Genomic DNA, 57,166 nt, shown 5'->3' with positions numbered 1-57,166 from the left:
GTTGCCGACGGCTGGGCCAATCTGGTCGCGGGCAAGTCGGGCATCGCCAATATCACGAAGTTCGACGCGACGAACTTTTCCACGCGTTTCGCCGGTGAGGTGAAGGGCTTCAATATCGAAGACTACATGCCCGCCAAAGAGGCGCGCCATATGGATACGTTCATCCATTATGGTTTCGCCGCGGGCGTGCAGGCCATGCAGGACAGCGGCCTCGAAATCACCGATGAAAACTCGGAGCGCGTGGGCGTCGTGGTCGGCTCGGGCATCGGCGGTCTGCCGATGATCGAAGTCACGCAAACCGAACTGCTCAATCGCGGCCCGCGCCGCATTTCGCCGTTCTTCGTGCCGGCGTCGATCATCAACATGATCTCCGGCCATCTTTCGATCCGCTTCGGTCTGAAAGGCCCGAATCTGTCGATGGTCACGGCCTGCACCACCGGCCTGCACTGCATCGGCGAGGCGTCGCGACTGATCGAATACGGCGACGCGGACGTCATGATCGCGGGCGGCGCGGAAGCCACGGTTTCCCCGCTCGGCATCGGCGGTTTCGCGGCAGCGCGCGCGCTCTCGCAGCGCAATGACGATCCCGCGACGGCGAGCCGTCCGTGGGACACCGACCGCGACGGCTTCGTTCTCGGCGAAGGCGCGGGCGTGATGGTGCTCGAAGAGTACGAGCACGCGAAGAAGCGCGGCGCGAAGATCTACGCGGAAGTGCTCGGCTACGGCATGAGCGGCGACGCGTATCACATGACCGCGCCGCCGGAAGACGGCGACGGCGGCCGCCGCGCGATGGTCAACGCGATGAAGAACGCGCGCATCAATCCCGATGAAGTGAACTACGTCAACGCGCACGGCACGTCGACGCCGCTCGGCGACATCGCGGAGACGATCGGCATCACGCGTGCGCTCGGCGATCAGGCGAAGAAGGTCGTCGTGAACTCCACCAAGTCGATGACCGGCCACCTGCTGGGCGGCGCGGGCGGCCTGGAGTCGGTGTTCACCGTGCTGGCGATCCACAATCAGGTGTCGCCGCCGACCATCAACATCTTCAATCAGGATCCGAAGTGCGACCTGGACTACTGCGCGAACACCGCGCGGGAGATGAAGATCGACGTGGCGGTCAAGAACTCGTTCGGCTTCGGCGGCACGAACGGCTCGCTCGTCTTCAAGCGCCACTGAGCACGGCGCGCTCGTCATTGCGGGGATCCATATGGCGAGCGTGTGTGTGAATCGGCCGCATCGTGACGCAGGCGTCGCGATGCGGCCGTCGCGTTTCTTGCGGGGCGCAATGCTCGGCTTCGTAGCCGTTGCGGGAGCGTCGGTGTTCCAGTGCGTTTTCGCGCATGCGGAGCACGCGGGGCACGCCGCCGTGGCTTGCGCGGCGGCGCTGGCGGTGCTCGGGCTGGCGTCGTACCGGTGGATGAACGCCCAGCCATCGGCGATTGGCCTTCTTTCCGACGGCATCACGATCTGGAACCGAAGCGGCGAGATGCGCCACACGAGCATCGCTGGGTGCGCGCAATGGAGCGGACGCCTCATCGCGTTGACGCTTTGCGATACGCGCGGGCGGCGCGAAACGCTCGTCGTCGCGGCCGATTCCGTCGATGCCGACACCTTCCGCCAGCTCTCGGTCCAGGCTCGCCGCGCCGCAGCGTCCCACCTGTAACGACTGTAACGGCGCATGAGCGTTCCGGTAGCCTTACAGGCGGTAACGCTACAATAGCCGTCCGCGCAACTTCCCCAAGCTAATCGGATTTCCCAGGTGAGTGAAAAAGAAATCGACCAATTGCTGGTCGAACGTGTCCAGAAGGGTGACAAGGCCGCGTTCGAACTGCTGGTCGCCAAATACCACCGCAAGATCATTCGACTGATCTCGCGCCTCGTGCGCGACCCCGCCGAGGTCGAGGACGTCGCCCAGGACGCCTTCATCAAGGCCTACCGCGCGCTGCCGCAGTTTCGCGGCGAATCGGCGTTTTACACCTGGCTTTACCGCATTGCTGTCAATACGGCAAAAAACTATCTTGCAACTCAGGGCCGCCGCGCTCCCACTTCTACCGAAGCCGATGCAGAAGAAGCGGAAACTTTCTCCGACGCGGACCAACTAAGGGATATCAACACGCCCGAGTCGATGTTGATGAGCAAGCAGATCGCTCAGACTGTCAACGCCGCGATGGCGTTGCTGCCCGAGGAATTGCGCACCGCCATCACGCTTCGGGAGATTGAAGGACTGAGCTACGAGGAAATCGCCGAAATGATGGATTGCCCGATCGGCACCGTCAGATCGAGAATTTTTCGTGCTCGCGAAGCCATTGCGGCAAAATTGCGTCCGTTGTTGGACACTCCCGAAGGCAAACGCTGGTAGGCGGCGAAAACCCTCGGGGCAGGGACGCGATATCTGGGTTGGTGGTGTCACAACGGGGTGTGGTCAAAGATGGGGAGCATCATGGGGTCGGTCTCGGTGCAGAATCAAACACAGGCGGGTTCGCGCGGCGAGCGCATGTCGGCTTTCGTCGACGGCGAAGCGCTCGGCGAAATTGGCAGCATCAGCCAGTTTCTCGCGGATCTGAAAGGCGACGAACGCGCGGCGTGGTCGGAATATCACCTGATCGGCGACGCCTTGCGCTCCGACGATCTCGCGGTCAGCCCGGCGCGCAGCAGCGCGTTCATGGCCGCATTCTCCGAACGTTTCGAAGCTGAGGCGCACGTACTCGCGCCGGCTGCATTGCCGGGCGTGACGACGAAAGCGCGGGGCGGCATGTTGCGCCGTCGCGTGATGCCGGCCTTCGCGGTTGCCGCGGCGGCCGCTACGCTGACATGGATCGTCGTGCCGCAGCTGCAAGGCGTCGATCGCAACTCGGGCGCGCAGGTGGCGAGCGTCGCGCCGGCGGATTCGTCGATGCAGCGGGTGGCGCTCGCGTCGGTGCCCGCGGTGACCACGCGTACGCCGATCGTCGAAGCGAACATCATCCGCGACGCGAATCTCGATCAGTATCTCGAAGCGCATCAGCAGTTCTCCCAGCAGCCCGCGATGCCCGGTTCGATGCCCCTGATTCGCGCGGCGGCTATAACGCAAGGCCAATAATTTGATGCTGAGTGTGCGGTTGAATAAAACAAGATATTGGGGGCGGCTGCCGGCATTGATGCTCTGCGCAGCCGCGTTGTTGACGGCGGCAACGAGCTCGTTCGCTCAGGGAGACGATCCCGCCACCGCCCGCAAGACAGCCGCCACTCTGCTCAACCGCATCCACGAAGCGGCCCAGCAGCAGAATTACGAGGGCACGTTCGTCTACCAGCGTGGCGCGACGGTGCAGTCGTCGCGCATTACGCACGTCGCCACGCGCGGTGACGGCGAATACGAATCGCTCGAAAGTCTCGACGGCGCGCCGCGCAAGATGCTGCGTCACGACGACGACATGTTCACCTTCGTGCCGGAGCGTCATCTGCTCGTGGTCGAGCATCGGCAGAACCGGGATTCGTTCCCGGCGCTGTTGTCGACGAGTGGCGATCAGGTGCTTTCCGTCTACGATCCGAAGCTGTTGGGCACGGACCGCGTCGCGGGGATCGAAAGCCAGGTGCTGGAGCTCGATCCGAAAGATTCCTATCGTTTTGCCTACAAGCTGTGGGCCGATGCGAAAACCGGCTTGCTGCTGCGCGCGCAAACGCTCGATCCGGACCGGCAAGTCCTCGAGCAGCTTTCTTTCTCTCAGGTGCGTATTGGCGGGCCGATCGACAAGGCGCCGATCGCGAACGGCATTCGCAACACGTCGGGCTGGACCGTCGTGCGGCCGCCCGTGCAGGCAGTCGACATGGAAGCGCAGGGCTGGCAACTGACGCCGACTATCGCGGGCTTTCGCAAGATTCGCGAGTTGCGCCGTCCGATGGCGTCGAGCCAGCAAGGCCAGCCGCCGATTCCGGTCGATCAGGCCGTGTTCTCCGACGGCCTCGCGACGATCTCGGTTTTCGTCGAGCCGGTGGAGAAAAACACGCGCAAGGAAGGCGCGGGGAATAGTGGAGCGACGCACGTTCTGGTGAAGCGCCGCGGGGATTTCTGGATCACCTTGCTGGGTGAAGTGCCGCAAGCCACATTGCAGCAATTTGCTTCTACCATAGAATACAAGCCTTCCAAGTAATCCAGATCCCGGCCTCCAACCTATGAGCAACTTCTCGCTGCGCAAGTTCATCGCGGCCGCGGCGCTCGCCGTGTGCCTGCCGTTCGTATCGCAATCTGCGTCAGCGGTGCCCACGGTGAACCTGCCGGACTTCACGACGCTCGTCGACAAGGTGGGGCCCTCGGTCGTGAACATTCGCACGACCTCGCGCGTCGGTTCGGGCAGCGATCTGCGCGGCCTGCCGCCCGGTCTCGATGAAGGCGACATGTCCGAATTCTTCCGACGCTTCTTCGGCATTCCGATGCCGGGTCAGCCGCCTCGTGGAGGCGGCGGCGGAAATAACGGCGGCGGAAGTCAGGGCGATCAGGGCAAGGGCGGCAGCCGCAACGCGCCCGACGACAACCAGGACAACTCGGAGCAGAGCAGCGGCGTCGGCTCCGGCTTCATCCTGTCGACCGATGGCTACGTGATGACCAACGCACACGTCGTCGACGATGCCGACACCATCTACGTCACGCTCACGGACAAGCGCGAATTCAAGGCGCGTCTCGTCGGCGTCGACGAGCGCACGGACGTCGCCGTCGTCAAGATCAGCGCATCGAACCTGCCGGCGATCACCATCGGCGATTCGAACAAGGTGCGCGTCGGCGAGTGGGTGCTCGCAATCGGTTCGCCGTTCGGCCTCGACAACACCGTGACCGCGGGCATCGTCAGCGCGAAGGGGCGCGATACGGGCGATTACCTTCCGTTCATCCAGACCGATGTCGCCGTGAATCCGGGCAACTCGGGCGGTCCGCTCATCAACATGGCGGGCGAGGTGATTGGTATCAATTCGCAGATTTACAGCCGCACGGGCGGTTTCATGGGCATCTCGTTCGCGATTCCGATCGACGAAGCCATGCGCGTCGCCGATCAGCTGAAGACGTCGGGCAAGGTGGTGCGCGGGCGCATCGCGGTGGCGATCGGCGAAGTGACGAAGGACGTCGCGGATTCGCTGGGCTTGCCGAAAGCGCAGGGCGCGCTCGTGTCGAGCGTCGAATCGGGCGGGCCGGCCGACAAGGCCGGCGTGCAGCCAGGCGACATCATCCTCAAGTTCAACGGTCAGAACGTCGAGACCGCGACCGATCTCCCGCGCATGGTCGGCGATACGAAGCCCGGCACAAAGACCACGCTCACGATCTGGCGCAAGGGCCAGACGCGCGATCTGTCGATCACGGTCGCCGAAATGCAGCCGGACAAGGTCGCGAAGACCGAGCAGAAGAAACCGCCGCAGCCGAAGGAGCGCGCGAGCAATTCGCTCGGCATGGCGGTGAGCGACATTCCGGCAGATCAAAAGAAGGCGCTCAAGCTGTCGAGCGGCGTTCAGGTCGATGCCGTCGAGGGACCGGCGGCACGCGCGGGCTTCCAGAAGGGCGACATCATCATGCGTATCGGCGATACGGATATCACGAGCGCCAAGCAGTTCCAGGAAGTCGCGCAGGGCCTCGACGCGAGCAAGATGGTCGCGATTCTCGTGCGTCGCGGCGACAACACGCAGTTCGTGCCGGTGCGCCCGCGCGTGCCGGCGCAGAAATAAGCGCGATGACGTCGAAGCCAGGCGCGGCCTTCATTCTGTACGGGCGCGCCTGGTGCCATCTGTGCGAGGACATGCGGGCCGAACTCGAGCCAATCGCCGCGCAACACGGCATTCCGATCGAATGGATCGACATCGACGAAGATCCGCTGCTCGAAGCGCGCTACGACGAACGCGTGCCGGTTCTGGCGCTCGATGGCGTCGAGCTGTGCCAGTACCGGCTCGACGCCGACGCGGTACACGCAGCGCTGCTCGCGCGCGGTCGGTGAGGGCGGCGCAGGCGAAATCCGCCGGGGCACCCCCGTTTTCGGCTAAAATGCTCAAGTTTTCCCCAAATTTTCAAGGCGTGCTCCGCGTTGGTGAGGGCGCGCCTTTTTCGCTTTTTTTGGCACGATCGGCACTGAATGGATCATATTCGTAACTTCTCGATCATCGCGCACATCGACCACGGCAAGTCGACGCTCGCTGACCGCATCATCCAGTTGTGCGGCGGCCTGTCCGACCGTGAGATGGAAGCGCAGGTGCTCGATTCGATGGACCTCGAGCGCGAACGTGGCATCACGATCAAGGCGCAGACCGCGGCGCTGACCTACAAGGCGCGCGACGGCCGCGTCTATAACCTCAACCTGATCGATACGCCGGGGCACGTCGACTTCTCCTACGAAGTCAGCCGCTCGCTATCCGCGTGCGAAGGCGCGCTGCTCGTCGTCGATGCGTCGCAGGGCGTCGAAGCGCAGACGGTGGCGAACTGCTACACGGCCATCGAACTCGGCGTCGAAGTCGTGCCGGTGCTCAACAAGATCGATCTGCCGGCCGCGAACCCCGAAAACGCGATCGCGGAAATCGAGGACGTGATCGGCATTCAGGCCGCGGACGCCGTCCATTGCAGCGCGAAGACGGGTCTCGGCGTCGAGGACGTGCTCGAATCGCTGATCGCGAAAGTGCCGCCGCCCGAGGGCGATCCGGACGCGCCGCTGCAGGCGCTCATCATCGACTCGTGGTTCGACAACTACGTCGGCGTCGTGATGCTGGTGCGTATCGTCAACGGCACGCTCAAGCCGAAGGACAAGATCAAGATGATGGCGACCGGCGCGCAATACCCGGTCGAGCATGTCGGCGTGTTCGCGCCGAAGTCCACGAATCTCGCGCAATTGTCGGCGGGGCAGGTGGGCTTCGTGATCGCGGGCATCAAGGAACTGACGGCCGCGAAAGTGGGCGATACCGTCACGGTCGCGAGCCGTCCGGCCACCGAGCCGCTGCCGGGCTTCAAGGAAGTGAAGCCGCAGGTGTTCGCGGGGCTCTATCCGGTCGAGGCGAATCAGTACGACGCGCTGCGCGAATCGCTCGAAAAGCTGAAGCTCAACGACGCGTCGCTGCAGTTCGAGCCGGAAGTGTCGCAGGCGCTCGGCTTCGGTTTCCGTTGCGGCTTCCTCGGCCTTCTGCACATGGAAATCGTGCAGGAGCGTCTCGAGCGCGAATTCGACATGGACCTCATCACCACCGCGCCGACGGTGATCTACGAGGTCGAGCAGCGCGACGGCACGACCATCATGGTCGAGAATCCGGCGAAAATGCCGGAGCCGCAGAAGATCGAGGAAGTGCGCGAGCCGATCGTCACCGTGAATCTGTATATGCCGCAGGAATATGTCGGCTCGGTCATTACGCTGTGTACGGCCAAGCGCGGCTCGCAGATCAACATGCAGTATCACGGCCGTCAGGTGCAGCTGACCTACGAAATCCCGATGGCGGAAATCGTGCTCGACTTCTTCGACCGCCTGAAGTCGACGTCGCGCGGCTATGCGTCGATGGACTACGAGTTCAAGGAATATCGCGCGGCGGATGTCGTCAAGGTCGACATGCTCATCAACGGCGACAAGGTCGATGCGCTGTCGGTCATCGTGCACCGTTCGCAGAGCCAGCATCGCGGCCGCGAAGTGGCGTCGAAGATGCGCGAACTGATTCCGCGTCAGATGTACGACGTGGCGATCCAGGCGACCATCGGCTCGAACATCATCGCGCGCGAGAACATCAAGGCGCTGCGCAAGAACGTGCTCGCGAAGTGCTACGGCGGCGACATCTCGCGCAAGAAGAAGCTGCTCGAGAAGCAGAAGGCCGGCAAGAAGCGCATGAAGCAGGTCGGCTCTGTCGAAATCCCGCAAGAGGCTTTCCTGGCGATTCTGCGCGTCGACGAGTAACGCGCGCACGGCGAAGCAAACAACGATAACAACCGGAAGCGATTGATGAATTTCGCATTGATTCTTTTGATCCTCGTCGTATTGACGGGTATTGCCTGGGTGCTCGACAAGCTGGTGTTTCTGCCGCAACGGCGCCGCGCCGCCGACGCCGCGGTGGCCGAGTTCGATCGCCAGCAGGAGCGCGTCGGCGAGCGTTTCGCCGATGAGAACGCCCCGCAGACGCGCGCCCGCCTGCACGACGACAAGCTGCGCCAGCCGTGGTGGCTCGAATACACGGCGAGCTTCTTCCCGGTGATTCTCGCGGTATTCGTCGTGCGCTCGTTCATCATCGAGCCGTTCAAGATTCCGTCCGGCTCGATGGTGCCGACGCTGCTCGTCGGCGACTTCATCCTCGTGAACAAGTACGAATACGGCCTGCGCATGCCGATCACGAACACGAAGATGACCAACGGCAGCCCGCTCAAGCGCGGCGATGTCGTCGTGTTCCGGTATCCGAAGGACGAATCGGTCGACTACATCAAGCGCGTGATCGGCCTGCCGGGCGATACCGTCGCGTACGAAGACAAGAAGCTCACGATCAACGGCAAGCCGGTGCCGGAGACGCCGCTGCCCGATTATTTCGACGACGAGCGCATCGGTTACGCGAAGCAGTTCGAGGAAGATCTCGACGGCCGCAAGAACGCGATCCTGAACAATCCGCAAGTGCCGCCGTTCATCGTCGGCGCGGACGATTTCCCGTTCCGCGACAACTGCAATTACAACGCTCAGGGCGTGACGTGCAAAGTCCCGCCGGGCAACTACTTCATGATGGGCGACAACCGCGACAACAGCGCGGACAGCCGCTACTGGGGCTTCGTGCCGGACAAGAACATCGTCGGGCGCGCCTTCTTCATCTGGATGAACTTCAGCAATCTCAAGCGCATCGGCGCTTTCCAGTAAACACACATCACGCCGGCTCGTCTCCTGAGACAGCCGGCGTTGCTCATTCTTAAAACAAGCTTCGAAACGGCGTGAAGAAGCGCGGCTAACACCGTCTCGCCACGCGTTTTCCGGCGCGGTCCGGCGGAATCGTCCGCCCGCGCGCCCGCGTTATACTCTCTCCATGCCATCTTCTCCGTTGGAAAGCCGGCTGCGGTACGAATTTCGCAATGCGGAATTGCTGCGCCAGGCGATGACCCACCGCAGTCACAGCGCCACGCACAATGAACGGCTCGAATTTCTCGGCGATTCCGTTCTAAATTGCGTGGTGGCCGCGCTTTTGTTCCAACGATTCAGCAAACTCGACGAAGGCGACCTGTCGCGCGTGCGCGCGAATCTGGTCAAACAGCAGTCGCTTTACGAAATCGCGCAGGCGTTGAACGTGTCCGAAGGCTTGCGGCTCGGCGAAGGCGAATTGCGCAGCGGCGGCTTTCGCCGTCCGTCGATTCTCGCCGACACGCTCGAAGCGATCTTCGGCGCCATCTTCCTCGACGGCGGTTTCGACGCCGCTTTCACCGTCATCAAGCGGCTGTACACGCCGGTGCTCGATCACATCGATCCGCGCACCATCGGCAAGGATGCGAAGACGCTTCTGCAGGAATATCTCCAGGGCCACAAGATCGCGTTGCCGACTTACACCGTTATCGCAACGCACGGCGCCGCGCACAATCAGCAGTTCGAAGTCGAATGCACGGTGCCGAAACTCGACGTGAAAGTGTCCGGTTCCGGCGCGAGCCGCCGCGCCGCCGAGCAGGCTGCCGCGAAGAAGGCGCTCGACGAAGTGATGGCCGCTGCACCGACGCTCGGCATGAAGCCGAAGCGCAAGGGCGCGCGCGCGGCGAAGCAGGTCGAGCCCGAAGTGGTGCCCGGCGTCACCGGCATTCAGGCGGCGCTCGATCTGCGGTCGCCCGATCGTCGCGAGCGTCAACATGCACCGCACGGCACGCAGCAGGCGCCGCAGGAACGCCCGGCCACCGCGCCGCTCGCCGTGATTCGCGCGACGCACGTCGAGCCGTCGGCGGGCGCTTACGCAGCCGCCGACAAGCCCGAACGCGCCGTCATTCACCGGCCGGAGAAAGCGGCGAAAAGCGATGCGACGCAAACGTCCGAACGCAGCGCGAATGCGGACAAGCCCGCGCCGTCCGACGAACGCGACGACGACGCCGGCACGCGCAACAGCGCCGCCGCGGATGCGCCCGCGGGCCGCGTCGTGCGCGCCGCCGACGCCGGTCACTGACGCGCGCATCGAGCGCACATCGCGCCCCCGCGCCCCAACGACTCTTGCCGCACACATCTATGAACGCTCCTACTTCTTCCGGTTTCCGCTGCGGCATGGTCGCGATCGTCGGCCGTCCCAACGTCGGCAAGTCGACGCTGATGAACGCGCTCGTCGGCCAGAAGGTGAGCATCACCTCGCGCAAGGCGCAGACGACGCGCCACCGCATCACCGGCATCAACACGTTCGACGACGCGCAGTACATTTTCGTCGACACGCCCGGTTTCCAGACACGTCACAGCGGCGCGCTGAATCGCTCGCTGAACCGCGCGGTGACGTCGACGCTCACGTCCGTCGATGCGATTCTCTTCGTGATCGAAGCGGGCCGCTTCGGTCCGGACGACCAGAAGGTGCTCGATCTGATCCCGACCGGCACGCCGACTTTGCTGATCGCAAACAAGCTGGATCGCGTCGGCGACAAGAGTTCGCTCTTTCCCTTCATGCAGCAGATGTCGGCCTTGCGGGACTTCCGCGAGATCGTGCCGCTGTCGGCGAAAAACGTCGACGACATCAAGCGCCTCTTGTCGGTCGTGAAGCCGTATCTGCCGGAAGGCGAGCCGATCTACGGCGAGGACGATCTGACCGATCGCAGCGAACGCTTCCTCGCCGCCGAAATCCTGCGCGAGAAGGTGTTCCGCTGGACCGGCGACGAACTGCCGTACACGAGCACGGTGCTCATCGACAAGTTCGAGACCGAAGGGCGTCTGCGCCGCGTGTTCGCGACGATTCTCGTCGATCGCGACATGCACAAGGCGATGATCATCGGCCAGAAGGGCGCGAAGCTGAAGCAGATCAGCACCGAGGCGCGGCTTGACATGGAGAAGCTCTTCGACGGTCCCGTGTATCTCGAAACCTTCGTCAAGGTGAAGAGCGGCTGGGCGGACAACGAAGCGGGCCTGCGCGCGTACGGCTACGAGTGATGCATGGACGACGGCCCGAACGACGCCCGGATGATTCCGCCCGCCGATGATCGTCCCGACGACGATTTCGACGCGGAAGAGCGCCCGGCCGCGCGCGCCGTGCCAAAGCGGCGGCGCGCGGCGCCGTCATCGACATCCGATGCCGGGTCTGCGCCGAGAAAGCCGCGTTCGGATTTTCGCGTCGCCGAGCAGCCGGGATTCGTGCTGCACAGTTATCCGTATCGCGAGACGAGTCTGATCATCGACGTGTTCTCGCGCGATCACGGGCGCGTCGCGCTCGTCGCGAAGGGCGCGAAGCGTCCGCATTCCGCGCTGCGCGGCGTATTGCAGACGTTTCAGCCGCTGGGACTTTCGTGGACCGGCAAGGGCGAAGTCCGCACGCTGACGACCGCCGAATGGGTCGGCGGCATGTTGCCGCTCGCCGGCGACGCGTTGCTGTGCGGCTTCTACGTCAATGAATTGCTGGTGAAGTTCTGCGCCCGCGAGGACGCGCATCCGGCGCTCTTCAACCATTACGTGCTGACGCTCTCGCGCCTCGCGCACGACGAACCCGCCGCTCAGGTGTTGCGTTCATTCGAATGCGTGCTGCTGCGCGAAACCGGCTACGCGATGAATCTCGTGCGCACGGTGACACGCCAGCCGGTCCTCGCCGACGCCCGCTATGTCTTCGATCCAGACCGCGGCGTGCGCGAAGCGTCGGACGATCTTCCGGCGCAATGGCCGATGATTTCGGGGCAAACGCTCATCGACATGGAGCGCGACGACTACACGAATCCGCAGACCGCCGCGCAGAGCAAGACGCTGATGCGCTTTCTGCTGAATCACTACCTGGGCGGCACGCCGCTCGCCACCCGTCAGATATTGATCGACCTGCAAAAACTATGAGCTTCTTTCTCACATCGCCTGCGAATGTGATCGATCTGGGCGTGAACATCGATCACGTCGCCACGTTGCGCAACGCGCGCGGCACGTCGTATCCCGATCCAATCCGCGCGGCGCTCGCCGCCGAGGAAGCGGGCGCGGACGCCATCACGCTGCATCTGCGCGAGGATCGCCGTCATATCGTCGATGCCGATGTGCGCACGCTGCGTCCGCTCCTCAAAACGCGCATGAACCTCGAATGCGCGGTGACGCGCGAGATGCTCGACATCGCGTGCGAGATCAAGCCGCACGACGTCTGTCTCGTGCCGGAAAAGCGTCAGGAAGTGACGACTGAGGGCGGCCTCGATGTCGCCGGCCGCTTCGAAGAGGTCAAGGCCGCGTGCAGGCAACTCGCCGACGCGGGCGCGCGCGTGTCGCTTTTCATCGATCCTGACGAGACGCAGATTCGCGCCGCGAAAGAGGCGGGCGCGCCCGTCATCGAACTGCACACGGGCCGATATGCCGAAGCGCACGACGAAGCCGAACAGCAACGCGAATTCGAGCGCGTCGCGGCGAGCGTCGATGTCGGCAACGCGCTCGGGCTGAAGGTGAACGCGGGCCACGGCCTGCACTACACCAACGTGCAGGCGATCGCGGCGCTGCCGGGCATCGTCGAGCTGAACATCGGACATGCGATCGTCGCGCATTCGATCTTCGCGGGCTGGGACAACGCCGTGCGCGAGATGAAGGCGATCATGGTCGCGTCGCGTCTCGCGTCGGCCAACGCGCGCTGAGCGGGCACATCATGACGATCTACGGAATTGGCACGGACGTCGTGCAGGTGAGCCGCGTCGCGGCGGTCATGAGACGCACCAAGGGCCGCTTCGCCGAAAAGGTGCTCGGCCCCGACGAACTGCGCGTCTACCATGCGCGCAACGCGCGTTCGGAAGTGCGCGGTCTCGCGTTTCTCGCGACGCGCTTTTCGGCCAAGGAAGCGTTCTCGAAGGCGATCGGCCTCGGCATGCGCTGGCCGATGACGTGGCGCGCGCTGCAGACGCTCAACGAGCCGAGCGGCAAGCCGATGATCGCGGCCTCCGGCGAACTCGCGCAATGGCTCGAGCAACGCGGCATCACGGCGAAAATCACGGTCAGCGACGAGCGCGATTACGCGGTGTCGTTCGTGATCGCGGAAGTGGCCGACAGTGCGCCCGGCCAATCCTGAATTCAATCCAACCAAGACTAAAAGCCAATTGAATCCGATGAAACGCACTCCCGGCCCCGTCATGTTCGACGTCGCCGGCACGACGCTCTCCGACGCGGATATCGAACGCATCACGCATCCGATGACGGGCGGCATCATTCTCTTCGCGCGGCATTTCACCGACCGCGCGCAACTCGTCGCGCTGACCGATGCGATCCGCGCGGTACGCGATGACATCCTGATCGCCGTCGATCACGAAGGTGGCCGCGTGCAGCGTTTTCGCACCGACGGCTTCACCGTGCTGCCCGCGCCGGGCAAGCTCGGCGAGCTGTGGGACAAGGACGTGCTCGCCGCGACGAAGGCGGCGACCGCGTTCGGCTACGTGCTCGCGTCGGAGTTGCGCGCGTGCGGCATCGACATGAGCTTCACGCCCGTGCTCGATCTGAACTACGGACAGTCGAAAGTGGTCGGCGATCGCGCCTTTCACGCCGATCCGCGCGTCGTGACAATGCTCGCGAAGAGCCTGAATCACGGCCTCGCGCTCGCGGGCATGGCGAACTGCGGCAAGCATTTTCCGGGTCATGGTTTCGCCGAAGCCGATTCGCACGTCGCGCTGCCGACCGACGATCGCACGCTCGACGAGATCCTCGCCGCCGATGTGCGCCCGTACGACTGGCTCGGCATGTCGCTGGCGTCGGTGATTCCGGCGCATGTGATTTACACGAAGGTCGACGACAAACCGGCGGGATTCTCGCGCATCTGGCTGCAGGACATCCTGCGCGGCAGGCTCGGCTTCAACGGGGCGATCTTCAGCGACGATCTGTCGATGGAAGCCGCGCGCGCGGGCGGCACGCTCACCGAGGCCGCGACGGCCGCGCTCACGGCGGGCTGCGACATGGCGCTGATCTGCAATCAGCCGGAAGAGGCGGGCAAGGTGCTGGAGCAGTTGCGCTATACGCCGCCGAAGGCGTCGGCGCAGCGTCTCAAGCAGATGCGTCCGCGCGGCAAGGCGCTGCGCTGGAGCAAGCTGCAGGCGCAGGCCGAATATCAGGCGGCGCGCGCGCTCGTCAAAGAGATGCTCGGCTAAACGAAAAACGCCACGGATTCCGTGGCGTTTTTTTATGGCAGGTGAAATCAGGACGATTCCAGCTTCATCCGCTGCAGCTTGTTGTAGAGCGTCTTCGGGCTGATGCCGAGCAGCGTCGCCGCGCGGTGACGCGTGCCACCGACCGCTTCGAGCGTCGCGCGAATCAGCATGTCCTCGACGTCCGCGAGCGCGGTGCCGACCGTCACCTGCACGCTGCTGCCGTTGAGACCGCGACCGCCGAGGCCGCCCGGCTCATCGACGCGCAATGTCTCGATCGTCTCGCCCGACGCGTGATACGCGCGCCGCACGCGCTCGCGCAGCTCGCGCACGTTGCCGGGCCATTCGGTCGCGATGCACTCGCGGATAAACGCCGGGCTGATACGCTTCGGCGAGCCGCTCGTGATTCCGGCGATGTGATTCTCGCGGTTCAATTCGTCGACGAGCGTTTCGGCGATCAGCGCGATGTCGTCGTCGCGATCGGCGAGCGGCGGCAGCATGATCGACGACGCCGACAGACGCTGAAACAGATCCTCGCGCATCGCGCCGCTCGCGACGGCTTCGCGCATCGGCGTGCGGGACGCGGCGATCAGGCGGAAGTCCGTCATGATTCGATTGCTGCCGCCGACGCGCATGAACGTCTGCGAATCGAGCGCGCGCAGGAGCGCTTCCTGTTGCGCGGCGGGCAGCAGATCGATCTGGTCGAGGAACAGCGTGCCGCCGCCCGCCTGTTCGAGCAGACCCGGCTCGCGGTTCTCGGCGCCCGCGAAGGCGTTGCGCTCATGGCCGAAGAGAATGCTTTCCATCGAGCGCTGCGTGCCGTCGGGCGCCTGGCGGCTCGCGGAACAATCGAACGTGACGAACGGGCCTTTGCGACGGCGGCTCAATTGATGGATCGTGCGCGCCGCGATCTTCTTGCCCGTGCCCGGATCGCCGCAGATCAGCACAGCGGCTTCGGTCGGCGCGGTGTGCTCGATCAGATCGTAGACGTGCTGCATCGCTGCGCTGCGGCCGATCATGTCGCCGAAATGGCCGAGATCGCGCAGCGTCGTTCGCAGCGACTGGACTTCCTCGGTGAGCTCGTACGGCCGCGGAATGCGCGCAAGCAAGCTGCGCAAGCGCGGGATGTTCACGGGCTTCAGCAGATAGTCCCAGATGCCGTGTCGCAAGCCTTCGATCGCGCTTTCCACCGTCGCATTCCCTGTCATCACGATGACCGGCAGCGCGCCATCGGGCGGTTGCGAGGGCAGGCTCGGCAACAAGTCGAGACCGCTGCCGTCCGGCAGATTCAGGTCGATCAGCACGACATCGGGGATGAAGCGGGTCAGCGCGGAGCGCGCCTCGGCGAGCGTCGTCGCGGTATCGACGGAAAAGCCGTCTGCCGTGAGGATCGCGGACAGGCCGGAGAGGCTATTGGGATCGTCTTCGACAATCAGTGCGTGTGGCATGGCGGACCAACGTATCAAAGTGGACTGTAATGCGCCGTTTCCGCGTGGGATCGGGCGTGTCGTGGGCGGAATACCGCGCCGCTTTCCGGCGTTCGGCGCGTACCCCGCTGCGGTTTTTTGTCCTGCGTTACTCGTTCGGCATCGTTGTGCTGCAAGCGCGTCATTGCGGTCTGAGATGCAGTTCGTTGCTGACCGACTGCACGCCCGGGACACTGCGCGCCACGGCCAGCGCTTTCTGAATCTGCACCTCCGAATCTGCGTATCCCGACAACTGCACGACGCCGCGATACGTCGCGACGCTCACCGGCAATGGCTTCAACTGCGGATCGGCGGCGAGCGCGGCTTTCACGCGAGCGGCGAGCGCAGCGTCGTCGGTTGCGATTTCGCCGCCGGTGTTCGCATTCGCCGATGTCGCCGGACTCGACTTGCAGCCGGCGATGAGAGCAAAGGCGGGCAATGCGAGCGCCGCGACGATCAGAAACCTGCTCCGGATGAAAGGCGTGCTTTGCATGTCGGCTTGGAAATCTTGATCTGGTTGACCGAGCAGAAACCGTGCCAGGCAGTTGATTTTTCCGATGTACGTCGCGCACGCGGGGCCAGCGCGGGCGGCTGGGGGAATCGGCGGTGGAGCGTGTCGGGGCGCGACCGGTAAAGTTTGCCTGAAATTGTCAAAAAATTCATGCAAAAGAAAAAGCGCCCGCGATGGGGCGCTTTTTTGAACCGATCGGGCGGTGCGCTGCACCGGCCGTTCGCCTTACGACACAGCGGCGTAAGGCTTACGCGCGGCTGCGATATTCATTCGTGCGGGTGTCGATTTCGATCTTGTCGCCGATGTTGCAGAAGAGCGGCACTTGCAGTTCGAAGCCGGTGTTCAGCTTGGCGGTCTTCAGCACCTTGCCCGACGACGTATCGCCCTTGACGGCCGGTTCCGTGTAGACGATCTCCCGAACCAGCGTGGTCGGCAGTTCGACCGAGATGGCCTTTTCGTTGTAGAACACGACTTCGCACGCCATGCCGTCTTCGAGGTAGTTGAGCGCGTCGCCCATCATTTCGGCTTCGACTTCGAACTGGTTGTAGTCGGCGTCCATGAAGACGTACATCGGATCGGCGAAGTACGAGTACGTCACTTCCTTGCGATCGAGCACGACGACGTCGAACTTGTCGTCAGCCTTGTAGACGGTTTCCATGCCCGCTGCCGTCAGCAGGTTCTTGAACTTCATCTTCACGACCGCGGCGTTGCGGCCCGACTTGTTGTACTCGGCGCGCTGCACGACCATGGCATCGTTGCCGATCATGACGACGTTGCCGACGCGGAGTTCTTGTGCGGTCTTCATAAAACTGGGTCCTGTACGAATGGATTTGGCTTGAATGCCTGAAATGAATCGATCCGGCGGCGGCGGTGCCTCGGTTTTATGCCGCCGCCGTGCGAGTGTTCGGGCGAACGAGGGATCTGCCGCGAACGGCTTGAGCAAATGGCTCGATCTTCGCGGCGCAAAACTGGACGAACTGCGCCTTGCTTCCTCGGATAACCGCTTATTTTAACTGAGTTTTTGCTTGTTTGGCCAGTCGATTGGCGCTCCTGAAACGCGTCAGCGCGAGTTTCATCTGCTGATTCGCGAGGCCACATGCGCGGCGAGATTGCCGGCCAGATCGCCGATGCCCGCGAGTTCCTTCGCCCACTTCACGGCGCGGCGCTCCCATTCTCGCCGATGCGCCCAAAAGTCCGCCCAGTCGGGAACGCCCACGCCATTCCACGCGTGCCAGAAGCGTGCGGCCGCCTCGCGCGCGGACGGATCGAGCGTGCGCGTGTAATGCGCGAGCGCGGCGTCGAGCTTGGGCAGATGGGCGTCGTCGGCTTGCGGGTAGATGTGCCAGACGAAGGGCTTCATCGCCCATTGCGCGCGCACGAAGGAATCCTCGCCGCGCACGAAGTTGATGTCGGCGGCCCAGAGCAGTTCGTCGAAACGCGTTTGCTCGACGAAGCCGAGCGCGTGCGCCTCCAGCGCGCCGGCGCGCGCCGTCGTGCCGGCGATGAAGTTCGGCACGTCGAAAAAGCGTGCGACCGCGCCCGAGATGCGGCCTTCGGGAACGAGCAGCACGACGGGCGCATCGCCGTCGCGCCATTGCGCGAGGAGCGCGTCGACAGCCGGATTCTCATATGCGAACAGCGACACGACCGTATGTTCGCCGCCCGGCCGCTCGATCCCGACGCGCTCGCGCCACCACGCGTTCGCATCGAAGCGCTCGCGGCGCGCGTCGAGATCGCGTTCCTTCAGCACGCCGCCCGTGCCCTTGCCGAGCCCGGGAAAGAAGAAGCTCTTGTCGAGCGGATAGCGCGGATGCGGCGACGGGCGCATGTGGAAATCGGCGACCCAATCCTCGCCACTCAGATATTCGAGATTGATCCAGACCGGCTTCGGATCGCGGCGTGCCATCGCGGCGATGTACGCATGCGGCAATTCGCACGCGAACGCCTCGATCACGACATCGGCGATGGCGAGCGTGTCGCCCGCATGCGCAGGCTCGCGCCAGTGCTCGATCGCGATGCCCATCGCCTCCTGGCGCGGCAGCGTCGCATCGACGTCGGGGCAGAGCGCGTGAAAGACCGTCAGATCGTCGACGAAAAGACGCACGCGCCAGCCGTGCTCCGCGTGCAACTGCCGCGCGAGACGCCAGCACACGCCGATGTCGCCGAAATTGTCGACGACCGCGCAGAAGATGTCGCAGGCGAGTTCCTGATTGGCGGCAAGGGTAGTCATGAGGACGAAGGCGCGCGGTTTAATGTTCTAAACTGGCGATTCTAAGATAACGCTCCAGGCACGGCTCACCGTCGTGCCGATGCCTTTCGTCCCCTTGCTGCATGACTGACACCGACGCCCTCCAACCGGATTTCGACCCGAAAACGACGCTCGCGCAATTGCCGCATCTGCCCGGCGTGTACCGCTACTACGACGGCGACGGCAACGTTCTCTACGTCGGCAAGGCGCGCAATCTGAAGAAACGCGTGTCGAGCTACTTCACGAAGACGCTGCATTCGCCGCGCATCGCGATGATGGTCACGCGCATCCGCAAGATCGAGACGACCGTCACGCGCTCGGAAGCCGAAGCGCTGCTGCTCGAAAACAATCTGATCAAGGCGCTCGCGCCGCGCTACAACATCCTTTTTCGCGACGACAAGTCGTATCCGTTTCTCAAGCTCACCGGCCACAAGTTTCCGCGCATGGCGTATTACCGCGGCGCGGTCGACAAGAAGAACCAGTATTTCGGCCCGTTTCCGAGCGCGTGGGCGGTGCGCGAGAGCATCCAGATCCTGCAGCGCGTCTTCCAGTTGCGCACCTGCGAGGACTCGGTGTTCAACAACCGCACGCGGCCGTGTTTGCTGCATCAGATCGGGCGCTGCACCGCGCCGTGCACCGGCTTGATCAACGAAGAGGATTACGCGCGCGACGTGTCGAATGCGTCGCGCTTTTTGCTCGGGCGTCAGGGCGAGGTGATGAAGGAGCTCGAGCAGAAGATGCACGCGTTCGCCGCGGATCTCAAGTTCGAACAGGCCGCGGCGGTGCGCAATCAGATGAGCTCGCTGTCGACCGTGCTGCATCAGCAGGCGATCGAAGTCGGTGGCGAGAGCGATGTCGATATCCTCGCGGTCGTCGCGCTCGGGGGCAAGGTGTGCGTGAATCTCGCGATGGTGCGCGGCGGCCGGCATCTGGGCGACAAGGCGTATTTCCCGGCGCACGTCGAAAGCGCGATGGCGCTCGGCGACGAAGACGAGCTTGCGGATGCCAACGAAACGGTAGATGCGCCCACCGAAACGGAAACCGAAACCGAGTCCGAAGAGCCACGCGAAAGCTCGCTGGAATCCGAAGTGCTGGAAGCCTTCATGGCGCAGCATTACATCGGCAATCGCGTGCCGCCGGTGCTCGTCGTGAGTCATGCGCCGTCGAGCCGCGAGCTCGTCGATCTGCTGATCGAGCAGGCGGGGCACAAGGTCACGCTGCTGCGTCAGCCGCAAGGGCAAAAGCGCGCGTGGCTCTCGATGGCCGAGAACAACGCCAAGCTCGCGCTCGCGCGCCTATTGTCGGAACAGGGTTCGCAGCAGGCGCGCACGCGCGCACTCGCGGACACGCTGTCCATGGAGATGGACGATCTCGCGCAACTGCGCATCGAGTGCTTCGACATCAGCCATACGATGGGCGAGGCGACGCAGGCATCGTGCGTCGTGTATCACCATCACAAGATGCAGTCGGGCGAATACCGGCGCTACAACATCACCGGCATCACGCCGGGCGACGATTACGCCGCGATGCGGCAGGTGCTCACGCGCCGATACGAGAAGATGGTCGCGCAGGCCGCCGCGAACGCCAACGATGAAGCCGCGACTCTGCAACCCGACGATGCCGCCGATCCCAACGTCACGCCCGATGGCGCCGAACCGGTCGCGGCGGGCGGCACGCTGCCGAACATCGTGCTGATCGACGGCGGCAAGGGCCAGGTGGAAATCGCGCGGCAGGTGTTCTCCGAGCTGGGTCTGGATCACGGCATGCTGGTAGGCGTAGCGAAAGGAGAAGGGCGCAAGGTCGGCCTGGAGACGCTCGTGTTCGCCGACGGCCGCGCCGCGCTCGAACTCGGCAAGGAAAGCGCGGCGCTGATGCTCGTCGCGCAGATCCGCGACGAGGCGCACCGCTTCGCCATCACCGGGATGCGCGCGAAGCGGGCAAAGGCGCGCCAGACTTCGCGGCTGGAGGAACTGGAAGGCGTCGGCGCGAAACGGCGTCAGCGGCTCCTGTCGCGTTTTGGCGGATTGCGCGGCGTGCAGGCGGCGAGCGTCGAGGACCTGGCGAGCGTCGAAGGCATTTCGCTCGCGCTCGCGCAGCAGATTTATCGTCAGTTGCATTGAGCCGCAAAGCCGGCCGCGCGGCGCGCCACAGCGGTGCGCCGCCTTGTGAGCGCCGGATCGACGCGGCACAATGGCGGCTTCCTTACATGTCCCTCAACCGCTTTCGCCCATGCCGTTCAATCTACCGATCTTCCTGACGTGGCTGCGAATCGTGCTGATTCCGCTCGTCGTGGGCGTGTTCTATCTGCCGGACATGATGATGAGCCCGGAGCATCGCAACCTGCTCGGCATGGTCATCTTCGTGCTCGCCGCACTCACCGATTGGTTCGACGGCTTTCTCGCGCGCAAGCTCAATCAGACGTCGTCGTTCGGCGCGTTCCTCGATCCCGTTGCCGACAAGCTGATGGTCACCGCCGCGCTGCTCGTGCTCGTGCAACTGTCGCGGCTCAATGCGGTGATCGCGCTCATCATCGTTGGACGCGAAATCACGATTTCCGCGCTGCGCGAATGGATGGCGCAGATCGGCGCATCGAAGAGCGTCGCGGTGAATCAGCTCGGCAAGTTCAAGACCGTGTGCCAGATGGTCGCGATCCCGATGCTGCTGTTCTACGGGCCGCTGAAGATCGCCGGCACCCAATGGATCATCGACACGCGCGTGTGGGGCCTGTGGCTCATCTACGTCGCCGCGTTCCTCACCGTCTGGTCGATGCTCTACTACATGAAGCTCGCGTGGCCGCAGATTCGCGAGCGCGGCGGCATGCTTTGAGGCGGAAAACGCGCTCATTGCAAAAATTGCGTCGAAGCGAAAAAATCCTCTCACAAAACAGTTGACAGCCTTCTTTGGCTTCTACATAATCTCGTTTCTCTGATGCACGACGCGACGCAGCAAGCGAAGCAAGAGTAAAAGAAAGCAGTGAAACAAAGCAGTAACACGCGGGAGTAGCTCAGTTGGTAGAGCGCAACCTTGCCAAGGTTGAGGTCGCGAGTTCGAGACTCGTCTCCCGCTCCAGTCAAAGGGGAAGCCAAGCTTCCCTTTTTGTTTGGTGGCTCAGCCGGTCAATTGCCGGTGGCACCAGAACCGCTTGTGGCGCGGTAGCAAAGCGGTTATGCAGCGGCCTGCAAAGCCGTTTAGACCGGTTCGACTCCGGTCCGCGCCTCCACTTGAAAAGCCCTGATCCGTCAGGGCTTTTTCTTTTTCGGAACGCCGGTAGCCACCGATTCTGCGTCCCGTGGCGGCACGGCATAATTGCAACGTTTCTGCCACACCTACTCCAATGACCGACTCACTCTCCCAACTCGAATGGCGCTGGAAGCGCTTCGACGATCTGTCGACGACCGAGGTCTACGACATGCTCGCGGCCCGTAGCGCCGTGTTCGTCGTCGAGCAGAATTGCGTGTATGGCGATATCGACGGCCTCGATGTCGACGCGTGGCATCTTCTCGCATATGGCGAAGGCGAGAAGCGCCCGGCGCTCGCGGGTTATCTGCGCGTGCTGTTGCCGGGTCATCCGGACGAGGGCGAGAAGGACGTGCGCATCGGCCGCGTGCTGACGACCGCGAAGTTTCGCGGCCTGAAGCTCGGCAACGCGATGCTCGAACGCGCGCTCGAGCAGATCCTGAAGCAATGGCCCGATCAGCCGGTCAGCCTTCACGCACAGGCGCACTTGCAGCGCTTCTACGGCGCGTTCGGCTTCGTGCCGTCGTCGGGTGTGCATGACGAAGACGGCATTCCGCACGTCTGGATGCGCCGTCCCGGTTTTCCTTCATGACGCGCTGACGTTGACGGGCGCCGCGATCGCGACGCTGCGTTCCTTGATGAGCCGCGAGCGCGCCGACAGCCGCAGCCAGTGACGCAGCGCAATCAGCGCGCCGATCACGCTCATCATCGATCCGGGAATCCACAGCAACAGGCCGCCGATCTGCTGATCGCGCATCGGCGTGATCCAGGTGAACGCGCGGCCGCAAATCGAATAGATCGGATACAGCTCGTGCGGCGTGAAGAAGATGTACGCGCCGAGAATGATCTGCGGCGGAATCGCGGCGATCACGACGAGAATCCGTCTGCCGGGCGCGAGGCGCGCGGGCGGCGCGGGCCGCGGGTCGAGAATGAGCCACCAGAACAACAGGCCGTCGATCACCATGCTCCAGTTCATTACGCGATAGAGCCGGTAATCGAGCATCGCCTTGAAGTGGATCGGCGACAGCAGCCAGAAATAGATCAGCCCGACGAACAGCGCGACGGCGATCACGGGATTGAACACGACATCGCAAAAGACGCGCGCAATGCGCGTTTGCGCGGCCGGACGCAACCAGCGCTGCCGCCATCCGAACGGAATGCCCGCACGCAGCGCCGCGCCCGGATACGACAGCGCGATCAGAAACGGACCGAGATGATGCAGCACGAGATGCTGCAATCGATGCATGAAGAATTCGTGCTCGAAGAAGTAATCGAGCCGCGTGTGCAGCGCCACGTAAAGCGCAACGAGGCCGAACCAGAACGCGATGCGCCGCGACACCGACACGCGCGCATGCCGCGCCCCGCGCGCGAACAGAATCCCCGCGACGAGCACCGCGATCACGACCGTCGGCGACGGCTCCCACGGATCGAGCCAGTAAAGCAGCGTGCTCATCGTCAGGCGTCCTTTGCGTGGATCACGCGCTTCAGATCGGCCGCGATGGCGTCGATCGAATCGTGATCGGTCGCGAGCAGGCGCGCGTGACCGGCGGCATCGAAGATATAGACGGCCGAACTGTGCGTGACTTCATACGCGCCGTCCGGATCGCGCTTTTCCATCTGATACGCGACGCGATAACGCTGCGCGACTTTCTCGATCGCGCGATCCGTGCCGGTCAGGCCGACCGCGTGTTTGTCGTCGAAGGCGCGCACGTAGGAGCGCAAAAGCGCGGGCGTGTCGCGCGCCGGGTCGACCGAAACGAAGACGATGCGCGTCTCGTCCGCATCCGGCCCAACGCGTTGCAGCACTTGCATCAGGCGCGCCATCGTTTCCGGGCAGACATCGGGGCAATGCGTGTACCCGAAGTAGACGAGCGTCGTCTTCCCGGCGAAGGATCGTCCGGTGACGCTCGCGCCGCCATCGTCGATGAGCGAGAAGTCGAGATCCGGCAGATGGCCCGATACATCCGTCAGATGCCACGGCTCGGCGGGCTTCGAACAGGCGGCGAGGGCGCACAGCGAGAGAAGGGCGACGAGACGCCGCGCGGGGAATTCGAGGAACGAAGCGTGCATCGGGAATGGCGTTGCAGGATGATTCGATTTGAACTTCGTCGCAAAATACACGCCTTTCACGCGTCTCCAGCGCATCATGTCGCTATCGGACTATTTTTGAGACGATTTGCCGCATGGTTCCAGCGCGCTGAAAGGCCGCACGTCGAAAGCTGAAAGTTCGGAGCTTTCTGAATTGAAAGCCTTCGCGCGGTAAGATTCGCACGCATTGCGTCGTCCAAAACGGACCGCGCGCCACATCACAGGCAAACCACAGGCCAAAGATCGATGCAAATTCTTCCCGATTCCCTGTCTCTTGCCGAGACCGCCTTTTTCTTCGATTTCGACGGCACGCTCGTCGAACTCGCCTCGACGCCCGATGGCATCTTCGTGCCGCGCTCGGTGCCCGACATCCTCGCCGCGTTGAGACGCGCGACCAACGGCGCGGTCGCGGTCGTATCGGGGCGCGGCATCGACAATATCGATTCGTTCCTGCAGATGGACGATCTGCCCGTCGCGGGCATGCACGGCGCGGAACGGCGCGATTCGAACGGCGATGTGCAGCGCATCGGCTTCAACGACGAGCGGCTCTTGCGCATGGAGCACGCGCTCGAGAAAGTCGTCAGCGCGAATCCGGGCATGCTGCTCGAAATCAAGGGCGCGGCGCTCGCGCTGCATTACCGCAATGCGCCCGACCGCGAGCCGGCGGCGCGCGCGGCGACGCAAAAGCTCGTCGCGGAATATGCCGATGCCTACGTGCTGCAGCCGGGCAAGATGGTCTACGAGATCAAGCCGAAGGACGTCGACAAGGGCCGCGCGGTGCGCGCGTACATGGGCGAGCCGCCGTTCACGGGGCGCAAGCCGGTGTTTATCGGCGACGATCTCACCGATGAAAAAGGTTTCGCGGTCGTGAACGAGTTCGATGGCCTGTCGATCAAGGTCGGCCCCGGCGATACGGTTGCGCGCGCGCGCATCGAATCGGTCGAGTTGCTGCTCGACTGGCTGCAAGTAATCGCGGGCACGGCGGGGAAGCACGCGTGAGCCGGCTGATCATCGTTTCGAATCGCGTCGCGCCGATTTCCGAAGGCGGGCCCGCGGCGGGCGGGCTTGCGGTCGGCGTCTACGACGCGCTCAAGGAAACCGGCGGCATGTGGTTCGGCTGGAGCGGGGACGTGCTCACGTCCGCACCTGACGACATCAAGCTCGAAGAGCACGGACCGGTGACGTTCGCGACCATCGGACTCGTGCGGCGCGATTACGACCAGTACTATCGCGGCTTCTCGAATGCGACGCTCTGGCCCGCGTTTCACTATCGGCCGGACCTGATCGAGTTCGACCGGCACGAATACGACGGCTATTGCCGCGTGAATCGCTGGCTCGCGGCGCAGCTCGCGCCGCTGCTCAAGCCCGACGACGTGATCTGGGTGCACGACTATCACCTGATTCCGTTCGCGCAGGCGCTGCGCGCATTGGGCGTGAAGAATCGCATCGGCTTCTTTCTGCACATTCCGTTTCCGGCGTCGCAGATTCTGCTGAGCGTGCCGCGTCATCGCGAACTGGTCGAGGCGCTGTGCGCGTTCGATTTGCTCGGTTTTCAGACGGAGCCGGACCTGCGCGCGTTCTGCGATTACATCGAAACAGAAGCGGGCGGCGCGTTGCAGCGCGACGGCGCGAAGCCGGTCGCGATTCGCGCGTTCGGTCAGACGCTGCGTGCGGCGGCGTATCCGATCGGCGTCTATCCGGATGAAATCGCCGCGCTCGCGAAAGACGGCGAGCGCGGACGCGACGTGGAAATCGTCAAGTCGACGCTGCATCATCGCAAGCTCGTGATGAGCGTCGATCGTCTCGATTATTCGAAAGGGCTCGTCGAGCGTTTTCGCGCGTTCGAGCGGCTGATCGAACACGATCCGCAGCAGCGCAACAACGTGTCGTTCCTGCAGATCGCGCCGCCGACCCGCTCCGATGTCGATGCCTATCGCGACATCCGCTTGCAGCTCGAAGCGGAATCGGGCCGCATCAACGGGCGATACGCCGAACTCGACTGGACGCCGATTCGCTATATCCATCGTCAGTACGAGCGGCCGGTGCTCGCCGCGCTGTTCCGCGAGGCGCACGTGGGTCTCGTCACGCCGTTGCGCGACGGCATGAATCTCGTCGCGAAGGAATATGTGTCGGCGCAGAATCCGGACGATCCCGGCGTGCTCGTGCTGTCGCAATTCGCCGGCGCGGCGCGCGAGCTGACGGCCGCGCTCATCGTCAATCCGCTCGATATCGATGGCATGGCCGATGCACTCGCCATCGCGCTCAGCATGCCTTTGAACGAGCGAAAAGCGCGCTACGAAGAGATGATGGCGCAATTGCGCGACAACAACGTCTCGGTGTGGCGCGACAACTTTCTGCGCGACCTCAAGACGTGAAAAAGGCCGCGTTCCTTTGGAAACGCGGCCTTTTTGCTTGATGACGCTTACGCCGGCTGCTTGTGCGGCGTCGCGACGATCGACGGCACCTTGCCGTGCTGCTTCGCCAGCAACTCGCGATACAGCCCCGGCCGCTCGCGCAATTCCTGCGGCGGGCCGTCGTCGATGACCTTGCCCGCGCTCATCACGATGATGCGGTCGAAGTTCTGCAGCGTCGACAGACGGTGCGCGATCGCGATCACGGTGCGGCCGACCATCAGCCGGTCGAGCGCCTGCTGAATCGCTTCTTCCGATGCGCTGTCGAGCGCCGACGTCGCTTCGTCGAGCAGCAGAATCGGCGCGTTCTTCAGAATCGCGCGCGCGATCGCGATGCGCTGACGTTGACCGCCCGACAGCTTCACGCCGCGGTCGCCGACGATCGTGTCGAATCCTTCCGGCATCGCCTCGATGAAGTCCGTGCAGCGCGCCTCGCGGGCGGCGGCGAGCACTTCCTCGCGGCTCGCATCCGGACGTCCGTACGCGATGTTCTCGAACACGGTGCGATGGAACAGCGAAATATCCTGCGGCACGAGCGCGATCGCGTGGCGCAGGCTGTCCTGCGTGATCGCGCTGATATCCTGGCCGTCGATCTTGATGCTGCCCTTTTGCGGCTCGTAGAAGCGTTGCAGCAGCGCGAGCACGGTCGATTTGCCCGCGCCCGACTTGCCGATCAGCCCGACGCGCTGTCCCGGCTCGATATGCAGATAAAAATTGTCGAGAATCGGACGGCGGCGCGGATAGGCGAACGTCACGCCCTCGAAATCGACGCGCCCGCCTTGCGGCACGAGTTCCGTCGCGTCCGAGCGGTCCGGCATGCCGTGCGGCTCCAGCAGCGTCTGCACGGCTTCGGCGAGACGCGCGACGTGTTGCGTCACATCGACGAGCGCCACGGCCAAGTCGCGCGTGCCGTGCAGGATCGTGAAACCGAGCGAGCTGACGAGCACGATATCGCCCGACGTCGCGCGGCCTTGCGACCACAGCCACAGCGCCCAGCCGAGCAGGCCTGCGGAAAGGATCGCCGTGACGACCGCGTGGAACAGGCGCAGCTTTTCGAGGTACAGCAGACTCTGCTGACGCGCGACCATTTCGGCCTTGACGGTCGAGCCGAAACGCTTCTGCTCGCGGAACGTCATGCCGAACGCGCGCACGAGCGCCATGTTGCCGATCACGTCGACGAGCTCGCCATCCACCGACGCCGCCTTCGACGCGAAACTGTGATGCCGCGCCGAGCCGCGCTTCGCGAGCCGGTACAGGATCAGCGCGAGGATCAGCGATGCGGTCATGAGACCGGCGGCCATCAGCGGATTGACGGAGACGATCATCACGATCGCGCCCAGCACCGCGATGCACGGCGGCAGGACGTTCCACGCCATCACGTTCTCGGAGGTGTAGATCGCGTTCGACGTCGCCGTGATCCGGCTCGCGAGCATGCCTGGCTGCTTCTCGGAGAAGTACGTCGGCGAGTGGCCGGACAGATACGAGAAGAGGTCCTTGCGCAAGTCGCCGGTAACGATCACGAAGACGTGCGCGCCGACCCAGCCGCCGACCCGCCACAGCAGGTTGTCGGCGGCGATCAGCCCGACCAGGATCATGAACGCGCCCCACAGCGGGCCGGGATGCCCGCGGCCTTGTCCGAGGACGTCGATCAGATGCTTGATCGCGTACTGCGAGGCGAGGGCGCAACCGACCGCGGCGAACACGCTGAAGAGCACGATGGCATGCGCGACGGGGTGACGGCGGATGTAGCGCATCAGGAACGCGAGCGGCCGATGCGCGTAGCTCGAAAGCTTCGCGTTGTGCGCGTTACGCTGGGAAACGGTGAGTTGGTCCAATGGTCTTTTTTGGTCGTAGAGCGGTTGAGCGTGTGTTGCGCCTTCGGGCAGTGCCATGCGCGGTACGAGATGCGACTGCCGGCATGCGATGCGTCGCCCGATCCGGCGCGACTGACGTCAAGCGAGGCGACGCTGCGCCGTCTCCATCACTGAATTGTAGCCAGTATCGCGCTGCGGCATCGCGACTTCGGGCATGTGACGCTCGGCGCGTGTGGCCATCCGAACATCATCCACGGCAAAAAATCGGGCGTCGCCTCAGCCTTTCGGCCGCCGAGCGCGGCTGACGGCATGGGCGCGCATTGTAAGCACATTGCACGACTTTTTGCGATGGAACGCTCGTCTGAAGGATCTGCGCCAATCGCGCCAGCGAACACAAAAGCACGTGTCGCGCCCGATAACGGAACCGATGCCGCAATCCGGCCTACGCGGCGGGTCAGACGGCGCGGAGTGCGTGCTGCCGCCCGGGCATCGTCAAAGCCCGTGCTCAAATGTAGAACAACCTTAATAAACAGTGGTTTGCAAAGTGTATCCCCCTTGTAACAAGGTAAATAAGTTGAAATGACTGCCGGCGCCGCTCTGGAAAAAACTCCATAATCCGATCCGGGTTTGCCCTTAGGCCATCGACAGGTTTTTGCAAGTTCGCGTCAACCGCCGCAGCAGATACGCGTTAATTGCTGGCGCGCGGCGATTTTGAGATATGGAACCGCAATTGCTAGATCGAATCGCCTGCGCGACGAACCGGTGATCAGCGACCCCGCTTTTTCACTCGAGCATCAGCCTTTGCGCCGCGGCCGCCGCGCCGCGGAAAGCTTCGCCCGAGCCGAGCGATTCGCTTTCCAACGTCAACATGACAGCAGTACTTGCCTGATTCTTTATTAGGAGTTTCACGACATGCGAATCGCTCAAATCGCGCCCCTCCACGAGGCTGTTCCGCCGAAGCTGTATGGCGGCACGGAACGCGTGGTGTCTTATCTGACCGAGGCACTCGTGGATGCTGGACACGACGTCACGCTCTTCGCGAGCGGCGATTCGCAGACGTCCGCGAAGCTCGAGGCGTTCTGGCCGCAGGCGCTGCGCCTCGACCCGACGATCCGCGACACGATGGCGCCGCATATGCTGCTGCTCGAAGAAGTCCGCCGCCGCGCCGACGAGTTCGACGTGCTGCATTTCCACATCGACTATTACCCGTTCTCGCTGTTCGCGCGCCAGCCGGTGCCGTTCCTGACGACGATGCACGGCCGTCTCGATCTGCCCGAACTGCAGCCGATCTTCAACACGTTCAACGACGTGCCGGTCATCTCGATCTCGGACAACCAGCGTCAGCCGCTGCCGCAGGCGCACTGGCTCTCGACGGTGTATCACGGTCTGCCGGAAAACCTGTTGAAGCCGATCCCGAACGTCAAGCCCGGCTATCTCGCGTTTCTCGGCCGCATCTCGCCGGAAAAGCGCGTCGACCGCGCGATCCGCATCGCGCAGGCGGCGGGCATGAAGATCAAGATCGCGGCGAAGCTCGACAAGGCCGACCGCGCCTACTACGAAGAAGAGATCAAGCCGCTCTTCGCGCTGCCGCACGTCGAGTACATCGGCGAAATCAGCGAAGCGGAGAAGACCGAGTTCCTCGGCAACGCCCACGCGCTGCTGTTCCCGATCGACTGGCCGGAGCCCTTCGGCCTCGTGATGATCGAAGCAATGGCCTGCGGTACGCCGGTGATCGCGTTCAACCGCGGCTCGGTGCCGGAAGTGATCGAGAACGGCGTGTCGGGCTTCGTCGTCGAAGATGAACTTTCGGCGATTGCCGCCGTGAAGCGCCTCGATCAACTGCCCCGCGAAAAGGTTCGCGCCGCGTTCGAGCAGCGTTTCTCGTCGAAGGTCATGGCCGCGAACTACGTCAACGTGTATGAAGAACTGCTGCGCCAGAAGCGCCGCACGGTTCTGCGCGAAGTCAACGCGAGCTAAGCAAGTCTTGCCGCTTCGCCGCGGCATGAGTTGAAAAACGACGCCCCGCGTGCCTCAAGGCACGCGGGGCGTTGTCGTAATAGCACATTCAGGCATGCCTTTCGCGCGACAGACCGCGCTGCAGATGTGAAACCTCTGACGACATCCGTAATCTCCCTATAATGACCGGGCTTCGCGATGCGCGGAGCGGCATGCATCGCACGTGGACAGGAGCGTTTCTTTTGGCGAGACCCAAGCAAATCAGCGCGAACCCGGCGCCGGGCGCCGGCACTGTGTTCGCATTGCGCGCCATCGGGCTGGTGCTCGCGGCGCGCTGGGCGTTCTCGATGTCCGAGATGGGCTATCTGTCCTCGCTGCGCGCGATGACGTCGTCGCCGTGGGCGTGCGTGAACCTCGTCCTGATCTTTCTTCTGATCGTGCTGCCGGGCGCGAAGGCGCGCACGGAGCGGCCGCTGCATCCGCTGCCGCAATGGCTGCGGCAGGCGTTGCGCTTCATTGCGCTGCTCGCTTTCGGCTTCGCGATGTTTTCCGTCGGCGCGTTCGTCTGGAGTTCCGGATGGCGGCGCTTCACGCAGGCGCTCGCCGAGACCAACGGCTGGCTGCTCGTCGGGCCGGCGCTTTATGCCATCGTCATGTGGATCTGCCGTCCGCGCGCGCTCTGGCGCACGAATATCGCGGCGCGGCGCTTCGCGATCGGGCGCTATGCGCTCTTGCTCGATCCCGTCACGCGTACCGCCGTCGTATGGGCGGAAAGCCGCAAGCTCGGCCAGTACGACGCGCGCGAGCTGTCGGTGAAATGGCCGGAGCCGGCGGAGACGTCGCCGTCGACGAGCATGCTCGCGCCGGCGACCGAGCCCGCCGCGCCTGCTATCCGCGCGAGCGGGGAAGTGCGGCACGGCCTGTTCGCGCGCCGGCCGAAAGTCGAATTGTTGTGGGACTCGCCGGCCGCGGCCGGGCACAATCGCACCACCGTGTTCCGCGCGCCGCTCGCGAGCGAAGGCGACCGCAACGCGGCGCGCGCGCTCGATGCGACGCTGCGTCAGGTCTGATCTAGCCGAAATTGCCGTACACGTCGTTCCTGTCTCTTCAGGGAGGAAAGGATGCTGATACGTTGGTTGCTGGCCGCGCTTCATCTTCTTGCTTTCGGTTTCGCGCTCGGCTCGGTGCTCGCGCGCGCCCGCGCGTTGCGGCGTCTCGATCCCGCGGAATCCATTCAGGCGAACGAACTGCGCCTGCGTGACGTCTTTCGTTCGGATTCCGTGTGGGGCGTTACGGCGATCGTGCTGATCGTCACGGGCGTGACGCGCGCGTTCGGCGGATTCGAAAAGGGCGGCGCGTTCTATCTGCACGAGCCGCTTTTCCATCTGAAGATGACGGCGCTCGTCGTGATTCTGCTGATCGAAGTCTCACCGATGCTGGCGCTGATCCGCTGGCGCATCGCGCTCGCGCAGGGCGGGCCGATCGATCTCACGCGGGCGCGACGCTTCGCATGGCTGAGCGATCTCGAAGCCGGACTCGTCATGTTGATGGTGATCGCCGCGAGCGGCATGGCGCGCGGCGTGTGGGCGTCGTGATGCCCGTTTCACCGGCTGAAAATGAAAAAGGCCCAAGTCGTGAGACTTGAGCCTTTTGATCTTCGGTGCTTGTCTTTACCAACACCAGAATTCTGGTGGGTAGTACTGGGATCGAACCAGTGACCCCTGCCGTGTGAAGGCAGTGCTCTACCGCTGAGCTAACCACCCGAAGAGAGACGAGATTATGTCAGGCGTTTTTGATTTCGTCTAGTGCTTCGTTAAGCAAATTCGAAAAAATTACGCAGGAACGGCTTCCCCTTCGGCGGGAGCCGGTTCCGTGCGCCAGACGCTCGTGCCTTTCATCGCCTTGTCGAGATCGCTCAGCAGGGCTTCGTGCGCGGCGAGTTCGTCGGCGCTCGCGGCGATCACCGGCAGATCGAGATCGTCGAACGCGATGCGCGACGTCGAAACCGAGCCCGACGCAGGCTGATCGCCGAGCATGTCGATGACGAGGCTTTCCTGGCCGCGCGTCATCGCGAGATAGACCTCGGCGAGCAGCTCCGAGTCGAGCAGCGCGCCATGCAGCGTGCGATGCGCGTTGCTGATGCCGAAACGATCGCACAGCGCATCCAGCGAGTTGCGCTTGCCGGGGAACATCTGCTTGGCTTGCGCGAGCGAGTCGATCACGCCCGCGCACGTCTCGGCGATTTTCGGCAGCCCGAGCAGCGCGAATTCCATATCGAGAAAGCCGACGTCGAAGGGCGCGTTGTGGATGATCAACTCCGCGCCCGCGATGAAGTCGCGAAGTTGCGCGGCGATCTCCGCGAACTTCGGCTTGTCGCTCAGGAATTCGGTGGTGAGGCCGTGCACGGCGAGCGCGCCGGGATCGCTGTCGCGCTCCGGGTTCACGTAGAGGTGCAGGTTGTTGCCCGTCAGCCGGCGGTTGACCAGCTCGACGCAGCCGATTTCGATGATCCGGTCGCCCGTCCTCGCGTTCAGGCCGGTGGTTTCGGTGTCTAGTATCAGTTGGCGCATAAGTTGGCGTGCGTTTCGTTCAGTTGTCCGCAAGCGATGTCACGCCGCGATTGGCGAGCGCATCGGCGCGTTCGTTTTCGGGATGTCCGGCGTGGCCCTTGACCCAGCGCCATTCGATCTCATGCCGCGCGACGAGTTCGTCGAGGCGCTTCCAGAGATCGGCGTTCTTGACGGGCGTCTTCGCGGCCGTCATCCAGTTCTTTTTCTTCCAGCCGTGAATCCATTCGCTGATGCCTTTCTGCACGTATTGCGAATCGGTGTGGATGATCGCGTGACACGGACGTTTCAACGCCTCGAGCGCGGAGATCACGGCCATCAGTTCCATGCGGTTGTTGGTGGTCGCGGCTTCGCCGCCGAACAGCTCCTTCTCCAGCGAGCCGAAACGCAGCAGCGCGCCCCAGCCGCCGGGTCCCGGATTGCCTTTGCAGGCGCCGTCCGTGTAGATGTCGATTACCTTGTTCGATGCGGATTCTTGAGTCATCAATGCTCTTTGCGAGTCTCGTTGCGCGTGTGCGGAGCGGCGACCGGAGCGAGGCCAGGCGCGAGCGCGGGTTTTTTGAGCTTGCGCGGACCGATGACGCGCATGCCGCGCACGCGTTTGACCGCCGTGATCATGTACGCCGCGCCGAAGATGGGCCACCAGCGATCGCCGGCGGCTTCCATGAATTGATAGCGTTGCAGCCATTTGTCCGTGACAAGCGGCGGACGATAGCAGCCGAAGCGCCCGCGTTCAAGGTCGAATCCGAGCAGCTTGATCCAGTCCTTGATGCGCGTGAACGCGATCATCTCGTGCGCCGATGGCACGAACGGCCGTCCCGCGACCTTGCCGAGCGACTGCCGCGCGCCCCACAAACTCAGCGAATTGAAGCCGAGGATGATCAACCGGCCTTCGGGCACCAGCACGCGCTCGGCTTCGCGCAGCAGGCGGTGCGGATCGGGCGAGAATTCGAGTGTGTGCGGCAGCACGAGCAAATCGACGCTCTGCGCTTCGAAAGGCAGGTCGAGCAGATCGCACCACACGGTGCTGCGGCCGTCGGGCGCGCTCGCCGCGGGAAGCGCGCTCACGCCGGGCGTCGTCGCGCGCGGCGGCGTGTACGGTGCGCTCGATGCGCTTTCGGCGTCGAGCACGAGCGCGCGCCCGGTCATGCGATTTTCGCGCAGCGCGTCGAGCTGCGGCATGCCGAGCTGCAGCGCGTGATAGCCGAAGATGTCGGACACGACGTGATCGAGCTGCGCCTGCTCCCATTCGAGCACGTAGCGCCCGGGCGCCGAGCTCGTCCAGGTGGGCCAGTCTATAATCGATCGGTCAGACATGTTCGGATTGCCGCATAGATGATCGCCATGAATTCGCTTGCCAAGAAATCGCCTGCCCAGGATGCACTCGATGCACTCGAATACGTGCCGGTCCCGGCATTCGAGGACAACTACATCTGGCTCGTGTCGGACTCGCGCGATGCGGTCGTGATCGACCCCGGCGACGCCGCGCCCGTCGAGGCCTATCTGGCCAAACGTGGTTGGCGGCTGACCGCTATTTTACTCACGCACCATCACCACGACCACGTCGGCGGCGTGAAAGCACTCATCGATAGCCGAACGGCAGAGGGTGGGATTCCCGTCTACGGCCCGGCTGGCGAGCGCATCGAGCATCTGACGCAGCGCGTCACCGGCGGCGACAGGGTGCGCATCGACAAGCCGGCGCTCGAACTCTCCGTGATCGACGTGCCGGGTCACACGGCCGGACACATCGCCTATTTCCAGGCGGGCGATCCGAACGGCACGCCGCATCTTTTCTGCGGCGACACGCTCTTCGCGAGCGGCTGCGGCCGTCTTTTCGAGGGCACGCCGCAGCAGATGCTCAGTTCGCTCGACGCGCTCGCCGCGCTACCGGACAACACCCAGGTTCACTGCGCGCACGAGTACACGCTGTCGAACATCAAGTTCGCACGCGCGTGCGAGCCGGACAACACCGCGCTACTGCGCTGGAGCGAGGACGCGCAGGCGTTGCGCGCCGCCGGCAAGCCGACTTTGCCGACGACCATCGGCCACGAAAAAACGGTGAATCCGTTCCTGCGTGCGGACGTCCCGGCGATCCACGCAACGCTTGCGTCGCAATTCGGCGCGCCCGTTTCGGACCGGCTCGAAGCGTTTCGAATGATGCGCGGCTGGAAGGATAAGTTCCGCTAACCCGAACCTATTTGGGGCTAACTTCAACCGAAACGTTGGAATCGACGTTAGATGCAGGATTTTGCAGGGGTTTTGCGCGCATTCTTATTGACGTCTTAAGTGCTGTTCCGTACTATCGGCTGCAAATTTCCAAGCATCATCTTTTGGAAGCAGAGACGTTCTCCATGCGACTAACCCTTAGCGCGCTGTCCGTCCTGATGCTCGCCGCGTGCGCGAGCCAAGGACCTACGGCGTCAGATCCAATTACAGCAACAGCCAACTCCAACGCTTCGCCGCAACAAGTCGCCGACACGATTCGCCGCACCGCAGCAGCCAAGGAAACCATTAACGTCGACAAGACGCCCGTGACTTCGCTCGCGGGTTCGTCCGATCTCTGGAACCGCATCCGCGGCGGCTTCCAGATTCCCGATCTGCAAAGCGACCTCGTCGACATGCAGGTCAACTGGTACGCGCAACGCCCGGATTACGTCGAGCGCATGACCACGCGCTCGCAGAAGTATCTGTATCACATCGTCGAGGAACTCGAGCAGCGGCATATGCCGACCGAGCTCGCGCTCCTGCCGTTCATCGAATCGGCATACAGCCCGCAGGCGCTATCGGTCGCGAAGGCCGCGGGCATGTGGCAGTTCATGCCGGGCACCGGCCGCGATTACAACCTCAAGCAGAACATGTGGCAGGACGAGCGCCGCGACGTGCTCGCGTCGACGTCTGCCGCGCTCGACTACCTTTCGCGTCTGCACGACATGTTCGGCGACTGGCATCTCGCGCTCGCCGCATACAACTGGGGCGAGGGCAACGTGCAGCGCGCGATCGCGCGCAACGAAGCGGCGGGCTTGCCGACCGACTACGAAAGCCTGCGCATGCCCAACGAGACGCGCAACTACGTGCCGAAGCTGCAGGCCGTGAAGAACATCGTGAGCAATCCGCAGATGTACGGTCTCACGTTGCCGGACATCCCGAATCACCCGTATTTCGTGACGGTCACGACCGCGCGCGACATCGACGTGACGATGGCCGCGAAGCTTGCCGGCATGAGCGTGGAAGAATTTCGCTCGCTGAATCCGTCGTTCTCGAAGCCGGTGATTCTCGGCGCGACCAATCCGCAGATTCTGCTGCCGTTCGATAACGCTGCGTCGTTTCAGCGCAACCTTTCGTCGTACTCGGGCGCGCTGTCGTCGTGGACGACGTACACCGTCACCGAGCGCGCGCGTCCGGCGGCGATCGCCGAAAAAATCGGCGTGGACGCTGACACGCTGATGTCCGTCAACCGCATTCCGGCGGGCATGCGCCTGAAGCCGGGCTCGACGATCGTCGTGCCCCGCACCGACGATGACGACGAAGACATCAGCGCCGACGTCGCGGCCAATGCGATGCTCGCAATCGAGCGCGACGTGCCCGACACGCGCCGGCTCGTCATCCGCGTGCGCCGCAAGCAGTCGATCGGCACGCTGGCAGACCGCTACAACGTTTCGCCGGCACAGTTGCGCGCATGGAACCGCACGCGCGGAGACATGTTCATGCCGGGGCAGGTGGTCGTGCTGCATGTGCCGTATGGCCGACCGGTTCCGGCCGAGCCGGGTCCGGCGCGTGTGGAGACGGTGGCGGCGTCGAGCCGTTCATCGGGCGGCGTGTCGAAGATCGGCACGCGCGTACCTGAGCCGAAGACATCGCGCGGCGGCAAGACGAGTGCCCATACGTCGGGGAAGGTGACGAAGGTGTCGTCTTCTTCGGCATCGCATGCAGCAAAGCCTGCTGCCGCGGCCAAGACCGCGAAGCCGGCTGCCACGTCGAAGAGCAGCAAGAAGAAATAACGCACGCGGTTTTGCCGGCGCGATAACCCACGCCGTCACCAAGGTGACGGCGTGTTCTTTTGCGGACGCCGCTAAACTGTCGATCCGAAAGAATCGATGAAGCGTCCGTTTCATATGTCGTCCACCGTTCGTCTCCGCGTTTTCATCCTCTTTGCCGCCGGCTACTTCGTCTCGTACGTGTTCCGCGGCGTCAATCTCGGCTTCGCGCCGCTCATCACGCACGAACTCGGCTTGTCGGCCGCCGATCTCGGCCTGCTGACGGCGCTGTACTTCATCGGCTTCGCTGCCGCGCAGATTCCTGTCGGCGTACTGCTCGATCACTTCGGGCCGGCGCGTGTGACGGCCGGCATGCTCGTGTTCGCCGCGGCGGGCATTGGCGTGTTTGGGGCCTCGAATAGCCTGGCAGGGCTGATGTCCGGGCGCCTGCTCATCGGCGTGGGCGTGTCGGTGTGTCTGGCGGCGGCGTTCAAGGCGTCGGCGCAGCATTTCCCGATCTGGCGCCTGCCGCTCATCAACGGATTCACGATGGCCGTCGGCGGATTGGGCGGCGTCGTCGTCGGATCGCCGCTGTCGGCGCTGCTGCAATTCGCAACGTGGCGTCAGGTGTGCTTCGGGCTCGCGGTGTTCACGCTCGTCGTCGCGGCGGCGATTGCGCTCTTCGCGCCGCGCAAGGCGGATACGCATCATCAGGCGGACATCGTCACGCAGTTCAAGGGCACGTGGCACATCATGAGAAGCGCCGCGTTCTGGAAGATCGCGTCGTTTCCGGTCGTCACGCAGGGCGTCTTCTTCGCGATGCAGTCGCTCTGGATCCGTCCCTATCTCATCGACGTGATGAATCTCACGCCCGCGCATTCGTCGGCGATCGTCTCCGTGCTCGGTTTCGCGATGATGTTCGGCTCGGTGGGCTTCGGCGCGGCGGCGCGCAGTCTCGAGCGGCGCGGCGTGTCGGTGTACGCGTTCTGCGGCGCGGGCATGGTGCTTTTCGTCGCCACCCAGTTGCTGATGGTGCTGCGCGTGCCGCTGCCGCCCGCGACGCTCATCGCCGCGTATGGCGTATTCGGCGGCACGGGCATCCTGAGTTATGCGGTCGCGGCGAAGTATTTCCCGTCGCACATGGCGGGACGCGTGAATACGACGCTCACGCTCGTCATCTTCCTGCTGATCTTCGGCTTTCAGGTCGGGGTCGGCACTATGTTGTCGCTTTGGCCTGCGGAAGCGGGGCGCTATCCGGCATCGGCGCATATTTCGGTGTGGGCGGCACTGATTGCGCTGCAAGTGGCGAGCGCGATCTGGTACATGTTGCCGGGCCGCGCGCTGCACGAACGCGAGGCGGAAGTGGAAAACGCGGCGTCGTGATCGGGGCGGCGGGAGGCAAGCAGAGCGCTCCCAAATTTGGCAGATGTGTCAATTTAACGCTATAATTCGAAGGTTTGAGCACATCAACCCGCACCCTAGCGCCTACCTCCCACACACCGTCGTTCGCTGCGCCAGTCGGCGCGCGCCGCACGCCGCCAGTCGCCCGCTTCGTCACTGCGTTTGCCCATGCAAGCGAGCTGAACCGAACCGCGACGCGCGCCTCGCGAGCCGCCGCCACACTGCGCGAAGGAAACCCCTCGTTCTTCGAGCGACGGGAAGCCAAGCCTGAATTTCGGACAGACAGGTCGGTAACAGGGTGTTCCCCAAGGAGCTTCCCGTGTTGCCGTCATTTTCCCCCGCACTTCTCGCACTTGCCGACGGCACGGTCTTTCGTGGTCAATCGATCGGCGCGCCCGGTTCGACGATCGGCGAAGTGGTGTTCAACACCGCAATCACCGGTTATCAGGAAATCCTGACCGATCCGAGCTATGCCCGCCAGATCGTCACGCTGACCTATCCGCACATCGGCAACTACGGCGTGAACGCCGAAGACGTCGAAGCCACCAAAGTCCATGCCGCCGGCCTCATCATTCGCGACCTGCCGGTGCTCGCATCCAACTTCCGTTCCGAGCAGACGCTCTCCGACTATCTCAAGGCGCAAGGCGTCGTCGCGATCGCCGGCATCGACACGCGCAAGCTCACGCGTATCCTGCGCGAGAAGGGCGCGCAGAACGGCTGCATTCTCGCCGGTTCCGATGACGAAGCGAAAGCGCTCGAGCTCGCACGCTCGTTCCCGGGCCTCGCGGGCATGGACCTCGCGAAGGTCGTGTCGACGGACCAGCCCTACGAATGGACGCAGACCGAATGGCGTCTGGGCAGCGGCTACGGCAAGCAGGAAGCGCCGAAGTTTCGCGTCGTCGCGTTCGACTATGGCGTGAAGTACAACATCCTGCGCATGCTGGCGGAGCGCGGTTGCCACGTGACCGTGCTGCCCGCGAAATCGACCGCCGCCGATGCGCTCGCGCTCAATCCGGACGGCATCTTCCTGTCGAACGGCCCCGGCGATCCGGAGCCGTGCGATTACGCCATCGCGGCCACCAGGGAATTCATCGAGCGCGGCATTCCGACGTTCGGCATCTGCCTCGGCCATCAGATCATGGGTCTCGCCGTCGGCGCGAAGACGATGAAGATGAAGACCGGCCACCACGGCGCGAACCATCCGGTGAAGGACATGGACGACGGCCGCGTGGTCATCACGTCGCAGAACCACGGTTTCGCGGTCGATGCGTCGACGCTGCCCGCCAACGCGAAAGTCACGCACGTCTCGCTCTTCGACGGCACGCTGCAAGGCTTCGCGCTCACCGACAAGCCCGCCTTCTGCTTCCAGGGCCATCCGGAAGCGTCGCCCGGCCCGCACGACATCGCGTATCTGTTCGACCGCTTCATCAAGCTGATGGAAGCACAGAAGGTCGCAGCCTAAGAACAGAACATCGCAAATATACAGAGCACAGTTATGCCGAAGCGCACAGACATCAAGAGCATCCTCATCATCGGCGCGGGTCCGATCATCATCGGCCAGGCGTGCGAGTTCGATTATTCGGGCGCGCAAGCATGCAAGGCGCTGCGTGAGGAAGGCTACAAGGTCATCCTCGTCAACAGCAATCCGGCGACGATCATGACGGATCCGAACACGGCCGACGTCACGTATATCGAGCCGATTTCGTGGGAAGTGGTCGAACGCATCATCGCGAAAGAGCGCCCGGACGCGATCCTGCCGACCATGGGCGGACAGACCGCGCTCAACTGCGCGCTCGACCTGTTCCATCACGGCGTGCTGGAAAAGTACAAGGTCGAGCTGATCGGTGCGTCGCCGGAAGCGATCGACAAGGCGGAAGACCGCCAGAAGTTCAAGGACGCGATGACGAAGATCGGCCTCGGTTCGGCCAAGTCGGGCATCGCGCATTCGATGGAAGAAGCGCTCGCCGTGCAGCAGCAGATCGCCGAAGCGACCGGCAGCGGCGGCTATCCGACCGTGATTCGTCCGTCGTTCACGCTGGGCGGCTCGGGCGGCGGCATCGCGTACAACAAGGAAGAGTTCGAAGAGATTTGCCGTCGCGGTCTCGATCTCTCGCCGACGCGCGAGCTGCTCATCGAAGAATCGCTGCTCGGCTGGAAAGAGTACGAGATGGAAGTCGTCCGCGATAAAAAGGACAACTGCATCATCGTCTGCTCGATCGAAAACCTCGACCCGATGGGCGTGCACACCGGCGATTCCATCACCGTCGCGCCGGCGCAGACGCTCACCGACAAAGAGTATCAAGTGCTGCGCAACGCGTCGCTCGCGGTGCTGCGCGAGATCGGGGTCGATACCGGCGGCTCGAACGTGCAGTTCGCGATCAACCCGAAGGACGGCCGCATGGTCGTCATCGAAATGAATCCGCGCGTGTCGCGTTCGTCGGCGCTGGCATCGAAGGCAACGGGATTCCCGATCGCCAAGGTCGCCGCGAAGCTCGCGTGCGGCTACACGCTCGACGAACTCAAGAACGAAATCACCGGCGGACAAACGCCCGCATCGTTCGAACCGACGATCGATTATGTCGTGACGAAGGTGCCGCGCTTCGCGTTCGAGAAATTCCGCGAAGCGGATTCGCGCCTGACCACGCAGATGAAGTCCGTCGGCGAAGTCATGGCAATGGGCCGCACGTTCCAGGAATCGTTCCAGAAGGCGTTGCGCGGTCTGGAAGTCGGCGTCGACGGTCTCGATGAGAAGACCACGAGCCGCGACGAAGTCATCCGCGAAATTGGCGAGCCGGGTCCGGACCGCATCTGGTATCTCGGTGACGCCTTCCGTCTCGGCCTGACGATGGAAGAAATCTTCGAAGAGACGTCGATCGATCCGTGGTTCCTCGCGCAGATCGAACAGATCATCCTCAAGGAAAAGGCGCTCGAAGGCCGCACGCTCGCGAGCCTCACGCGTGACGAACTGCTGTATCTGAAGAAGAGCGGCTTCTCGGACCGGCGTCTGGCGAAGCTGACCGGTTCGACGCAAGCAGACGTGCGCAAGAAGCGTCACGAAATGAAGGTGCGCCCGGTGTACAAGCGCGTCGACACGTGCGCGGCCGAGTTCGCGACGAAGACCGCCTACATGTACTCGACGTACGAAGAAGAGTGCGAAGCGAATCCGACCGACAAGAAGAAGATCATGGTGCTGGGCGGCGGCCCGAACCGGATCGGGCAGGGCATCGAGTTCGACTACTGCTGCGTGCATGCCGCGCTCGCCATGCGCGAGGACGGCTATGAAACCATCATGGTCAACTGCAATCCGGAGACGGTTTCCACCGACTACGACACGTCCGACCGTCTGTACTTCGAATCGCTGACGCTCGAAGACGTGCTCGAAATCGTCGATCTGGAAAAGCCGGTCGGCGTGATCGTGCAGTACGGCGGCCAGACGCCGCTCAAGCTCGCGCTCGATCTGGAAGCGAACGGCGTGCCGATCATCGGCACGTCGCCGGACATGATCGACGCCGCCGAAGACCGCGAGCGCTTCCAGAAGCTGCTCAAGGATCTCGATCTGCGTCAGCCGCCGAATCGCACGGCGCGCGCCGAAGACGAAGCGCTGAAGCTCGCGGAGGAAATCGGTTATCCGCTGGTCGTGCGTCCGTCGTACGTGCTCGGCGGCCGCGCGATGGAAATCGTCCACGAGCCGCGCGACCTCGAGCGCTACATGCGCGAAGCCGTGAAGGTGTCGAACGATTCGCCGGTGCTGCTCGACCGCTTCCTGAACGACGCGATCGAATGCGACGTCGACTGCATCTCCGATGGCGACGACGTGTTCATCGGCGGCGTGATGGAGCACATCGAACAGGCGGGCGTGCACTCGGGCGACTCGGCTTGCTCGCTGCCGCCGTATTCGCTGTCGCAGGAAACCGTCGACGAACTGAAGCGGCAAACCGCCGCAATGGCGAAGGCACTGAACGTCATCGGCCTGATGAACGTGCAGTTCGCGATTCAGCAAGTCCCGCAAGACGACGGCTCCAAGAAGGACATCATCTACGTGCTGGAAGTGAATCCGCGCGCATCGCGCACGGTGCCGTACGTGTCGAAGGCAACCGGTTTGCCGCTCGCCAAGATCGCCGCTCGCGCGATGGTCGGCCAGAAGCTCAAGGCACAAGGCGTGACGAAGGAAGTCATTCCGCCGTACTTCAGCGTGAAGGAAGCGGTGTTCCCGTTCGTGAAGTTCCCGGCGGTCGATCCGGTGCTCGGACCCGAAATGCGCTCGACCGGCGAAGTGATGGGCGTGGGCCGCACGTTCGGCGAAGCACTCTTCAAGTCGCAGCTCGCGGCGGGCTCGCGTCTGCCGGAATCGGGCACGGTGCTTCTGACCGTGATGGACGCCGACAAGCCGAAGGCCGTCGAAGTCGCGCAGATGCTGCACGAGCTCGGCTATCCGATCGTCGCAACCAAGGGCACGGCCGCGGCCATCGCGGCGGCAGGCGTGCCGGTGAAGGTCGTCAACAAGGTGAAAGACGGCCGTCCGCACATCGTCGACATGATCAAGAACGGCGAGATCGCGCTCGTCTTCACGACCGTCGACGAAACGCGCGCCGCCATCGCCGATTCGCGCTCGATCCGCATGAGCGCGCAGGCCAACAAGGTCACGTACTACACGACGATGTCGGGAGCGCGCGCGGCGGTCGAAGGGTTGAGGTATCTCCGAGATTTGGAAGTCTATGATTTACAAGGCTTGCATGCTCGCCTAAACTAAGGCTTCGATTACTGGTCTAAGTATCACGAGCCGCGGTTAAGCGGCGTCTCCTGCTCTGTGGGAGATGCGCTTAACCGCGGTAATTTTTTTGACGAAATTGTTTGTGAGTGGTCTATGAGCACGATTCCTTTGACGAAGCGCGGCGCGGAGTTGCTGCGCGACGAATTGCAACGCCTGAAGGCCGTGGAGCGTCCGGCGGTCATCAACGCGATCGCGGAGGCGCGCGCGCAAGGCGACTTGTCGGAAAACGCGGAATACGACGCCGCGAAGGAAAAGCAGGGGTTCATCGAGGGCCGCATCGCGGAAATCGAGTCGAAGCTGGCCGCCGCGCAAGTGATCGATCCGACGCAGGTCGAAGCGGAAGGTCGCGTGGTGTTCGGCGCGACCGTCGAACTCGAGGACCTGGAATCGGGCGACATGGTGACGTATCAGATCGTCGGCGATGACGAAGCCGACATCGATCACGGCCTCATCTCCGTGAGCTCGCCGATCGCGCGCGCGCTGATCGCGAAGTCGGAAGGCGACGTGGCATCGGTGCAGGCGCCGAGCGGCGCACGCGAATACGAGATCATCGCGGTTCGCTACGTCTGATGGAGCACCGGCTCTTTCGCACCATCAGCATGGTCTGGGTCGGCAGTCTGCTGACCCTCGGTCTGGTCGCTGCGCCCGTGCTCTTTTCGATGCTCGACCGCACGTCGGCGGGCTCGGTGGCGGCGCAGCTCTTCCGCATCGAGGCGATCATCGGCGTGATCAGCGCGCTGGTGCTGATCCTCATCGGCAATCGCTTCGTGAAAAGCGGCATCGTCGATTACAAACGCGTGCGGTGGATCGTCGCGGTGATGCTCGTGTGCGTGCTGGTCGGCTATTTCGCCTTGCAGCCGTTCATGAACTCGCTGCGAATGGCGGCGCAGGAAGCGGGCACCGATCTCGCGAGCTCGCCGTATGCGAAGGAGTTCGGCATTCTGCACGGCCTATCCAGCGCGATCTATCTGATCGAATGCCTGTTCGGCATTGCGCTGGTGTGGCGCTTGCCGGGCGCGGCGCCCGTCAAGATCGTGCCGAAGGGGAAATCCGCCAAGGTGGCGGCGAAAAGAGCGCGAAGCTGAATCGCGCTTGCTCAGGACGGCGCGTGCGTTTCATTGGAAATGCACGCGCCGTTCGATCATTTGACCGTCTGATGCTGGCGCTTCGAGCTGGTCTGACGTTTCTTCGCGCGCTTCACGTTGCCGCCGGCGGTCACACGTTCGTTGCCCAGTACCTTCAGCGTCTGCTTTTTGGGTTTCTTGAACGCGGGCGCATCGCGGGTGATTTTCACTGCCCTCACCGTGCGCGGCGCGCGGCCCTTCGTCTCGCGTTCGGCGGCTTCGCCTGCGCTCGGAGGCATCGTGCTGCGCGTGCGGGTGGCGCGGGTTTTCGGAGCGGCGCCTTCGGGTCTCCAGATCACGAGCAGCTTGCCGATATGCTGAATAGGCGCGGCGTTCAGGCGATCGCAGATTTCGTCGTAGATTTCGACGCGTGCTTCGCGTTCGTCGCCGAATACGCGGACCTTGATGAGCTGATGCGCTTCCAGGTGGACGTTGATTTCCTTCAGCACGGCATCGGTCAGACCCTCCGCGCCGACGAGCACGACGGGCTTGAGCGCATGGGCCTGGGAGCGCAGATCGGCGCGTTCGGCGGGGGAGAGTTTAAGAGCTGGCATGAGAAATTTCGGACTCGACTAAAATGTGGGCGGCGTGAGGTAGATTCGCGAGGCGGTTTGAACACGCTGCAGCGAAAGCGCACGGCTTCGTGCCGGATCTTCGGCGCATCGGTCGCGCCACCGCCCACCAGAAACAGAACAGGCCGGATGCACGGGTTTTCGGAGCGCGAGCGCGCCGAGGACCGGTCCGGCCGACAAGACGCGTATTATCCGCTAAAAGCCTCGCGCGATGCAGCAAAATACGCACCGGGCGTGCTGTCAGCGCGCCACATGAGCTCAGTTTGAATGGCAAAGAACCGTTTTAATCATTCGTGGTTGCATGACCACATCAACGATCCCTACGTAAAGATGGCGCAGCGCGAGGGCTATCGCGCGCGCGCCGCATACAAGCTGAAGGAGATCGACGAGCAGGACAAACTCATCAAGCCGGGTCAGGTCATCGTCGATCTCGGCTCGACGCCCGGCTCCTGGAGCCAGTACGCGCGCAACAAACTCGCGCAGGGCGCGAAGCGCGATGCCGAGCGCCAGGGCGGCATCGACGGCACGATCATCGCGCTGGATATTCTGCCGATGGAGCCGATTTCGGACGTCACGTTCATCCAGGGCGACTTTCGCGAGGACGAAGTGCTTGCGCAACTCGATGAAATCGTCGGCGAGCGTCAGGTGGACCTTGTAATCTCCGACATGGCCCCCAACCTCTCAGGCGTGGCGAGTGCGGATGCCGCGCGCATCGAGCATCTATGCGATCTGGCGCTGGAGTTCGCGCAGAACCATCTGAAACCGGAGGGTGCGCTGCTGGTCAAATGTTTTCACGGCAGCGGATACAGCCAGATCGTTGAGAAGTTCAAGCAACAGTTCAAGGTGGTTGCGCCACGCAAGCCGAAAGCTTCTCGCGACAAATCGTCGGAGACTTTTATTCTCGGGCGGCGGCTCAAGCAACCGAACTGAACGGCCCGCTCGAGCGATTCGGCGAATTACGGCGATATTTTCGCGGAATATGCCGAAAAAAACCTCTCTGCCGCTATTTGTGCGGTAGTTAAACCTTATGGCAGGGGTTAGCGGTCTGGATTAGAATGCTTTGGTGGCGTCGCAAGGTTTATGTAGGCGCCCGTCTATGAGTGAGGAGTGGTGCTTTGAACAACAATATGTTCTCTAAAGCGGCAGTGTGGCTCGTGATCGCACTGGTGCTGTTTACGGTGTTCAAGCAGTTCGATAAGCCCCGCGTCCAGGAAGGTGTGTCCTATTCGCAGTTCATGGACGACGCGAAGAACGGCAAAGTCAAGAACGTCACCGTTCAGGGCCGCAATCTGACGGTCACTCCGAACGACGGCCAGAAGTACCAGATCGTGTCGCCCGGCGACATATGGATGGTCGGCGACTTGATGAAATACGGCGTTCAGGTCAGCGGCAAGGCTGACGATGAACCGAATGCGCTCGTCTCCGCGCTGTACTACCTCGGACCTACGATCCTGATCATCGGCTTCTGGTTCTACATGATGAGGCAGATGCAGGGAGGCGGCAAAGGCGGGGCGTTTTCGTTCGGCAAGTCGCGAGCGCGGCTGATCGACGAAAACAACAACGCAATCAATTTCACCGACGTCGCGGGTTGCGACGAAGCCAAGGAAGAAGTCTCGGAACTCGTGGACTTCCTGCGCGACCCGCAGAAATTCCAAAAGCTCGGCGGACGCATTCCGCGCGGCGTGCTGCTGGTCGGCCCGCCGGGAACCGGTAAGACGCTGCTGGCGCGCGCCATCGCGGGCGAAGCGAAAGTGCCGTTCTTCAGCATTTCGGGTTCGGACTTCGTCGAAATGTTCGTCGGCGTGGGCGCGGCTCGTGTGCGCGACATGTTCGAGCAGGCGAAGAAGCATGCGCCGTGTATCGTGTTCATCGACGAAATCGACGCGGTTGGCCGTCATCGCGGCGCCGGCATGGGCGGCGGCAACGACGAGCGCGAGCAGACGCTGAACCAGATGCTCGTCGAGATGGACGGCTTCGAGGCGAATTCCGGTGTGATCGTGATCGCGGCGACGAACCGTTCGGACGTGCTGGACAAGGCGCTGCTCCGTCCGGGCCGTTTCGACCGTCAGGTCTATGTCGGTCTGCCGGATATCCGCGGCCGCGAGCACATCATGAAGGTGCACCTGCGCAAGGTGCCTATCGCGAACGACGTCGATGCATCGGTCATCGCGCGCGGCACGCCGGGTTTCTCGGGCGCCGATCTCGCGAATCTCGTGAACGAGGCTGCGCTGTTCGCGGCGCGTCGCGGCAAGCGCATCGTCGAGATGCAGGATTTCGAGGACGCGAAGGACAAGATCTTCATGGGTCCGGAGCGCAAATCGGCTGTGATGCGCGAAGAAGAGCGTCGCAATACGGCATACCACGAGTCGGGTCACGCGGTGGTTGCGAAGCTGCTTCCGCATGCCGATCCGGTGCACAAGGTCACGATCATGCCGCGCGGCTGGGCGCTGGGCGTTACGTGGCAGTTGCCCGAGCATGACCGCGTGAACCTGTATCGCGACAAGATGCTGGAGGAAATCGCGATCCTGTTCGGTGGCCGCGCAGCGGAGGAAGTGTTCCTGAATTCGATGTCGACCGGTGCGTCGAACGACTTCGAGCGCGCAACGAAGATGGCGCGCGACATGGTGACGCGCTACGGCATGTCCGACGTGCTCGGCACGATGGTCTACGTCGATACGGAAGACAACGGCATGTTCGGCAAGATGGGCGCGAAGTCGGTGTCCGAAGCCACGCAGCAGAAGGTCGATGCGGAAATCCGCCGCATCCTCGACGAGCAATATGCGCTCGCCCGGAAGCTGCTGGAAGACAACCGCGACAAGGTCGAAGCGATGACCAAGGCGCTGCTCGAATGGGAAACCATCGACGCGGACCAGATTGGCGACATCATGTCGGATCGTCCGCCGCGTCCGCCGAAGAACATGCCGCCGCCGTCCGGCGACACGCCATCCGGTGGTAGCAGCGGCACCGAGGTCAAACCGGGCAACGCGCCGGCAACGGCCTGAGTTTCCTGCATGAGTTCATGGGCCGGTGTGCATAGCACGCCGGCCCATTTTCACTTTATGGCGTCCGTTTTTAATCAGGTGCTGAACGCGGCGCCGTCTCCGTCCCTCCGTTCCGTTCTATCCGCTTGGCCACTTCAACCCCATCCCCGATTTCAGCCGCGCCGCTCCAATGCGGACGCTTCACGCTGACCTTCGACCGCCCGCTCGTCATGGGCATTCTCAACGTTACGCCGGACTCGTTCTCCGATGGCGGCCGCTTCATTTCGCGCGACGCCGCACTGGCTCGCGCCGAGCAGATGCTCGCCGACGGCGCCGACATGATCGATATCGGCGGTGAATCCACGCGTCCCGGCGCGCCGCCCGTGCCGCTCGACGAGGAACTCGAGCGCGTGGTGCCGATAGTCGAGGCATTGCGCGCCGTTCGAGTGCCGCTTTCCGTCGACACGTACAAACCAGCCGTGATGCGCGCCGCGCTCGACGCCGGCGCGGACATGATCAACGACATCTGGGGCTTGCGTCAGGACGGCGCGATCGACGCCGTCAAGGGCAGCAACTGCGGACTTTGCGTGATGCACATGCTCGGCGAGCCGCGCACAATGCAGCTTCACGAGCCGGTGTACGAAGACGTCGTCGCCGACGTGCGCGCGTTCTTCGCGGAGCGCGTCGCCGCACTCGGGCGCGCGGGCATTGCGACAGACCGCATCAGTCTCGATCCGGGTTACGGCTTCGGCAAGACGGTCGAGCATAATTACGCGTTGCTCGCGCATCTCACGGACACGTCGCCCGCCGGGACGAACTTTCCGTTGCTCGCGGGCATGTCGCGCAAGTCGATGCTTGGCGCCGTCACCGGACGCGGCGCGGGCGAGCGGCTCGCGGCGAGCGTCGCCGCGGCGGTGTGCGCGGCAGAGCGGGGCGCGGCCATCATCCGCGTCCACGATGTCGCCGAAACCGTCGATGCGCTGAAAGTCTGGCAGGCAACAAAGAATGCTGCCGGGAATGGGCATTATTGACACTGGCCTCATTCATCAGCAATTTGGGCGCAGGCGCGCGCCGATAGAACTCATTAACTAAAATCGTGGACCGATACGATGCGCCGAACGGTCGCGAGGAGGGTCAAGCAACAATGGCACGTCAATATTTTGGAACCGACGGCATCCGCGGCCGCGTAGGCGTCGCGCCGATCACGCCGGATTTCGTACTCAAGCTCGGCTACGCGGCCGGAAAGGTGCTTGCGGGCGCCGACCGCGCACAGCAAAAGAAGGGCAATCGTCCGACGGTATTGATCGGCAAGGACACGCGCGTGTCGGGCTACATGCTCGAAGCCGCGCTGGAATCCGGCTTTTCGGCGGCGGGTGTCGACGTGATGCTGGCCGGCCCGATGCCGACGCCTGGCGTCGCCTATCTGACGCGTGCACTGCGGCTGTCGGCGGGCGTCGTGATCAGCGCGTCGCACAATCCGTACGACGACAACGGCATCAAATTTTTCTCCGCCGACGGCAACAAGCTGCCCGACGAAGTCGAACTGGAAATCGAGCGCCAGCTCGAGCAGCCGATGGAATGCGCGCCTTCCGAGCGCCTCGGTAAAGCCCGGCGTCTGGATGATGCAGGCGGACGCTACATCGAATTCTGCAAGAGCACCTTTCCCGCGAGTTTCGACTTGCGCGGTCTGAAGCTCGTCGTCGATTGCGCGCACGGCGCCGCATATGACGTCGCGCCGCACGTTTTCCATGAACTCGGCGCGGAAGTCGTGTCGATCGGCGTGTCGCCGAACGGCTTCAACATCAACGACGGCGTTGGCGCGACCGCCCCGGACGCGCTCGTGCGCGCGGTGGTCGAGCACAAGGCGGATATCGGCATCGCGCTCGACGGCGACGCGGACCGTCTGCAGGTCGTCGATTCGTCCGGCCGTCTCTATAACGGCGACGAATTGCTCTACGTGCTGGTCAAGGATCGCATCGCGACCGATGGCAAGGTGGAAGGCGCAGTCGGCACGCTGATGACCAACATGGCCGTCGAGGTGGCGCTGAAGGAGGCGGGCGTGCAGTTCGTGCGCGCGGCGGTCGGCGACCGCTACGTCCTCGAAAAATTGCGCGAGAACGGCTGGCTGCTGGGCGCGGAAGGCTCGGGCCACATCCTTTCGCTGGACCGTCACTCGACCGGCGACGGCATCGTCTCGGCGCTCCTCGTGCTAGCAGCGATCCAGCGCAGCGGCAAGTCGCTCGCCGATCTGCTTCGCGGCGTCAGCCTGTTCCCGCAAAAGCTCATCAACGTGCGGATGAGCGCGGGCGCGGACTGGAAAGGCAGCGCCGCGATTCGCCGCGCGGTCGAGCAAGCCGAGCAATCCCTCCAATCGCACGGCCGCGTCTTGATTCGCGCGTCGGGAACCGAACCGGTCTTGCGCGTGATGGTGGAAGCATCGGCGCAACAGGACGCGGTTCGATACGCGGAAACGATTGCGCAGGTCGTAAAGGACGCGACTTCGTAGGCGTTCACTGAAGTTCGTCGCGTTTCGCTAAAAGCGGGCTTCGGCCCGCTTTTTTATTTGCGCCGCTGGCTTGACGGATCGGCTGTGATCAAACTTTCAGCACGTAAGCGCATTGACATGCTGGCTTCACGATTAGTCATATTACTGTCACAGACTCCTCCTATATTTCGCGGTGTCGTCTACACGCTCACGCGACACACGCTCACTACTGGAGATTAAGAATGAAATTGATGCAAACCGCGCTGGCCGGCCTGATTGGTGCAGTGTTCGCCATCTCCGCTCAAGCAGCCGACATCACCGGCGCGGGTTCCACCTTTGCAGCGCCGATCTACACGAAGTGGGCGGACGCCTACCAGAAAACGGGCGGCGGCAAGGTGAACTACCAAGGCATCGGCTCGTCGGGCGGTATCAAGCAAATCATCGCGAAGACCGTGGATTTCGCGGGCTCGGACGCTCCGCTGAAAGACGACGAACTCGCGAAGAACGGCCTGTTCCAGTTCCCGACGGTCGTCGGCGGCGTGGTGCCGGTCATCAACGTGCCGGGCGTGAAGGCTGGCGAAGTGACGCTATCGGGCCAGGTGCTCGGCGACATCTACCTCGGCAAGATCAAGAAGTGGAACGACCCGGAAATCGCCGCGCTGAACCCGAAGGTCAAGCTGCCGGATACGGACATCGCGGTCGTGCGGCGCGCCGACGGCTCCGGCACGAGCTTCATCTGGACGAACTATCTGTCGAAGGTGAACACCGAGTGGAAGTCGAAGGTCGGCGAAGGTTCGACGGTCAACTGGCCGACGGGCACGGGCGGCAAGGGCAACGACGGCGTCGCGGCATTCGTGCAGCGTCTGCCGGGCGCGATCGGCTACGTCGAATGGGCGTACGCGAAGCAGAACAAGATGACCTACGTCGGCATGAAGAATTCGGCCGGCACGGTCGTCGAGCCGAAGACCGACACGTTCAAGGCAGCGGCAGCGGGCGCGGACTGGTCGAAGTCGTTCTATCAGATTCTGACGGACGAGCCGGGCAAGAACGCATGGCCGATCGTCGGCGCGACCTTCGTGCTGCTGCACGCGACGCAAGAGAAGCCGGCGCAGGGCACGGAAACGCTGAAATTCTTCGACTGGGCGTTCAAGAACGGCGGCCAGGCTGCGAACGATCTCGACTATATCTCGCTGCCGGATTCGGTCGTCGCCGAAATCAAGACGCAATGGAAGGCGAAGGTCAAGGACGCATCGGGCAAGGCGGTCGCGGAATAAGGGAAGCAAGCAGTCGTTTGAAACTGTCCTAAGCTTCTGATTCGCGGGACAGCAACGCAGCAAGGAAGCCGCGCGGCGAGCCAACGTTCGCCGCGCGGTCTGACACGTAGCGAAACCAAGGCTCCCATGTCGGACATCAACCTATCGTCGGCCGTGCCGGCGGCGCATACGCAGCGCGCGCCGAGCCGCATCGGCGACATCATTTTCGGCGGCGTGACGCGGCTTGCGGCTGTCATCACGCTGCTCCTGCTCGGCGGCATCATCGTTTCGCTGATCATCGCGTCGATGCCGACCATTCAGAAATTCGGCCTCTCGTTCCTCTGGCGTTCGGAATGGGATCCGCCCAGCGACTCGTTCGGGGCGCTCGTGCCCATCTACGGCACGATTGCGACGTCGATCATCGCGCTCATCATCGCGGTGCCGGTGAGCTTCGGCATCGCGCTCTTTCTGACCGAACTGTCGCCCGCGTGGCTGCGCCGTCCGCTCGGCGTCGCGATCGAACTTCTCGCGGCGATTCCGTCGATCGTCTACGGCATGTGGGGCCTGCTCGTGTTCGCGCCGATCTTCGCGCAATACTTCGAAAAGCCCCTCGGCAAGCTGCTCGGCGACGTGCCCCTGATCGGCATCTTCTTTCAAGGCGCGCCGATCGGCATCGGCATTCTGTGCGCCGGCGTGATTCTCGCGATCATGATCATTCCGTACATCGCATCCGTGATGCGCGACGTGTTCGAAGTGACGCCCGTGCTGCTGAAGGAATCGGCATACGGCATCGGCTGCACGACGTGGGAAGTCATGTGGAAGATCGTGCTGCCCTATACGCGCGCCGGCGTGATCGGCGGCGTCATGCTCGGCCTCGGCCGCGCGCTCGGCGAGACGATGGCTGTGACGTTCGTCATCGGCAATACGAACCTGCTCGACAACGTGTCGCTCTTCTCGCCCGGCAACAGCATCACCTCGGCGCTCGCGAACGAATTCGCGGAAGCGAGTCCGGGCCTGCATACGTCGGCGTTGATGGAGCTCGGTCTGATTCTTTTCGTCATCACGTTCTTCGTGCTCGCGCTCTCGAAGCTGATGCTTCTGCGCATGGAACGCGGGGAGGGCCGTAAATAATGAGCCGTCCCGCTACGTTCAACCAGGATTCGAGCCGCGTGGAAGCCACGCGTCAGAAGCTGCAGCGCCGCCGCCGCGGCACGAACGCGGTTGCGCTGACGCTCTCGCTCGCCGCGATGGCCTTCGGCCTCATCTGGCTCGTGTGGATTCTCTTCACGACGCTCAGGCTCGGCATCGGCGGGTTGTCGGTCGATCTGTTCACGCAATCGACGCCGCCGCCGAACACCGATGGCGGCGGTCTCGCCAACGCGATCGTCGGCTCGCTGATGCTCGTCGTGCTCGCAACGTTCGTCGGCACGCCGCTCGGCATTCTCGCGGGCGTCTACCTCGCGGAGTACGGCCAGAAGCGCTGGCTCGCGAGCGTCACGCGCTTCATCAACGACATCTTGCTGTCGGCGCCTTCGATCGTCGTCGGTCTCTTCGTGTATGCGATCGTCGTCGCGAAGATGGGCCGCTTCTCGGGCTGGGCCGGCGTGATCGCGCTGGCGCTGCTGCAGATTCCGATCGTGATCCGCACGACGGAAAACATGCTGAAGCTCGTGCCGAACGCATTGCGCGAAGCCGCGTTCGCACTCGGTACGCCCAAGTGGAAGATGGTGATGTCGATCACGCTGAAGGCGTCGGTGGGCGGCATCGTGACGGGCGTGTTGCTGGCGGTCGCGCGTATCGCGGGCGAAACCGCGCCGCTGCTTTTCACGGCGCTGTCGAATCAATTTTTCTCGTGGGACATGAACCAGCCGGTGGCCAATTTGCCGGTGACGATCTACAAGTTCGCGATGAGTCCGTTCCCGCAGTGGCAATCGCTCGCGTGGGCCGGTGTGTTCCTGATTACGCTCGGCGTGCTGGGTCTGAATATCCTGGCGCGCGCGATCTTCTCGAAGAAATAAGGGTGGAGTGATTCCATGAACATGGTCGAAAGCGGTGTCAACCACCAGGAAAAGCAGATCGAGCGCGGACCGGTGCCGGGCAGCGTGCGCCCGACGCACAGTTCGCAGCCTGCCGATTCCATCAAGCCGAAGATCGAGGTGAACAACCTCAACTTCTTCTACAACAAGTATCACGCGCTGAAGAACATCAACCTGCGCATTCCCGAGAAGAAAGTGACGGCGTTCATCGGTCCGTCGGGCTGCGGCAAGTCCACGCTTCTGCGCACGTTCAACAAGATGTATGCGCTTTATCCGGAGCAGCGCGCCGAAGGCGAAATCCTGATGGACGGCACGAACCTGCTCGACACGACGAAGGATATTTCGCTCCTGCGCGCGCGCGTCGGCATGGTGTTCCAGAAGCCGACGCCGTTCCCGATGTCGATCTACGACAACATCGCGTTCGGCGTGAAGATGTTCGAGCAACTGTCGCGCTCGGAAATGGATGACCGCGTCGAATGGGCGCTCACGAAAGCCGCGCTCTGGACCGAAGTAAAGGACAAGTTGCAGCAAAGCGGCTACGGTCTGTCGGGTGGCCAGCAGCAGCGTCTGTGCATCGCGCGCGGCATCGCGATTCGTCCGGAAGTGCTGCTGCTGGACGAACCTTGCTCGGCGCTCGACCCGATTTCGACGGGCCGTATCGAAGAGCTGATCGCCGAACTGAAAAGCGATTACACGGTTGTCATCGTCACGCACAACATGCAGCAGGCGGCGCGTTGTTCGGACTACACTGCCTATATGTATCTCGGTGAATTGATCGAGTTCGGCGACACCGAAAAGATCTTCATCAAGCCGGCCCGCAAGGAAACGGAAGACTACATCACGGGCCGCTTCGGCTGATCGTCAGCCAGGTGAAACAGAAGGCTTAAGGAGCATATATGTCCGATAAACATCTTTCGAGCCAGTTCGACGCCGATCTCAACGCGGTGTCGTCGAAAGTGCTGGAAATGGGCGGTCTGGTCGAGTCGCAGATCATCGCGGCGATGCAGGCGCTGAACGAATTCGACATCGGCATCGCGGATCAGGTGATCGCGGCCGAAGCGCGTCTGAACATGATGGAAGTCGAGATCGACGAAGAGTGCAGCAACATCATCGCGCGCCGTCAGCCGGCTGCGCGTGACTTGCGTCTGTTGATGGCGATCTCGAAGACGATCACGAATCTCGAACGCGCCGGCGACGAAGCGGAGAAGATCGCCAAGCGCGTGAAGCGCATCAACGAAGACGGCGCGGGCCGCACGGTGAACATCGCCGAGATCAAGCTGTCGGGCGAAATGGCGGTATCGATCCTGCGCCGCGCGCTCGATGCGTTCGCGCGTCTCGACACGGTTGCCGCCGCGCAGATCGTGCGCGACGACAAGGCCATCGACGAGGAATTCCGCGCCTTCGTGCGCAAGCTCGTGACGTACATGATGGAAGATCCGCGCACGATTTCGGCGGGCCTCGATTATCTGTTCATCGCGAAAGCGGTGGAGCGCATCGGCGATCACGCGAAGAACATCGCTGAGTTCATCATCTACATCGTCAAGGGCACCGACGTGCGGCATATTTCGCGCGATCAGCTCGAACGTGAGGCGCTGAGTTAATCGCGCGCAATCGTTTCATTTCAAGCAAAAGGTCAAGAGGTGCCGATGCCCAGCAGTATCCTCGTCGTCGAAGACGAACCCGCGATCTCCGAACTGATTTCGGTGAACCTTCAACATGCGGGACATTGCCCGATTCGTGCGTATAACGCGGAACAGGCGCAAAACCTGATCAGCGACGTGCTGCCCGATCTCGTGTTGCTCGACTGGATGTTGCCGGGCAAGTCGGGCATCGCGTTCGCGCGAGAGCTGCGCAACAACGAGCGCACGAAGCACATTCCGATCATCATGCTGACAGCGCGCGGCGACGAGCAGGACAAGGTGCTCGGCCTCGAAATCGGCGCGGACGATTACGTCACGAAGCCGTTCTCGCCGAAGGAACTGATGGCGCGCATCAAGGCGGTGTTGCGCCGGCGCGCGCCGCAGTTGACCGAAGACGTCGTCGCGATCAACGGGCTGCGTCTCGATCCGGCGACGCATCGCGTGGCGGCGAGTCATTCGGGCAACGACATCAAGCTCGATCTCGGTCCGACGGAATTTCGCCTGCTGCACTTTTTCATGACGCATCCTGAGCGCGTGCACAGCCGCACGCAATTGCTGGATCAGGTGTGGGGCGATCACGTGTTCGTCGAAGAGCGCACGGTCGATGTGCATATCAAGCGTCTGCGTGCTGCGCTCAAGCCGGCGGGTTGCGATGCTATGATCGAAACGGTGCGCGGCAGCGGATACCGGCTTGCGAAGAGCGCCTGAGTTCTGCTTCAACGTTATCCGCTTTAACTTGCCGCATCAACGTCACTCAGACTCACCGACAACATGAACATCATCTGGACGCGTGCGATCGTGTCCCTCGCGCTGCTCGCCGCGCTCTGCGCCGCGATCGGCGCATTCGCGGGCTTGCGCATCGCGCTTGCCTTCGCGGTGCTCATGCTCGTCGTGCAGGGCTTCTTCGTCACGTATCACATGCAGCGCCTCTGGCGTCTGCTCGAAGCGCCGGTCTACGGCGAGGTGCCGAGCGCCCTCGGCATCTGGGGCGAGATCTACTATCGCCTGCACAAGCTCGCGAAGCGCTGGCACGCGCAAGTGCGTCAGGTCGAGCAACAGCATGCGCGCTTCATTCAGGCGATCCAGGCGTCACCGAACGGCGTCGCGATGCTCGACGATCACGATCAGATCGAGTGGTGTAACGACATCGCCGAGAAGCACTTCGGTCTCGATGCGAAGCGCGACTTGCGCCAGCACATCACGCATCTCGTGCGCAATCCCGATTTCGTCCGCTATCTGAACGCGCACCACTACGAAGAGATGCTCGTGATGCGCGGCATGGGCGTGAATCGCAAATACACGGTTTCGGTGCAGGTGTTTCCGTACGGCGACAATCGCAAGCTGCTTCTGACGCAAGACATTACCGAACTGGAGCGCACGGATTCGATGCGCCGCGATTTCGTCGCCAATGTCTCGCATGAGTTGAAGACGCCGCTTACCGTGCTATCCGGCTTTCTCGAAACCATGCGTGAGTTGCCGCTCGATGAAGCCGATCGCATGCGTTATCTCGACATGATGGAGCAGCAGGCGTCGCGCATGCAGAACATCGTGCGCGATCTGCTCGTGCTCGCGAATCTCGAAGGCGACATGCGGCCGCCTGGCGATGAACTGCTGGATATGCGCGCCGTGCTGCGTCATTTGGAAGACGACGCGAACAATCTGTCGAACGGGCGCCATCGCATCACGTTTCATAGCGACGATGCGCTGACGGTTGCGGGCGTCGAGACCGAAGTGATGAGCGCGCTCGGCAATCTCGTGACCAACGCCGTGCGTTATACGCCTGATGGCGGGACCATCGAGGTGACGTGGCAGCGCATGAAGGATCGTGCGGTTTTCACGGTGCGGGATACGGGGCTCGGGATTCCTGCGGAGCATATTCCGCGTTTGACGGAGCGGTTTTATCGAGTGGATCGGAGCCGGTCGCGGGATACGGGGGGGACAGGGCTTGGGCTTGCCATCGTCAAGCATGTGCTGCAACGGCACGGTGCAGAGCTCGACGTTAAAAGCGAAGTGGGGAAGGGGAGTATGTTTATCGTGAGGTTTCCGGGGTCGCGGACAGCGTTTAGGAAGTCGCTTGCGGCTTGAGTGGGTTCTGGTGATTGTCGCCGGATCCCGTTGTCGTGTCGGGCTTGTGCTTGTTTGCTTCCGCTTTCGTAGAATCCTGTTTTCGCGTCGGTCTATTAGCACTGCCCCTGTGCGGGGCGGCAGTCACTTTCTTTGCTGCTGCAAAGAAAGTAACTGTATTGAGCGTCAAGGGTTGAGTTGGTAAGGATCATGGTTTTGGGGGATTCCAAGTTGTGCCGTCGCGCATCATGGCGTTGAGCTGGGTGGGCATCTTGCGCATTGCTGCGACGAAGGCGACTTTGGTCTTTTTGCCTCTGGCGCGCAGGCGGTCGCAAAACGCCTTGATGTGCGCGTTGGATCGCTGGGCGGC

The 57,166-nt window shown here is 63.1% G+C and carries 53 protein-coding genes and 3 tRNA genes (1 of these 56 cut by a window edge); 44 read left to right on the top strand and 12 right to left on the bottom strand.

Going from position 1 to position 57,166, the window contains the following annotated elements:
- The 15 genes from fabF to nagZ all read left to right on the top strand — a co-directional run.
- Positions 1–1,179, top strand: partial view of a beta-ketoacyl-ACP synthase II gene (gene fabF, locus NCS00_RS10135; RefSeq protein ID WP_008342106.1) — the 3' portion only. Its footprint begins 60 nt before the window's first position; 1,179 of the gene's 1,239 nt are visible here — the last part of the coding sequence; its start codon lies beyond the left edge, outside the window; its stop codon occupies positions 1,177–1,179.
- Positions 1,180–1,210: 31 nt separating this feature from the next.
- Complete coding sequence (locus tag NCS00_RS10130) at positions 1,211–1,666, top strand: protein YgfX (RefSeq protein WP_008342105.1); 456 nt, start codon at positions 1,211–1,213, stop codon at positions 1,664–1,666.
- A gap of 96 nt (positions 1,667–1,762) precedes the next feature.
- On the top strand, positions 1,763–2,362 hold the full coding sequence (gene rpoE, locus NCS00_RS10125; RefSeq protein ID WP_008342103.1) for an RNA polymerase sigma factor RpoE: 600 nt from the start codon (positions 1,763–1,765) through the stop codon (positions 2,360–2,362).
- 81 nt (positions 2,363–2,443) lie between these two features.
- Positions 2,444–3,082, top strand: coding sequence for a sigma-E factor negative regulatory protein (locus NCS00_RS10120; RefSeq protein WP_008342099.1), 639 nt, complete (start codon positions 2,444–2,446; stop codon positions 3,080–3,082).
- A 4-nt stretch (positions 3,083–3,086) separates the two neighbouring features.
- On the top strand, positions 3,087–4,130 hold the full coding sequence (locus NCS00_RS10115; RefSeq protein WP_250440012.1) for a MucB/RseB C-terminal domain-containing protein: 1,044 nt from the start codon (positions 3,087–3,089) through the stop codon (positions 4,128–4,130).
- A 22-nt stretch (positions 4,131–4,152) separates the two neighbouring features.
- The gene (locus tag NCS00_RS10110) at positions 4,153–5,685 is read left to right on the top strand and encodes a DegQ family serine endoprotease (RefSeq protein ID WP_008342096.1); all 1,533 of its coding nucleotides are present in this window, start codon (positions 4,153–4,155) and stop codon (positions 5,683–5,685) included.
- Positions 5,686–5,690: 5 nt separating this feature from the next.
- Positions 5,691–5,951, top strand: a complete 261-nt coding sequence (locus tag NCS00_RS10105; protein WP_008342094.1) for a glutaredoxin family protein — start codon at positions 5,691–5,693, stop codon at positions 5,949–5,951.
- Positions 5,952–6,086: 135 nt separating this feature from the next.
- Positions 6,087–7,877 (top strand): translation elongation factor 4, encoded by a 1,791-nt coding sequence (gene lepA, locus NCS00_RS10100; RefSeq protein ID WP_008342093.1) that lies wholly within the window; start codon positions 6,087–6,089, stop codon positions 7,875–7,877.
- Between the two features lie 45 nt (positions 7,878–7,922).
- Entirely contained in the window at positions 7,923–8,816 is an 894-nt protein-coding gene (gene lepB / locus NCS00_RS10095; protein WP_008342091.1) for a signal peptidase I, read from the top strand.
- A gap of 163 nt (positions 8,817–8,979) precedes the next feature.
- Positions 8,980–10,092, top strand: a complete 1,113-nt coding sequence (gene rnc, locus NCS00_RS10090; RefSeq protein ID WP_033537089.1) for a ribonuclease III — start codon at positions 8,980–8,982, stop codon at positions 10,090–10,092.
- Between the two features lie 59 nt (positions 10,093–10,151).
- Positions 10,152–11,051 carry a GTPase Era gene (gene era, locus NCS00_RS10085; RefSeq protein ID WP_008342088.1) on the top strand — a complete coding sequence of 300 codons (900 nt, stop codon included), beginning with the start codon at positions 10,152–10,154 and terminating at the stop codon, positions 11,049–11,051.
- Positions 11,052–11,054: 3 nt separating this feature from the next.
- On the top strand, positions 11,055–11,936 hold the full coding sequence (gene recO / locus NCS00_RS10080) for a DNA repair protein RecO (protein ID WP_250440010.1): 882 nt from the start codon (positions 11,055–11,057) through the stop codon (positions 11,934–11,936).
- Positions 11,933–12,706, top strand: coding sequence for a pyridoxine 5'-phosphate synthase (gene pdxJ, locus NCS00_RS10075; protein WP_175980375.1), 774 nt, complete (start codon positions 11,933–11,935; stop codon positions 12,704–12,706). The genes recO and pdxJ overlap by 4 nt, the downstream gene beginning before the upstream one ends.
- An 11-nt stretch (positions 12,707–12,717) precedes the next feature.
- A complete protein-coding gene (gene acpS, locus NCS00_RS10070) occupies positions 12,718–13,134 on the top strand; it encodes a holo-ACP synthase (protein WP_008342082.1) in 417 nt (138 codons plus the stop codon).
- A gap of 37 nt (positions 13,135–13,171) precedes the next feature.
- A complete protein-coding gene (nagZ, locus tag NCS00_RS10065; protein WP_008342081.1) occupies positions 13,172–14,200 on the top strand; it encodes a beta-N-acetylhexosaminidase in 1,029 nt (342 codons plus the stop codon).
- 47 nt (positions 14,201–14,247) lie between these two features.
- On the opposite strand, the gene NCS00_RS10060 is transcribed toward nagZ, so the two are convergent.
- The 3 genes from NCS00_RS10060 to efp form a co-directional block, all read right to left on the bottom strand.
- Positions 14,248–15,645 carry a sigma-54-dependent transcriptional regulator gene (locus tag NCS00_RS10060; RefSeq protein WP_008342079.1) on the bottom strand — a complete coding sequence of 466 codons (1,398 nt, stop codon included), beginning with the start codon at positions 15,643–15,645 and terminating at the stop codon, positions 14,248–14,250.
- Positions 15,646–15,805: 160 nt separating this feature from the next.
- Positions 15,806–16,156, bottom strand: a complete 351-nt coding sequence (locus NCS00_RS33670; protein WP_008342078.1) for a BON domain-containing protein — start codon at positions 16,154–16,156, stop codon at positions 15,806–15,808.
- 265 nt (positions 16,157–16,421) lie between these two features.
- Positions 16,422–16,979: an elongation factor P gene (gene efp, locus NCS00_RS10050; protein WP_008342076.1), complete on the bottom strand. Its 558-nt coding sequence runs from the start codon at positions 16,977–16,979 to the stop codon at positions 16,422–16,424.
- Positions 16,980–17,013: 34 nt separating this feature from the next.
- On the opposite strand from efp, the gene NCS00_RS10045 reads away from it, so the two are divergent.
- On the top strand, positions 17,014–17,187 hold the full coding sequence (locus NCS00_RS10045) for a hypothetical protein (protein WP_250440007.1): 174 nt from the start codon (positions 17,014–17,016) through the stop codon (positions 17,185–17,187).
- A gap of 59 nt (positions 17,188–17,246) precedes the next feature.
- Here NCS00_RS10045 and earP read toward each other — a convergent pair whose 3' ends face one another.
- Entirely contained in the window at positions 17,247–18,404 is a 1,158-nt protein-coding gene (gene earP / locus NCS00_RS10040) for an elongation factor P maturation arginine rhamnosyltransferase EarP (protein ID WP_250440006.1), read from the bottom strand.
- Positions 18,405–18,505: 101 nt separating this feature from the next.
- Here earP and uvrC point away from each other — a divergent pair, with 101 nt between their 5' ends.
- The 5 genes from uvrC (at position 18,506) to NCS00_RS10015 (ending at position 22,251) form a co-directional block, all read left to right on the top strand.
- Positions 18,506–20,542 (top strand): excinuclease ABC subunit UvrC, encoded by a 2,037-nt coding sequence (uvrC, locus tag NCS00_RS10035; RefSeq protein ID WP_008342073.1) that lies wholly within the window; start codon positions 18,506–18,508, stop codon positions 20,540–20,542.
- 109 nt (positions 20,543–20,651) lie between these two features.
- Complete coding sequence (gene pgsA / locus NCS00_RS10030; RefSeq protein WP_008342071.1) at positions 20,652–21,248, top strand: CDP-diacylglycerol--glycerol-3-phosphate 3-phosphatidyltransferase; 597 nt, start codon at positions 20,652–20,654, stop codon at positions 21,246–21,248.
- Positions 21,249–21,415: 167 nt separating this feature from the next.
- Positions 21,416–21,491 (top strand) — tRNA-Gly (locus NCS00_RS10025).
- A gap of 77 nt (positions 21,492–21,568) precedes the next feature.
- A tRNA-Cys gene (locus NCS00_RS10020) sits at positions 21,569–21,642 on the top strand.
- Positions 21,643–21,756: 114 nt separating this feature from the next.
- Complete coding sequence (locus NCS00_RS10015) at positions 21,757–22,251, top strand: GNAT family N-acetyltransferase (RefSeq protein WP_008342069.1); 495 nt, start codon at positions 21,757–21,759, stop codon at positions 22,249–22,251.
- Here the strand turns inward: NCS00_RS10015 and NCS00_RS10010 are convergent.
- The gene (locus NCS00_RS10010) at positions 22,246–23,112 is read right to left on the bottom strand and encodes a cytochrome c oxidase assembly protein (RefSeq protein ID WP_250434951.1); all 867 of its coding nucleotides are present in this window, start codon (positions 23,110–23,112) and stop codon (positions 22,246–22,248) included. The genes NCS00_RS10015 and NCS00_RS10010 overlap by 6 nt on opposite strands.
- Positions 23,113–23,114: 2 nt before the next feature.
- The gene (locus NCS00_RS10005; RefSeq protein ID WP_175980488.1) at positions 23,115–23,729 is read right to left on the bottom strand and encodes an SCO family protein; all 615 of its coding nucleotides are present in this window, start codon (positions 23,727–23,729) and stop codon (positions 23,115–23,117) included.
- Between the two features lie 264 nt (positions 23,730–23,993).
- On the opposite strand from NCS00_RS10005, the gene otsB reads away from it, so the two are divergent.
- A complete protein-coding gene (otsB, locus tag NCS00_RS10000) occupies positions 23,994–24,746 on the top strand; it encodes a trehalose-phosphatase (protein ID WP_008342064.1) in 753 nt (250 codons plus the stop codon).
- Positions 24,743–26,122, top strand: a complete 1,380-nt coding sequence (otsA, locus tag NCS00_RS09995) for an alpha,alpha-trehalose-phosphate synthase (UDP-forming) (RefSeq protein ID WP_008342063.1) — start codon at positions 24,743–24,745, stop codon at positions 26,120–26,122. Before otsB ends, otsA begins: the two co-directional genes overlap by 4 nt.
- 47 nt (positions 26,123–26,169) lie before the next feature.
- Here the strand turns inward: otsA and NCS00_RS09990 are convergent, their stop codons facing one another.
- Complete coding sequence (locus tag NCS00_RS09990; protein WP_235366332.1) at positions 26,170–28,050, bottom strand: ABC transporter ATP-binding protein; 1,881 nt, start codon at positions 28,048–28,050, stop codon at positions 26,170–26,172.
- Between the two features lie 834 nt (positions 28,051–28,884).
- Here NCS00_RS09990 and NCS00_RS09985 point away from each other — a divergent pair.
- The 3 genes from NCS00_RS09985 (at position 28,885) to NCS00_RS09975 (ending at position 31,523) form a co-directional block, all read left to right on the top strand.
- Entirely contained in the window at positions 28,885–29,949 is a 1,065-nt protein-coding gene (locus NCS00_RS09985) for a glycosyltransferase family 4 protein (RefSeq protein WP_008342061.1), read from the top strand.
- A 221-nt stretch (positions 29,950–30,170) separates the two neighbouring features.
- On the top strand, positions 30,171–30,998 hold the full coding sequence (locus NCS00_RS09980) for a hypothetical protein (RefSeq protein ID WP_250440005.1): 828 nt from the start codon (positions 30,171–30,173) through the stop codon (positions 30,996–30,998).
- A gap of 51 nt (positions 30,999–31,049) precedes the next feature.
- Positions 31,050–31,523, top strand: coding sequence for a DUF2214 family protein (locus NCS00_RS09975; protein WP_034473512.1), 474 nt, complete (start codon positions 31,050–31,052; stop codon positions 31,521–31,523).
- Positions 31,524–31,616: 93 nt separating this feature from the next.
- On the opposite strand, the gene NCS00_RS09970 is transcribed toward NCS00_RS09975, so the two are convergent.
- The 4 genes from NCS00_RS09970 to NCS00_RS09955 form a co-directional block, all read right to left on the bottom strand.
- Positions 31,617–31,691: transfer RNA gene (locus NCS00_RS09970), tRNA-Val, on the bottom strand.
- Positions 31,692–31,760: 69 nt separating this feature from the next.
- A complete protein-coding gene (gene dnaQ / locus NCS00_RS09965; RefSeq protein ID WP_008342055.1) occupies positions 31,761–32,498 on the bottom strand; it encodes a DNA polymerase III subunit epsilon in 738 nt (245 codons plus the stop codon).
- 19 nt (positions 32,499–32,517) lie between these two features.
- Entirely contained in the window at positions 32,518–32,979 is a 462-nt protein-coding gene (rnhA, locus tag NCS00_RS09960) for a ribonuclease HI (RefSeq protein ID WP_008342054.1), read from the bottom strand.
- Entirely contained in the window at positions 32,979–33,812 is an 834-nt protein-coding gene (locus tag NCS00_RS09955) for a class I SAM-dependent methyltransferase (RefSeq protein ID WP_250440004.1), read from the bottom strand. Before NCS00_RS09955 ends, rnhA begins: the two co-directional genes overlap by 1 nt.
- A gap of 18 nt (positions 33,813–33,830) precedes the next feature.
- On the opposite strand from NCS00_RS09955, the gene gloB reads away from it, so the two are divergent.
- The 7 genes from gloB (at position 33,831) to NCS00_RS09920 (ending at position 43,726) form a co-directional block, all read left to right on the top strand.
- The gene (gene gloB / locus NCS00_RS09950) at positions 33,831–34,682 is read left to right on the top strand and encodes a hydroxyacylglutathione hydrolase (RefSeq protein WP_250440003.1); all 852 of its coding nucleotides are present in this window, start codon (positions 33,831–33,833) and stop codon (positions 34,680–34,682) included.
- Positions 34,683–34,846: 164 nt separating this feature from the next.
- Positions 34,847–36,493, top strand: a complete 1,647-nt coding sequence (locus tag NCS00_RS09945; RefSeq protein WP_033537087.1) for a transglycosylase SLT domain-containing protein — start codon at positions 34,847–34,849, stop codon at positions 36,491–36,493.
- A gap of 96 nt (positions 36,494–36,589) precedes the next feature.
- Positions 36,590–37,852 (top strand): MFS transporter, encoded by a 1,263-nt coding sequence (locus NCS00_RS09940; RefSeq protein WP_420912058.1) that lies wholly within the window; start codon positions 36,590–36,592, stop codon positions 37,850–37,852.
- A 337-nt stretch (positions 37,853–38,189) separates the two neighbouring features.
- Positions 38,190–39,332: a glutamine-hydrolyzing carbamoyl-phosphate synthase small subunit gene (gene carA / locus NCS00_RS09935; protein WP_034473546.1), complete on the top strand. Its 1,143-nt coding sequence runs from the start codon at positions 38,190–38,192 to the stop codon at positions 39,330–39,332.
- 33 nt (positions 39,333–39,365) lie between these two features.
- Positions 39,366–42,620 carry a carbamoyl-phosphate synthase large subunit gene (carB, locus tag NCS00_RS09930; protein ID WP_034473511.1) on the top strand — a complete coding sequence of 1,085 codons (3,255 nt, stop codon included), beginning with the start codon at positions 39,366–39,368 and terminating at the stop codon, positions 42,618–42,620.
- A 114-nt stretch (positions 42,621–42,734) separates the two neighbouring features.
- On the top strand, positions 42,735–43,211 hold the full coding sequence (gene greA / locus NCS00_RS09925) for a transcription elongation factor GreA (RefSeq protein ID WP_008342047.1): 477 nt from the start codon (positions 42,735–42,737) through the stop codon (positions 43,209–43,211).
- Complete coding sequence (locus NCS00_RS09920; protein WP_008342046.1) at positions 43,211–43,726, top strand: DUF4149 domain-containing protein; 516 nt, start codon at positions 43,211–43,213, stop codon at positions 43,724–43,726. The genes greA and NCS00_RS09920 overlap by 1 nt, the downstream gene beginning before the upstream one ends.
- Positions 43,727–43,782: 56 nt before the next feature.
- Here NCS00_RS09920 and NCS00_RS09915 read toward each other — a convergent pair whose 3' ends face one another.
- On the bottom strand, positions 43,783–44,319 hold the full coding sequence (locus NCS00_RS09915; protein WP_034473509.1) for a YhbY family RNA-binding protein: 537 nt from the start codon (positions 44,317–44,319) through the stop codon (positions 43,783–43,785).
- A 285-nt stretch (positions 44,320–44,604) separates the two neighbouring features.
- Here NCS00_RS09915 and NCS00_RS09910 point away from each other — a divergent pair, with 285 nt between their 5' ends.
- The 11 genes from NCS00_RS09910 (at position 44,605) to phoR (ending at position 56,817) form a co-directional block, all read left to right on the top strand.
- On the top strand, positions 44,605–45,267 hold the full coding sequence (locus NCS00_RS09910; protein ID WP_008342044.1) for an RlmE family RNA methyltransferase: 663 nt from the start codon (positions 44,605–44,607) through the stop codon (positions 45,265–45,267).
- A gap of 185 nt (positions 45,268–45,452) precedes the next feature.
- On the top strand, positions 45,453–47,339 hold the full coding sequence (ftsH, locus tag NCS00_RS09905; protein WP_008342043.1) for an ATP-dependent zinc metalloprotease FtsH: 1,887 nt from the start codon (positions 45,453–45,455) through the stop codon (positions 47,337–47,339).
- A gap of 209 nt (positions 47,340–47,548) precedes the next feature.
- The gene (gene folP / locus NCS00_RS09900; RefSeq protein WP_175980486.1) at positions 47,549–48,349 is read left to right on the top strand and encodes a dihydropteroate synthase; all 801 of its coding nucleotides are present in this window, start codon (positions 47,549–47,551) and stop codon (positions 48,347–48,349) included.
- A 113-nt stretch (positions 48,350–48,462) separates the two neighbouring features.
- Positions 48,463–49,824, top strand: a complete 1,362-nt coding sequence (gene glmM / locus NCS00_RS09895) for a phosphoglucosamine mutase (protein WP_008342040.1) — start codon at positions 48,463–48,465, stop codon at positions 49,822–49,824.
- Between the two features lie 221 nt (positions 49,825–50,045).
- Positions 50,046–51,077, top strand: a complete 1,032-nt coding sequence (pstS, locus tag NCS00_RS09890) for a phosphate ABC transporter substrate-binding protein PstS (RefSeq protein WP_008342038.1) — start codon at positions 50,046–50,048, stop codon at positions 51,075–51,077.
- Positions 51,078–51,203: 126 nt separating this feature from the next.
- Positions 51,204–52,187, top strand: coding sequence for a phosphate ABC transporter permease PstC (gene pstC, locus NCS00_RS09885; RefSeq protein WP_008342037.1), 984 nt, complete (start codon positions 51,204–51,206; stop codon positions 52,185–52,187).
- A complete protein-coding gene (gene pstA, locus NCS00_RS09880; protein ID WP_008342035.1) occupies positions 52,187–53,074 on the top strand; it encodes a phosphate ABC transporter permease PstA in 888 nt (295 codons plus the stop codon). Before pstC ends, pstA begins: the two co-directional genes overlap by 1 nt.
- 15 nt (positions 53,075–53,089) lie before the next feature.
- On the top strand, positions 53,090–53,950 hold the full coding sequence (gene pstB, locus NCS00_RS09875; RefSeq protein WP_008342032.1) for a phosphate ABC transporter ATP-binding protein PstB: 861 nt from the start codon (positions 53,090–53,092) through the stop codon (positions 53,948–53,950).
- A 38-nt stretch (positions 53,951–53,988) separates the two neighbouring features.
- Positions 53,989–54,693 carry a phosphate signaling complex protein PhoU gene (phoU, locus tag NCS00_RS09870; RefSeq protein ID WP_008342031.1) on the top strand — a complete coding sequence of 235 codons (705 nt, stop codon included), beginning with the start codon at positions 53,989–53,991 and terminating at the stop codon, positions 54,691–54,693.
- Positions 54,694–54,738: 45 nt separating this feature from the next.
- Positions 54,739–55,440, top strand: coding sequence for a phosphate regulon transcriptional regulator PhoB (phoB, locus tag NCS00_RS09865; RefSeq protein ID WP_008342029.1), 702 nt, complete (start codon positions 54,739–54,741; stop codon positions 55,438–55,440).
- A 63-nt stretch (positions 55,441–55,503) separates the two neighbouring features.
- A complete protein-coding gene (gene phoR / locus NCS00_RS09860; protein ID WP_008342027.1) occupies positions 55,504–56,817 on the top strand; it encodes a phosphate regulon sensor histidine kinase PhoR in 1,314 nt (437 codons plus the stop codon).
- The last annotated feature ends 349 nt before the right edge of the window (positions 56,818–57,166 follow it).

Source organism: Caballeronia sp. AZ1_KS37 (assembly GCF_023631165.1).
In the GTDB taxonomy this organism is placed as follows: Bacteria; Pseudomonadota; Gammaproteobacteria; order Burkholderiales; family Burkholderiaceae; genus Caballeronia; species Caballeronia zhejiangensis.
The sequence above is the reverse complement of the archived record's forward strand: the minus strand, read 5'-3'. Positions and strand labels throughout refer to the sequence as shown.

Coding starts and splice junctions, on each gene's coding strand:
- glmM (WP_008342040.1), top strand. CDS start 48,463: ATGGCACGTCAATATTTTGGAACCGACGGCATCCGCGGCCGCGTAGGC.
- nagZ (WP_008342081.1), top strand. CDS start 13,172: ATGAAACGCACTCCCGGCCCCGTCATGTTCGACGTCGCCGGCACGACG.
- phoR (WP_008342027.1), top strand. CDS start 55,504: ATGAACATCATCTGGACGCGTGCGATCGTGTCCCTCGCGCTGCTCGCC.
- NCS00_RS09955 (WP_250440004.1), bottom strand. CDS start 33,812: ATGTCTGACCGATCGATTATAGACTGGCCCACCTGGACGAGCTCGGCG.
- folP (WP_175980486.1), top strand. CDS start 47,549: ATGGGCATTCTCAACGTTACGCCGGACTCGTTCTCCGATGGCGGCCGC.
- NCS00_RS10105 (WP_008342094.1), top strand. CDS start 5,691: ATGACGTCGAAGCCAGGCGCGGCCTTCATTCTGTACGGGCGCGCCTGG.
- NCS00_RS10060 (WP_008342079.1), bottom strand. CDS start 15,645: ATGCCACACGCACTGATTGTCGAAGACGATCCCAATAGCCTCTCCGGC.
- NCS00_RS09920 (WP_008342046.1), top strand. CDS start 43,211: ATGGAGCACCGGCTCTTTCGCACCATCAGCATGGTCTGGGTCGGCAGT.
- NCS00_RS10010 (WP_250434951.1), bottom strand. CDS start 23,112: ATGAGCACGCTGCTTTACTGGCTCGATCCGTGGGAGCCGTCGCCGACG.
- pdxJ (WP_175980375.1), top strand. CDS start 11,933: ATGAGCTTCTTTCTCACATCGCCTGCGAATGTGATCGATCTGGGCGTG.
- NCS00_RS10120 (WP_008342099.1), top strand. CDS start 2,444: ATGGGGTCGGTCTCGGTGCAGAATCAAACACAGGCGGGTTCGCGCGGC.
- pstS (WP_008342038.1), top strand. CDS start 50,046: ATGAAATTGATGCAAACCGCGCTGGCCGGCCTGATTGGTGCAGTGTTC.
- NCS00_RS10015 (WP_008342069.1), top strand. CDS start 21,757: ATGACCGACTCACTCTCCCAACTCGAATGGCGCTGGAAGCGCTTCGAC.
- lepB (WP_008342091.1), top strand. CDS start 7,923: ATGAATTTCGCATTGATTCTTTTGATCCTCGTCGTATTGACGGGTATT.
- gloB (WP_250440003.1), top strand. CDS start 33,831: ATGATCGCCATGAATTCGCTTGCCAAGAAATCGCCTGCCCAGGATGCA.
- acpS (WP_008342082.1), top strand. CDS start 12,718: ATGACGATCTACGGAATTGGCACGGACGTCGTGCAGGTGAGCCGCGTC.
- pstC (WP_008342037.1), top strand. CDS start 51,204: ATGTCGGACATCAACCTATCGTCGGCCGTGCCGGCGGCGCATACGCAG.
- pstA (WP_008342035.1), top strand. CDS start 52,187: ATGAGCCGTCCCGCTACGTTCAACCAGGATTCGAGCCGCGTGGAAGCC.
- NCS00_RS09915 (WP_034473509.1), bottom strand. CDS start 44,319: ATGCCAGCTCTTAAACTCTCCCCCGCCGAACGCGCCGATCTGCGCTCC.
- phoU (WP_008342031.1), top strand. CDS start 53,989: ATGTCCGATAAACATCTTTCGAGCCAGTTCGACGCCGATCTCAACGCG.
- NCS00_RS10115 (WP_250440012.1), top strand. CDS start 3,087: ATGCTGAGTGTGCGGTTGAATAAAACAAGATATTGGGGGCGGCTGCCG.
- NCS00_RS09990 (WP_235366332.1), bottom strand. CDS start 28,050: ATGGCACTGCCCGAAGGCGCAACACACGCTCAACCGCTCTACGACCAA.
- NCS00_RS10045 (WP_250440007.1), top strand. CDS start 17,014: ATGCCTGAAATGAATCGATCCGGCGGCGGCGGTGCCTCGGTTTTATGC.
- NCS00_RS09975 (WP_034473512.1), top strand. CDS start 31,050: ATGCTGATACGTTGGTTGCTGGCCGCGCTTCATCTTCTTGCTTTCGGT.
- otsB (WP_008342064.1), top strand. CDS start 23,994: ATGCAAATTCTTCCCGATTCCCTGTCTCTTGCCGAGACCGCCTTTTTC.
- efp (WP_008342076.1), bottom strand. CDS start 16,979: ATGAAGACCGCACAAGAACTCCGCGTCGGCAACGTCGTCATGATCGGC.
- NCS00_RS33670 (WP_008342078.1), bottom strand. CDS start 16,156: ATGCAAAGCACGCCTTTCATCCGGAGCAGGTTTCTGATCGTCGCGGCG.
- lepA (WP_008342093.1), top strand. CDS start 6,087: ATGGATCATATTCGTAACTTCTCGATCATCGCGCACATCGACCACGGC.
- era (WP_008342088.1), top strand. CDS start 10,152: ATGAACGCTCCTACTTCTTCCGGTTTCCGCTGCGGCATGGTCGCGATC.
- carB (WP_034473511.1), top strand. CDS start 39,366: ATGCCGAAGCGCACAGACATCAAGAGCATCCTCATCATCGGCGCGGGT.
- NCS00_RS10130 (WP_008342105.1), top strand. CDS start 1,211: ATGGCGAGCGTGTGTGTGAATCGGCCGCATCGTGACGCAGGCGTCGCG.
- phoB (WP_008342029.1), top strand. CDS start 54,739: ATGCCCAGCAGTATCCTCGTCGTCGAAGACGAACCCGCGATCTCCGAA.
- rnc (WP_033537089.1), top strand. CDS start 8,980: ATGCCATCTTCTCCGTTGGAAAGCCGGCTGCGGTACGAATTTCGCAAT.
- rnhA (WP_008342054.1), bottom strand. CDS start 32,979: ATGACTCAAGAATCCGCATCGAACAAGGTAATCGACATCTACACGGAC.
- NCS00_RS09985 (WP_008342061.1), top strand. CDS start 28,885: ATGCGAATCGCTCAAATCGCGCCCCTCCACGAGGCTGTTCCGCCGAAG.
- greA (WP_008342047.1), top strand. CDS start 42,735: ATGAGCACGATTCCTTTGACGAAGCGCGGCGCGGAGTTGCTGCGCGAC.
- recO (WP_250440010.1), top strand. CDS start 11,055: ATGGACGACGGCCCGAACGACGCCCGGATGATTCCGCCCGCCGATGAT.
- pstB (WP_008342032.1), top strand. CDS start 53,090: ATGAACATGGTCGAAAGCGGTGTCAACCACCAGGAAAAGCAGATCGAG.
- uvrC (WP_008342073.1), top strand. CDS start 18,506: ATGACTGACACCGACGCCCTCCAACCGGATTTCGACCCGAAAACGACG.
- NCS00_RS10110 (WP_008342096.1), top strand. CDS start 4,153: ATGAGCAACTTCTCGCTGCGCAAGTTCATCGCGGCCGCGGCGCTCGCC.
- earP (WP_250440006.1), bottom strand. CDS start 18,404: ATGACTACCCTTGCCGCCAATCAGGAACTCGCCTGCGACATCTTCTGC.
- NCS00_RS09940 (WP_420912058.1), top strand. CDS start 36,590: ATGAAGCGTCCGTTTCATATGTCGTCCACCGTTCGTCTCCGCGTTTTC.
- pgsA (WP_008342071.1), top strand. CDS start 20,652: ATGCCGTTCAATCTACCGATCTTCCTGACGTGGCTGCGAATCGTGCTG.
- NCS00_RS10005 (WP_175980488.1), bottom strand. CDS start 23,729: ATGCACGCTTCGTTCCTCGAATTCCCCGCGCGGCGTCTCGTCGCCCTT.
- NCS00_RS09945 (WP_033537087.1), top strand. CDS start 34,847: ATGCGACTAACCCTTAGCGCGCTGTCCGTCCTGATGCTCGCCGCGTGC.
- NCS00_RS09910 (WP_008342044.1), top strand. CDS start 44,605: ATGGCAAAGAACCGTTTTAATCATTCGTGGTTGCATGACCACATCAAC.
- dnaQ (WP_008342055.1), bottom strand. CDS start 32,498: ATGCGCCAACTGATACTAGACACCGAAACCACCGGCCTGAACGCGAGG.